Annotated in this window: 55 protein-coding genes (2 of these 55 only partly in view); 43 read left to right on the forward strand and 12 right to left on the reverse strand. The window is 67.0% G+C overall.

Going from position 1 to position 57187, the window contains the following annotated elements; all coding sequences use genetic code 11:
- The 3 genes in view from AMS67_RS16010 to AMS67_RS16020 are tightly spaced (each overlapping or abutting the next) and all read left to right on the forward strand, a layout consistent with a single transcriptional unit that may run on beyond the window.
- Positions 1-134, forward strand: the 3' end of a protein-coding gene (locus AMS67_RS16010) for a lysophospholipid acyltransferase family protein (RefSeq protein WP_053353244.1). The gene continues 643 nt to the left of window position 1, outside the view; only the last 134 of its 777 coding nucleotides appear in the window; the start codon falls outside the window, past its left edge; the stop codon is at positions 132-134.
- Positions 131-1252, forward strand: coding sequence for an NAD(P)H-dependent glycerol-3-phosphate dehydrogenase (locus tag AMS67_RS16015; RefSeq protein WP_053388226.1), 1122 nt, complete (start codon positions 131-133; stop codon positions 1250-1252). Before AMS67_RS16010 ends, AMS67_RS16015 begins: the two co-directional genes overlap by 4 nt.
- Complete coding sequence (locus tag AMS67_RS16020; RefSeq protein WP_053388227.1) at positions 1249-2382, forward strand: D-alanine--D-alanine ligase family protein; 1134 nt, start codon at positions 1249-1251, stop codon at positions 2380-2382. Before AMS67_RS16015 ends, AMS67_RS16020 begins: the two co-directional genes overlap by 4 nt.
- Positions 2383-2418: 36 nt before the next feature.
- Here AMS67_RS16020 and AMS67_RS16025 read toward each other — a convergent pair whose 3' ends face one another.
- A complete protein-coding gene (locus AMS67_RS16025) occupies positions 2419-2913 on the reverse strand; it encodes a DUF3515 family protein (protein WP_053388228.1) in 495 nt (164 codons plus the stop codon).
- Positions 2914-3023: 110 nt separating this feature from the next.
- Here AMS67_RS16025 and thiL point away from each other — a divergent pair, with 110 nt between their 5' ends.
- The 4 genes from thiL (at position 3024) to AMS67_RS16045 (ending at position 6576) form a co-directional block, all read left to right on the forward strand.
- A complete protein-coding gene (thiL, locus tag AMS67_RS16030; protein WP_082305567.1) occupies positions 3024-4115 on the forward strand; it encodes a thiamine-phosphate kinase in 1092 nt (363 codons plus the stop codon).
- Positions 4108-4728, forward strand: coding sequence for an SIMPL domain-containing protein (locus AMS67_RS16035; protein WP_053388229.1), 621 nt, complete (start codon positions 4108-4110; stop codon positions 4726-4728). Before thiL ends, AMS67_RS16035 begins: the two co-directional genes overlap by 8 nt.
- Before the next feature lie 74 nt (positions 4729-4802).
- Positions 4803-5450, forward strand: coding sequence for an RNA polymerase sigma factor (locus AMS67_RS16040; RefSeq protein ID WP_075201456.1), 648 nt, complete (start codon positions 4803-4805; stop codon positions 5448-5450).
- Positions 5398-6576: a hypothetical protein gene (locus AMS67_RS16045; RefSeq protein WP_156316705.1), complete on the forward strand. Its 1179-nt coding sequence runs from the start codon at positions 5398-5400 to the stop codon at positions 6574-6576. Before AMS67_RS16040 ends, AMS67_RS16045 begins: the two co-directional genes overlap by 53 nt.
- 27 nt (positions 6577-6603) lie before the next feature.
- Here AMS67_RS16045 and AMS67_RS16050 read toward each other — a convergent pair whose 3' ends face one another.
- The gene (locus AMS67_RS16050; RefSeq protein ID WP_053388355.1) at positions 6604-8211 is read right to left on the reverse strand and encodes a PucR family transcriptional regulator; all 1608 of its coding nucleotides are present in this window, start codon (positions 8209-8211) and stop codon (positions 6604-6606) included.
- A 163-nt stretch (positions 8212-8374) separates the two neighbouring features.
- Here AMS67_RS16050 and gabT point away from each other — a divergent pair, with 163 nt between their 5' ends.
- Both gabT and AMS67_RS16060 read left to right on the forward strand, forming a co-directional pair.
- Positions 8375-9712 (forward strand): 4-aminobutyrate--2-oxoglutarate transaminase, encoded by a 1338-nt coding sequence (gene gabT, locus AMS67_RS16055; RefSeq protein WP_156316706.1) that lies wholly within the window; start codon positions 8375-8377, stop codon positions 9710-9712.
- A 35-nt stretch (positions 9713-9747) separates the two neighbouring features.
- Positions 9748-11217 carry an NAD-dependent succinate-semialdehyde dehydrogenase gene (locus AMS67_RS16060; protein ID WP_053353235.1) on the forward strand — a complete coding sequence of 490 codons (1470 nt, stop codon included), beginning with the start codon at positions 9748-9750 and terminating at the stop codon, positions 11215-11217.
- A gap of 230 nt (positions 11218-11447) precedes the next feature.
- On the opposite strand, the gene rsmD is transcribed toward AMS67_RS16060, so the two are convergent.
- Complete coding sequence (rsmD, locus tag AMS67_RS16065) at positions 11448-12038, reverse strand: 16S rRNA (guanine(966)-N(2))-methyltransferase RsmD (RefSeq protein WP_053388356.1); 591 nt, start codon at positions 12036-12038, stop codon at positions 11448-11450.
- 43 nt (positions 12039-12081) lie between these two features.
- Between rsmD and AMS67_RS16070 the strand changes: the two genes are divergently transcribed.
- From AMS67_RS16070 to AMS67_RS16155, 18 genes are all read left to right on the forward strand, one after another.
- Positions 12082-14274 (forward strand): ATP-dependent DNA helicase RecG, encoded by a 2193-nt coding sequence (locus AMS67_RS16070; RefSeq protein ID WP_053388232.1) that lies wholly within the window; start codon positions 12082-12084, stop codon positions 14272-14274.
- Between the two features lie 147 nt (positions 14275-14421).
- Positions 14422-15333: an ABC transporter ATP-binding protein gene (locus AMS67_RS16075; RefSeq protein WP_053388233.1), complete on the forward strand. Its 912-nt coding sequence runs from the start codon at positions 14422-14424 to the stop codon at positions 15331-15333.
- Positions 15334-15397: 64 nt separating this feature from the next.
- Entirely contained in the window at positions 15398-16309 is a 912-nt protein-coding gene (locus AMS67_RS16080; protein WP_053388234.1) for an ABC transporter permease subunit, read from the forward strand.
- A gap of 40 nt (positions 16310-16349) precedes the next feature.
- Positions 16350-17744, forward strand: coding sequence for a sensor histidine kinase (locus AMS67_RS16085; protein ID WP_053388235.1), 1395 nt, complete (start codon positions 16350-16352; stop codon positions 17742-17744).
- Entirely contained in the window at positions 17741-18436 is a 696-nt protein-coding gene (locus tag AMS67_RS16090; RefSeq protein WP_193787092.1) for a response regulator, read from the forward strand. The genes AMS67_RS16085 and AMS67_RS16090 overlap by 4 nt, the downstream gene beginning before the upstream one ends.
- Positions 18437-18539: 103 nt before the next feature.
- Positions 18540-19586, forward strand: a complete 1047-nt coding sequence (locus AMS67_RS16095) for an iron-siderophore ABC transporter substrate-binding protein (protein ID WP_241488120.1) — start codon at positions 18540-18542, stop codon at positions 19584-19586.
- On the forward strand, positions 19583-20617 hold the full coding sequence (locus AMS67_RS16100; RefSeq protein WP_082305569.1) for a FecCD family ABC transporter permease: 1035 nt from the start codon (positions 19583-19585) through the stop codon (positions 20615-20617). Before AMS67_RS16095 ends, AMS67_RS16100 begins: the two co-directional genes overlap by 4 nt.
- A complete protein-coding gene (locus AMS67_RS16105; RefSeq protein WP_053388237.1) occupies positions 20614-21666 on the forward strand; it encodes a FecCD family ABC transporter permease in 1053 nt (350 codons plus the stop codon). Before AMS67_RS16100 ends, AMS67_RS16105 begins: the two co-directional genes overlap by 4 nt.
- Positions 21663-22517: an ABC transporter ATP-binding protein gene (locus tag AMS67_RS16110; protein ID WP_053388238.1), complete on the forward strand. Its 855-nt coding sequence runs from the start codon at positions 21663-21665 to the stop codon at positions 22515-22517. Before AMS67_RS16105 ends, AMS67_RS16110 begins: the two co-directional genes overlap by 4 nt.
- Positions 22514-23482, forward strand: a complete 969-nt coding sequence (locus AMS67_RS16115) for a siderophore-interacting protein (RefSeq protein WP_053388239.1) — start codon at positions 22514-22516, stop codon at positions 23480-23482. The genes AMS67_RS16110 and AMS67_RS16115 overlap by 4 nt, the downstream gene beginning before the upstream one ends.
- 68 nt (positions 23483-23550) lie before the next feature.
- Positions 23551-24042 carry a pantetheine-phosphate adenylyltransferase gene (gene coaD, locus AMS67_RS16120; protein WP_053388240.1) on the forward strand — a complete coding sequence of 164 codons (492 nt, stop codon included), beginning with the start codon at positions 23551-23553 and terminating at the stop codon, positions 24040-24042.
- 30 nt (positions 24043-24072) lie between these two features.
- Positions 24073-24657, forward strand: coding sequence for a YceD family protein (locus tag AMS67_RS16125; protein WP_075201457.1), 585 nt, complete (start codon positions 24073-24075; stop codon positions 24655-24657).
- A gap of 13 nt (positions 24658-24670) precedes the next feature.
- A complete protein-coding gene (gene rpmF / locus AMS67_RS16130; RefSeq protein ID WP_053353224.1) occupies positions 24671-24874 on the forward strand; it encodes a 50S ribosomal protein L32 in 204 nt (67 codons plus the stop codon).
- A gap of 1 nt (position 24875) precedes the next feature.
- Positions 24876-25616, forward strand: coding sequence for a ribonuclease III (gene rnc / locus AMS67_RS16135; protein ID WP_082305570.1), 741 nt, complete (start codon positions 24876-24878; stop codon positions 25614-25616).
- Positions 25609-26565 (forward strand): bifunctional DNA-formamidopyrimidine glycosylase/DNA-(apurinic or apyrimidinic site) lyase, encoded by a 957-nt coding sequence (gene mutM, locus AMS67_RS16140; protein ID WP_053388242.1) that lies wholly within the window; start codon positions 25609-25611, stop codon positions 26563-26565. The genes rnc and mutM overlap by 8 nt, the downstream gene beginning before the upstream one ends.
- Positions 26566-26569: 4 nt before the next feature.
- The gene (locus tag AMS67_RS16145) at positions 26570-27073 is read left to right on the forward strand and encodes a hypothetical protein (protein ID WP_053388243.1); all 504 of its coding nucleotides are present in this window, start codon (positions 26570-26572) and stop codon (positions 27071-27073) included.
- 281 nt (positions 27074-27354) lie between these two features.
- Positions 27355-27813: a hypothetical protein gene (locus AMS67_RS16150; RefSeq protein WP_053388244.1), complete on the forward strand. Its 459-nt coding sequence runs from the start codon at positions 27355-27357 to the stop codon at positions 27811-27813.
- 9 nt (positions 27814-27822) lie between these two features.
- Positions 27823-28398 (forward strand): hypothetical protein, encoded by a 576-nt coding sequence (locus AMS67_RS16155; RefSeq protein ID WP_053388245.1) that lies wholly within the window; start codon positions 27823-27825, stop codon positions 28396-28398.
- 58 nt (positions 28399-28456) lie between these two features.
- Here AMS67_RS16155 and AMS67_RS16160 read toward each other — a convergent pair whose 3' ends face one another.
- The 5 genes from AMS67_RS16160 to AMS67_RS17695 form a co-directional block, all read right to left on the reverse strand.
- The gene (locus AMS67_RS16160; RefSeq protein WP_053388246.1) at positions 28457-32794 is read right to left on the reverse strand and encodes a DUF8696 domain-containing protein; all 4338 of its coding nucleotides are present in this window, start codon (positions 32792-32794) and stop codon (positions 28457-28459) included.
- Positions 32795-33061: 267 nt separating this feature from the next.
- Entirely contained in the window at positions 33062-33517 is a 456-nt protein-coding gene (locus AMS67_RS16165) for a MarR family winged helix-turn-helix transcriptional regulator (protein WP_053388247.1), read from the reverse strand.
- Positions 33518-33816: 299 nt separating this feature from the next.
- Complete coding sequence (locus tag AMS67_RS18130; protein WP_075201458.1) at positions 33817-34728, reverse strand: GNAT family N-acetyltransferase; 912 nt, start codon at positions 34726-34728, stop codon at positions 33817-33819.
- Positions 34729-34738: 10 nt separating this feature from the next.
- Complete coding sequence (locus AMS67_RS16175) at positions 34739-35260, reverse strand: DUF1648 domain-containing protein (protein WP_053388248.1); 522 nt, start codon at positions 35258-35260, stop codon at positions 34739-34741.
- Positions 35261-35289: 29 nt separating this feature from the next.
- Positions 35290-35808 (reverse strand): DUF1648 domain-containing protein, encoded by a 519-nt coding sequence (locus tag AMS67_RS17695; protein ID WP_053388249.1) that lies wholly within the window; start codon positions 35806-35808, stop codon positions 35290-35292.
- Between the two features lie 141 nt (positions 35809-35949).
- Here AMS67_RS17695 and AMS67_RS16185 point away from each other — a divergent pair, with 141 nt between their 5' ends.
- The 4 genes from AMS67_RS16185 to ftsY all read left to right on the forward strand — a co-directional run bounded on the left by AMS67_RS16185 (position 35950) and on the right by ftsY (position 42110).
- The gene (locus AMS67_RS16185) at positions 35950-36345 is read left to right on the forward strand and encodes a DUF4260 family protein (protein WP_239684023.1); all 396 of its coding nucleotides are present in this window, start codon (positions 35950-35952) and stop codon (positions 36343-36345) included.
- 103 nt (positions 36346-36448) lie between these two features.
- Positions 36449-40186, forward strand: coding sequence for an AAA family ATPase (locus tag AMS67_RS16190; RefSeq protein WP_053388250.1), 3738 nt, complete (start codon positions 36449-36451; stop codon positions 40184-40186).
- A 123-nt stretch (positions 40187-40309) separates the two neighbouring features.
- A complete protein-coding gene (locus tag AMS67_RS16195; protein WP_053388251.1) occupies positions 40310-41197 on the forward strand; it encodes a hypothetical protein in 888 nt (295 codons plus the stop codon).
- A 37-nt stretch (positions 41198-41234) separates the two neighbouring features.
- Positions 41235-42110 (forward strand): signal recognition particle-docking protein FtsY, encoded by an 876-nt coding sequence (gene ftsY / locus AMS67_RS16200; protein WP_053353212.1) that lies wholly within the window; start codon positions 41235-41237, stop codon positions 42108-42110.
- A gap of 3 nt (positions 42111-42113) precedes the next feature.
- Here the strand turns inward: ftsY and AMS67_RS16205 are convergent, their stop codons facing one another.
- Positions 42114-42659 carry a hypothetical protein gene (locus tag AMS67_RS16205; protein WP_053388252.1) on the reverse strand — a complete coding sequence of 182 codons (546 nt, stop codon included), beginning with the start codon at positions 42657-42659 and terminating at the stop codon, positions 42114-42116.
- A 79-nt stretch (positions 42660-42738) separates the two neighbouring features.
- On the opposite strand from AMS67_RS16205, the gene ffh reads away from it, so the two are divergent.
- The 9 genes from ffh (at position 42739) to AMS67_RS16250 (ending at position 50493) form a co-directional block, all read left to right on the forward strand.
- Entirely contained in the window at positions 42739-44301 is a 1563-nt protein-coding gene (ffh, locus tag AMS67_RS16210; protein ID WP_053388253.1) for a signal recognition particle protein, read from the forward strand.
- A 9-nt stretch (positions 44302-44310) separates the two neighbouring features.
- Positions 44311-45480 (forward strand): hypothetical protein, encoded by a 1170-nt coding sequence (locus tag AMS67_RS16215; RefSeq protein ID WP_053388254.1) that lies wholly within the window; start codon positions 44311-44313, stop codon positions 45478-45480.
- A 138-nt stretch (positions 45481-45618) separates the two neighbouring features.
- Positions 45619-46047, forward strand: coding sequence for a 30S ribosomal protein S16 (rpsP, locus tag AMS67_RS16220; RefSeq protein WP_053388360.1), 429 nt, complete (start codon positions 45619-45621; stop codon positions 46045-46047).
- Between the two features lie 5 nt (positions 46048-46052).
- The gene (locus AMS67_RS16225; RefSeq protein ID WP_053353208.1) at positions 46053-46328 is read left to right on the forward strand and encodes an RNA-binding protein; all 276 of its coding nucleotides are present in this window, start codon (positions 46053-46055) and stop codon (positions 46326-46328) included.
- Entirely contained in the window at positions 46328-46939 is a 612-nt protein-coding gene (gene rimM, locus AMS67_RS16230) for a ribosome maturation factor RimM (protein WP_053353207.1), read from the forward strand. Before AMS67_RS16225 ends, rimM begins: the two co-directional genes overlap by 1 nt.
- A complete protein-coding gene (gene trmD / locus AMS67_RS16235; RefSeq protein ID WP_053388255.1) occupies positions 46936-47676 on the forward strand; it encodes a tRNA (guanosine(37)-N1)-methyltransferase TrmD in 741 nt (246 codons plus the stop codon). Before rimM ends, trmD begins: the two co-directional genes overlap by 4 nt.
- A gap of 23 nt (positions 47677-47699) precedes the next feature.
- Positions 47700-49058 (forward strand): Mur ligase family protein, encoded by a 1359-nt coding sequence (locus AMS67_RS16240; protein WP_053388256.1) that lies wholly within the window; start codon positions 47700-47702, stop codon positions 49056-49058.
- The gene (locus tag AMS67_RS16245; protein ID WP_053388257.1) at positions 49055-49777 is read left to right on the forward strand and encodes a type 1 glutamine amidotransferase; all 723 of its coding nucleotides are present in this window, start codon (positions 49055-49057) and stop codon (positions 49775-49777) included. The genes AMS67_RS16240 and AMS67_RS16245 overlap by 4 nt, the downstream gene beginning before the upstream one ends.
- 158 nt (positions 49778-49935) lie before the next feature.
- Complete coding sequence (locus AMS67_RS16250) at positions 49936-50493, forward strand: YceI family protein (protein WP_053353203.1); 558 nt, start codon at positions 49936-49938, stop codon at positions 50491-50493.
- A gap of 181 nt (positions 50494-50674) precedes the next feature.
- Here the strand turns inward: AMS67_RS16250 and AMS67_RS16255 are convergent, their stop codons facing one another.
- From AMS67_RS16255 to AMS67_RS16265, 3 genes are read right to left on the reverse strand one after another with little or no spacing between them, the layout of a single operon-like run.
- Positions 50675-51745, reverse strand: coding sequence for an FUSC family protein (locus AMS67_RS16255; RefSeq protein ID WP_053388258.1), 1071 nt, complete (start codon positions 51743-51745; stop codon positions 50675-50677).
- Positions 51742-52791 carry an App1 family protein phosphatidate phosphatase gene (locus AMS67_RS16260; protein WP_053353201.1) on the reverse strand — a complete coding sequence of 350 codons (1050 nt, stop codon included), beginning with the start codon at positions 52789-52791 and terminating at the stop codon, positions 51742-51744. Before AMS67_RS16260 ends, AMS67_RS16255 begins: the two co-directional genes overlap by 4 nt.
- A gap of 9 nt (positions 52792-52800) precedes the next feature.
- Complete coding sequence (locus tag AMS67_RS16265) at positions 52801-53469, reverse strand: DedA family protein (RefSeq protein WP_053353593.1); 669 nt, start codon at positions 53467-53469, stop codon at positions 52801-52803.
- A gap of 290 nt (positions 53470-53759) precedes the next feature.
- Between AMS67_RS16265 and AMS67_RS16270 the strand changes: the two genes are divergently transcribed.
- The 3 genes from AMS67_RS16270 to cydD form a co-directional block, all read left to right on the forward strand.
- Positions 53760-55214 (forward strand): cytochrome ubiquinol oxidase subunit I, encoded by a 1455-nt coding sequence (locus AMS67_RS16270; protein WP_053388259.1) that lies wholly within the window; start codon positions 53760-53762, stop codon positions 55212-55214.
- Positions 55215-55223: 9 nt separating this feature from the next.
- Positions 55224-56252 (forward strand): cytochrome d ubiquinol oxidase subunit II, encoded by a 1029-nt coding sequence (gene cydB / locus AMS67_RS16275; protein ID WP_053388260.1) that lies wholly within the window; start codon positions 55224-55226, stop codon positions 56250-56252.
- A gap of 99 nt (positions 56253-56351) precedes the next feature.
- On the forward strand, positions 56352-57187 hold the beginning of the coding sequence (gene cydD / locus AMS67_RS16280; protein WP_053388261.1) for a thiol reductant ABC exporter subunit CydD. Its footprint extends 883 nt past the window's final position; the window shows 836 of its 1719 coding nt (coding positions 1-836); its start codon is at positions 56352-56354; its stop codon lies off the right edge, out of view.

Below are 57187 nucleotides of genomic sequence, written 5' to 3' on the forward strand. Positions count from 1 at the left end.
GTGTCATCAACGAAGCGACGCGCGAGCTTATGGACGCCATCACTGCGCTGCTCGCGGAACTGCGCGGCGAGACCCCGCCCGCTGAGCGCTGGGATCCGAGTAAGCACCAGCAGAGCGAAACGGGACGCTTTTGAGTACTCGACCCGTGCCCGTGGTGTCTGCGAGCTCGACGAAGAATCGTGGCCGCAAGGTCGCCGTCATCGGTGCCGGAAGTTGGGGCACGACGTTCGCCAAGGTGCTCGCCGATGCCGGGTGCGACGTCACGATCTGGGCCCGTCGCCCTGAGATCGCGAATGAGATCCGCGTCGCGAAGCGCAACAGCCAATACCTCCCGGGCATCAATCTGCCCAAGCGGCTCAGCGCCACCGATGATCTTTCGGTCGCACTGAAGGGCGCACGCCTCGTGTTCCTGGCCGTCCCGAGTCAGACGCTGCGTCAGAATCTCATCGACCTCGAGCCGTATCTCGATCGCCGCTCGGTGCTCGTCAGCCTGGTGAAGGGTGTGGAGAAGACCACCACCATGCGCATGTCCGAGGTCATCGCGGATACGCTCGATCTCGATCCCGAGCGCATCGCCGTGGTTTCGGGCCCGAACATCGCGCTCGAGATCGCCAAGGAGCAACCCACCGGAGCGGTCGCCTCATGCGTCGATCTGGGCGTCGCGCAAGAGGTGGCCACGGCCGCGAATGCTCCCTACTTCCGTACGTACGTGAACACCGATGTGGTGGGTACCGAACTCGGCGGTGTGCTCAAAAACCTGATCGCGCTCGCGATCGGCATTGTCGACGGCGTCGGGTACGGCGAGAACACGAAAGCCGCGATTATTACGCGTGGGCTGGCCGAAATGACCGAGTTCTCGGTGGCATCCGGAGCCGACCCGGCGACGCTGTCGGGGTTGGCGGGTCTGGGCGACCTGATCGCCACCTGCCAGTCTCCGCTTTCGCGCAACAACACTGCGGGCCGACTCATCGGGCAGGGGTACACGCAGGAGGAGACCCGCGAGCAGATGCAGCAGGTCGCCGAAGGCATCACGTCGGTGCCGCCCGTGCTCGAACTCGCCCGTGAGCGGGGCATCGTCATGCCCATCGTGGAGCAGGTGCAGATGGTGCTCAGTGGGCGCATGGCGCCGAAGCACCTCGGCCCGCACCTGGCGACCGAAGACGAGGTGCCTCAAGCCGAGCTCAGCCTCGCCGCACCACAGGCCGGAAGAATCCGCCGACTATTCAACCGTTTCAAAGGAGAATCTTCGTGACTGAGCCCCAGCCCCAGGGCAGCGAACGCGCGAAGCGCACCGTCGTGCTGCTGTTCGGCGGCCGATCGAGCGAGCACGGCATCAGCTGCGTCACCGCCTCCGGCGTGCTGCACGCGATCGACCGTGCAAAGTTCGATGTGATTCCGGTCGGCATCACGAAACAGGGCGCGACCGTGCTGATGCAGGAAGAAGATCTCTCGGAGTACCGACTCGACGCCGCGGTGCTGCCCGAGGTGCGCGACAACGGCACGCGCGTGCTCTGGCCGGCGTCAACCGCGACGCGCGCGGTCACCGTGATCGATCAGCAGGGCACACTGCGCAGTCTCGGCCATGTCGACGCGGTGCTGCCGATGCTGCACGGACCTTACGGTGAAGACGGCACGGTGCAGGGCATGCTCGAACTCGTCGATATGCCGTACGTCGGCAGCGGTGTGCTCGGGTCGGCGTTGTGCATGGACAAGCACGCGGTGAAGACGGTGCTTGCCGACGCCGGCATCGCGGTGGCCCCGTGGAACACCGTCACGCGTTCGCAGCTCGATCACGACCCGTATCTCGTGTCGCGTCTCGACGAGGGCCTGACCTATCCGCTCTTCGTGAAGCCGGCCCGTGCCGGTTCGAGCGTCGGGGTCAGCAAGGTGACGGAGCCGGCGGGCCTGGGCGCCGCGCTCGAGATCGCATTCGCGGAGGATCGCACGGTGCTCATCGAATCCGCCATCATTGGCCGTGAGGTCGAGATCGCGGTGCTCGAGGGGCGCGGCGACGACCGCCCGCGCACGAGTTCGGTCATCGGCGAGATCGTTATCAGCGGTTCGGGGTTCTACGATTTCGATGCGAAGTACCTGGGGGCGTCGGGGGTCGAGCTCCGGCTGCCGGCATCGGTAACGGAAGCGGAATTCGCTGCGCTGCAGCGGGACGCCGTGCACGCGTTCGAGATCGCGCAGTGCGCGGGGCTCGCCCGCATCGACTTCTTCCTCACGGCAGACGGCCCGGTGCTCAACGAACTGAACACGCTTCCCGGCTTCACGCCGATCTCGATGTACCCGCGACTCTGGGAGGACTCGGGTCTCAGCTACACCGACCTCATCACCGAGCTCATCGAGCTCGCGATCGAGCACCGCCCGGCCTACTGACCGACGGCACGATCGGGTCAACTCCCGGCGCGATAACTACTGCTTCGCGCCGGGAATGTCGAACGTGTCGCTGAGGGCCGTGCACTTGCGCTCCTGCGGCAACTGCTGCACGACGTTGTTGAGGTCGACGGTCGTCTCGGTGCCGCTGACCTGCTCGGAGTCGACGTACACCACGATGCCAGGGGTGCGCCCGTAGGGCTCGAACTTGTAGATGGGGGCGGCGGAGTCGTCGATCACCCAATCGACGCCGTTCACGTCGACACAGGCGTCGGTGGTTGGCCCGCTCGGTTCGGTGCCGCAGATGAGCTGGACCGCGCTGTCGCCCCATGCCCCGGTCGACTGAGCGTTGGTGGTGCGGCGATCCTGCCCCGCGACCGTGTCGGGCAGACGCACGATGACGTTCGCGCACGCCGGATTGTTGGCATCTTCGGCTGCGGTCATGGGCACCGTCGGTGCGCATGCGGTGAGCATGGAGGCTGCGCCCAGCAGTGCGGCGGTCGATGCGGCGATCTTCAGGGCACGAGACTTCACCCGGCCAGCCTACTCGTCGGCATCTGGTGGATCGCCGCACGGCGCCGTCTCGGGCACTCGGGGCGGTCGCCCGGTAGCGTGGAGTCGTGACGCCTGTCGAAGAATCCGAAATGACCGTGGGAGCGTTGGGAGAGCGCGGCGTGCTCGCGCGTGTGCTCGCTCGCTTCACGGGAGCCGAGGCGGCGTCGGTCGGCCCCGGCGACGATTGCGCGGTGGTGGGGCATTCCGGCGACATCGTGGTGACGACCGACACCATGATCGAGGGCCCCGATTTCCGTCTTGCTTGGCACGACGGGTTCGAACTCGGCTGGAAGCTGGCGGCGACCAATCTGTCTGATGTCGCGGCGATGGGCGCGCGGCCGACGGCGCTCACGGTGGCGCTCGCCGTGCCGCACGACACCCCGGTCGTGCTGCTCGAGCGCATCGCGGAGGGGCTCGAAGCTGCGTGCCGCGTGCTCGCGCCGGGGTGCGGGGTGGTCGGCGGTGATCTTGGGCGCGCCCCCGTCGTGACGGCAGCGGTGACCGCGATCGGTGACCTCGACGGACGGGCTCCGGTGCTGCGCGGCGGCGCGTGCCCGGGTGATGTCGTCGCGTACGCGGGGGAGCTCGGTCTTGCGGGTCTCGGCCTGTCGTTGCTCTTCGCGGAGGCAGCCGACAGCGAGGGCAACGCGCACGATCGTGCATTGCCCCAGCTCTGGGCGACGCACCCCGAAGTGCTCGCGGCTCAGCTCGCGCCCACGCCGCCGATTCCACTCGGGGTCGTTGCCTCGCAGTTCGGGGCGACCGCGATGATGGATGTGTCAGATTCGCTGTCGATCGACGCGGAGCGCCTTGCGCGTGCGAGCGGCGTCGGCGTCGATCTCTCAGAGGAGCACCTGCTGGCGTCGTTCGGCGAGCAGCAGGGGGTGCCGGTGCCGCTGACCGCGATGCTCACCGGCGGCGAAGACCACGGTCTTCTGGCGACATTCCCTGCGTCGATTGCGCTTCCGAGCGGGTTCCACCGGATCGGCGTCGTCGTGCCATCTGATGCGAGCGCCAGCCTTCGGCTCGACGGTGAAGCGCTTACTGCGCAGGGGTGGGATCCGTACACCGTGCGACTTCCTGGCGCCGATGCGCCGACAGCCTCTACTGTGGTGCCAGAACGTGCACGCTCAAGGCAGGGGCATAGAGATTCGACCGACGATCGGAGTAGCCATGACTGAGATTCGAGTGACCGGCGCAGCGACGCGATCGCTTCCCGCGGACCAGGCAACCGTGCGAGCATCCGCGCGATTCGCGGATGCATCGCGCGAGAACGTGGTCGCCAGTGCCAGCGCGCTGCAGGATCGCGTGCTCGATCGTCTCCGCGCTGTTGCCGCCGCGGGCGGGGCCGACGCCTATATTGCGGACCCGATCAGCACCTCGAGCAGCTCGTGGTCGGGCGAGGGCGGTGTGCGCGTCGTCGAGCACAGCGCCGCGGTGTCGGTGTCGGTGACGCTGCACGATCCCCAGCGCGCCGGCGAACTCATCGCGGGCCTCATCGAGGACGGCGCCGATGCCGACGCGAGTTGGGAACTCAGCACTGCGCATCGCGCAGCCGTGATCAGCGAGCTTCGAGCCGAGGCGGTCGCTGACGCTCGTGCGGCGGCAGGAGACTACGCGGCGGCGCTCGGCGCACCTGGGGTCGAGATCACTTCAGTCGAAGACGCGAGCGATACGGGGTTCCCCGGCCCGCCTGTCATGCGTATGGCCGCGGCGAAAGATTTTGCGCCCGAGGTCACCGCCCGAGACATTCAGGTGAGCGTGCGCATCGACGTGCGCGCGCAGACCGCGTAGGGCTGATCCTGCACCGGTTTCAATGATCTGAGACGAATCGTGAACGCTCAGGCGCCGGGGTGGCAATACTCGGTATGAGATCCAGTTACGTGCAGAGCGATGCCGAGATCATCGCCAGCGCGCGTGAGCAGCCCGAGGCCTTCACCGAGCTGTACCGGCGACATGCCCCTGCGGTGTTTCGATATGCCATCTCGCGACTCGGCCGTGAGGCCGCTGACGACATCGTGGCGGAGACGTTCCTGGTGGCGTTCGAACGACGCGACACCTACGACGTCGCGGTTCCCGGAGCCCTGCCCTGGGTACTCGGGATCGCCACGCGCCTGATTCGTCGGCGCCGCCGGCAGGAGGCCGATCTGTGGCGTCTCGTCTCCGCAGTGGGCGGCATCGGCGGTGACGGTACCGTGCACTCGGGCCATGACCCCAGTGAGGGGATCGACTCGCGCCTCGACGCGGATACCGCCGTTCGATCAATCGCGGCTACCGTCGCGCGGTTGCCGAAGCGTGACCGCGACGTTTTGATGCTTTCGGCCTGGTCGGAGCTCGACTCCGCGGGCATCGCAACCGCGCTCGGCATTCCGGAGGGCACCGTGCGGTCTCGACTGCATCGTGTCCGGCGCATCCTTCGCACACAACTTGCAGCGGGCGCGGCCCGTGAAGTGGAGAACACTGATGAACAACGCAATGCAGCACGACGAACTGTCGTCCGTGCGCCGAGCGCGTGAACGCGTCGGCGGCGTCGAACCCGGCGACGACGATCTGGTGCGCGGCTTCGCGCGCTTCGAGCGCGATCTCGCTCGGAGCCTCTCGGGTGACGTCGAGTCGTCGACGCGCGTCCGCGCGCGGGCCCGCCGCAAGCGGACGACTTGGGCCGGTATCGGGGTGATCGCGGCCGGAGCTATTGCCGGCGTCACACTCGTGGCAACGCCAGCGCCCGTATTCGGTCCGATCGCTCCGGCCGACACGTCGGCGCAGGCTGCCGAGCTTCTGGGGCGCGCAGCGGATCAGGCACTCGCCGCGGACGCCGAGCTGGCTCCGGGCCAGTACTTGCGTGTCGCCTCTCGCTCCGAGGGAATCGGGTCGTCGTGGAACGTGAATGACTATGTGAACGAGGGGGAGCCGGCGGCGCTGGTGAAGTCTCAGATGGAGGTGGCGACGTATCTCCCCGCTGATCATGACGCGCCTTACACCGTGCGCCAGTCCGCAGACTACGGTCGACAGCTGGTGTACCCCTTAGGCGGCGACCTCGAGCGCCAGGTGCGCGAAGAGTTCGCGGTCGTCGATGACGCGGTGACCGGCCCGTCGGCCGAACCTGCGCCGGGGGCAGAGAACGACGATACCTGGCCGCGTGGAGTCGAGGCGGGTCGGTCGCAGGCCCCGACCGACGTCGACGGATTGCGCGCGTACGTTCTCGGGGAGGCGCGCCAGCGCGAAAACGGTGACTCGCCCATCTCCTCCGAGCAGCGCGCCATTGCTTACGGTGCATGGTCGATCGTGGCAGACCAGAGCCTTCCCGGCGAACTTCGCGCTGCGGCCTATCGCCTGCTCGCCACGGATTCAGAACTCGAGGTCACGTACTTCGCGGGCTACGACGCGACTCAGGAGTGGAACTCTCCCGCGGATTCCACGATCTCGATTGGCGCGGGCACCAGCGTGTCGATTCGAGTTCTGCCCGACGTGGTCACCCAACTGATCTTCGATGATGCGACCGGGCGGCTGATCGGGACGCGCGACGTACTCGAACGCGTCTCTCGCGAGTACCCGGGTTTTGTGCCGGGCGACGTGATCGGCGCGAGTGAGATCAGCACGACGGTCGTGGAGGGGATTCCGGACACCGAGAACTGGGACTAGTGGGTTTCCGTGCGGGCGTGCCGGGAGTTACTCGGCACGCCCCGTGAGCCGGAGCGCCGCCCACAGCTCGGCGCGGGTGTCGGGGGAGTCGAGATCGCTTTGCAACAGCTGGGCCGCGGTCTGTACTCGGGCTTTGAGCGTGTGCCGGTGCAGCCCCAGTTCGGTGGCGGCCGCGCTGGTCTGCCCGTGGTGCGCAAGCCATATGGTGAGCGCTTCCTCAATGCGGTCGTCGTGGCGCTCGTCGTGGTGTCGTACCGGCGCGAGCAGTAGCTGAGCGCGTCGCCGTGCCTCGGGTTGGGCGTCGAGCAGATGCAGCACTCCCTGATGCAGCGCTGGGAGATAGTCGACCGATCCGCCGGCGTCGGTCGCGATGGCTCGATCGAGCGCGAGGTCGGCTTCGGCCGCGGCTTCGTGCAAGCGGGTGAGCGGACCGCGATCGGAGATGCCAGCAGCGAGCTGGTGGGAAGCGAACAGACGCCGGATCGCCGGAAGGTGGCGCACCTCGGCCACCATGAGCGGTGCGCCGTTGAGTGTGGCGGTGAAGAGGCCGGGGCTGCCGGCGTCGAGCGACTGCAGATCTTCGGCGAAGGTGGGGTCGAGGTGATCCGGAACCGCGTAGCGCACCGCCACGACTGGCCCCTGCGGAAACCGCGAGAGCGTGCCGCGCGACAGACGCTCGGCGAGCTCGATCTGGCCGGCGAGCAGGAGCTCCAGGATGGCGTCGCGAAGCGCGGTCTGCGCTGATCGGATGCCGCTGCGGTGCTCCAGCTGCACCGTTGCGAGGGCCGCGACCAGCCCGTGCAGAGCACGCTCCGCGGTGTCAGCGATGCCGCGCTCCTCAATCGCGAGCACGCCGAGCACGTGACCCTGGCGGCCGAGCGCCTGCAACTGCATACCTGTGCCGTCTTCGTTCTCAATGCGGCCGGCGCTCACCCCGCGCTCGATGAGGCGTCGAGACTCGCGACGCACTCCGTCTGCGGGGAACGTGGATCGCTGGGCCTGCGGAGCGAACTCGACAATGCGCCCGAACCGGTCGGTGAGGCACACCCAGCGACCGAGACGGCCCGAGGCCTCGCGAATGGCGGCCCCGAGCCCGTCACGGTGCAGGGACGCATTCGCGACGGCCCGCTGCGACTCGAGCGACCAAATGTCGCGATCCCGGGTCTGCGCATCGAGGAGCCGCGCGGCAGTCTGCACGATCTCGATGAACGCTGTGTCGTAGGGCACGCGGAACAGGGGGAGGTCGAGACGATCGCATGCCGAGACGATCGACGCGGGAACGCGCTCCCAGTGCAGCCCGACGGCGACGCCGAGCGCCGTGACACCGGCGTCGATGAGGCGTTGCACGTACCCCTGGGCGTCGCGAGCGTCGTCGAGCGCGCTGAAGCGGGCGCCGGTCGTCAGCAAGACGGTGCGCGGCGTCAAGAATGGCGCGGGGTCTTCGAGCTCGCTGACATGCACCCACTGCACGGGGCGCGATGCTGCCTCGCGGCTTGAGCCGGCGATCAGTGAGAGCTCGAGTTGGTACTGATGCAGCAGCTCGCCGAGTTGAATCGTGGGGGCGTGCGGCGGGGGAGTCGTGGTCGGAATCCCCGTCGGTGACGCCAGCGAATCGTGTGGTGTTCCGTCGCTCATCATGCCCCTTCACTAGGTCTGCCATGTTGGTGAAACATGGCACCCAACGTCACCATTCTGGCAGATTACGAAACATGGCACAGGGGTTAGGCTGAACCCGCATCACAACGAACCCGTGATTCAGGTCGCGGGCACGTTCCGAAACTCACAAGGAGAATCAGTCATGGCTGAAGTCACCGGCGGCCCCTCGCTTCCGCAGGAGCGCAAGCTCGTCACCAGCATCCCCGGCCCCAAGTCGCAGGAGCTGCTCGCGCGCAAGAACGCCGCAGTCGCTGCCGGCGTCGGCGTCGCGCTTCCCGTCTCCATCGTCGCCGCAGGTGGCGGCGTCATGGTCGACGTCGACGGCAACTCGCTCATTGACCTCGGCTCCGGCATCGCCGTGACCGGTGTCGGCAACTCGGCACCCGCGGTCGTCGAAGCCGTGACGAACCAGGTGCAGCAGTTCACCCACACCTGCTTCACCGTCACCCCCTACGAGGGCTATGTCGCCGTCGCCGAGAAGCTCAACGAGCTCACCCCCGGTGACCACGAGAAGCGCTCGGCGCTGTTCAACTCGGGTGCCGAGGCCGTCGAGAACGCGATCAAGATCGCTCGTCACTTCACCAAGAAGAACGCCGTCGTGGTCTTCGATCACGCGTACCACGGCCGCACGAACCTCACCATGGGCATGACCGCGAAGAACATCCCCTACAAGGACGGCTTCGGCCCCTTCGCTCCCGAGGTCTACCGCGTCCCCACCTCGTACCCCTTCCGCGACGGCCTCTCGGGCGTCGACGCCGCAGCGGTCGCGCTGACGCAGATCGAGAAGCAAGTCGGTGCGGGCAACCTCGCGGCGATCATCATCGAGCCCATCCAGGGTGAGGGCGGCTTCATCGCCCCCGCCGAAGGCTTCTTGCCTGCGCTGCAGGAGTGGGCGACCGCGAACAACGTCGTCTTCATCCTCGATGAGGTGCAGACCGGCTTCGCACGCACCGGCGATCTGTTCGCCGCGAACCACGAGGGCGTCGTCCCTGACCTCGTCACCACCGCAAAGGGCATTGCGGGCGGCCTGCCGCTCTCGGCAGTGACCGGCCGCGCCGACATCATGGACTCGGCACACGCGGGCGGCCTCGGCGGCACCTACGCCGGCAGCCCCATCGCCTGTGCTGCGGCCCTCGCGACCATCGATACCTACGAGCGTGAGAACCTCACCGAGCGCGCCCGCGAGATCAGCGCGATCATCGACGAGTTCTTCAGCGAGCTGCAGAAGTCGGACGATCGTATCGGTGACATCCGCGGCCGCGGCGCGATGAAGGCTGTCGAGCTCGTCGAGTCGGGTTCGCAGAAGCCCGCGGCAGCGCTGACCGGTGCGATCGCGAAGGCAGCCGGCGAGCAGGGCGTCGTGGTGCTCACCTGCGGTACCTACGGCAACGTGATCCGCTTCCTGCCCCCGCTGTCGATCTCCGACGAGCTGCTCCGCGAGGGCCTGCAGGTCGTCGCCGACGCGCTCGCTGCCAACTGATCCGACGATCCCGACTCTCTGAAAGGACATCGAACATGGCTTTGAAGCCCAACGAGCAGGAGCTGCTCGACCGCGTCCAGTCCGGTCTCGGCATCGGCGGCACCTGGGAGCCGTCGTCGTCGGGTGCGACGATCGACGTGCATGACCCCGCCACCGGCGAGGTCATCAAGCAGATCGCCGACGCAACCGTCGAAGACGCTGTGCGCGCACTCGACGCCGCAGTTGAAGCGCAGGAAAAGTGGGCCGCGACGTCGAGCCGCGAACGCTCCAACATCCTGCGCCGCACCTTCGACCTGCTCATGGAGCGCAAGGAAGAGTTCGCACTGCTGATGAGCATGGAAATGGGTAAGCCCATCGCCGAGGCTCGCGGTGAAGTGAACTACGGTGGCGAGTTCCTCCGCTGGTTCTCGGAAGAAGCCGTGCGCGTTCCCGGCGACTACCGCCAGAACCCCGAGGGCACCGGCACGATGATCGTTTCGCAGATGCCCGTGGGTCCCTGCTACTTCATCACACCGTGGAACTTCCCCCTCGCGATGGCGACGCGCAAGATCGCACCGGCACTTGCTGCCGGCTGCACGGTCGTCATCAAGCCCGCCGCGCTCACCCCGCTGACCACGGTCTTCTTCGCGCAGCTGCTCGAAGAGGCCGGCCTGCCGGCAGGCGTGGTCAACGTCGTCGCGACGTCGAAGTCGAGCGCTCAGTCGAGCGCGCTGCTCTCGGACCCGCGTCTGCGCAAGCTTTCGTTCACCGGTTCGACGCCGGTGGGTGTGAAGCTGCTGCAGGCCGCTGCCGAGAACGTGCTGCGCACCTCGATGGAACTCGGCGGCAACGCGCCGTTCGTCGTCTTCGAGGACGCCGATCTGGATAAGGCTGTTGAGGGTGCGATGCTTGCGAAGTTCCGCAACATCGGCCAGGCCTGCACCGCGGCCAACCGCATCATCGTGCACGAGTCGGTTGCCGACGAGTTCGCTCGTCGCGTGGGCGAGAAGGTTGCGGCGATGTCGATCGGTCGTGGCGCCGACGAGGGCAACGACATTGGTGCGCTCGTCGAGGAGAAGGCCGTGACCAACACGGCTCGTCTCGTCGCGGATGCCGTCGAGACCGGTGGCACCATCGTGACCGGTGGCGAGACCGTCGACGGCCCCGGGTTCTTCTTCCAGCCGACCGTGATCGATCACATCAGCCCCCAGGCTGCGATCATGCGCGAGGAGATCTTCGGGCCGGTGCTCGGCATCATCCGTTTCTCCACCGAGGAGGAAGCGGTCGAGATCGCCAACAACACCGAGTACGGTCTCGTGAGCTACGTGTTCACCGAAAACATCGGTCGCGGACACCGCATGATCGAGAAGCTCGAGACCGGCATGATGGGTCTGAACACCGGCCTCGTGTCGAACGCTGCGGCACCGTTCGGTGGCGTGAAGCAGTCGGGCATTGGCCGCGAAGGCGGCTTTGAGGGCATCCACGAGTTCCTCTCGTCGAAGTACACCCTGCTGCCGCGCTCCTAAGCGCTGGTGAGTGCAATGGGCCCGGGATCGCAAGATCTCGGGCCCATTGTGCGTGTGCGGGCGGACGATGCGTTGCCGTCAAGCAGACCGCCTGTCGGCGGCAGAATTCGCGCGAAGCGTTGCTTCGCTATGCAGCGACCGCCTTTCGGCGGCAGAATCTGCGCAACGCCACGCGTTGCCATCAAGCAGACCGCCTGTCGGCGGCAGAACTCGCGCGAAGCGTTGCTTCGCTATGCAGCGAGTTCTGCCCACCACAGCGCGGTCTCGCCGTAACGCTTCTCACGAATCAACTCGATGCCAGCAGGCCATGCCGGCTCGGGGGAGCGCGTGCTGCGTTCGACGAGCACCGCGCCGCCCGGAGCGAGGAGCGGAACGAGCGCCCCCAAGTTCTCGGCGATCTCCTGCTCAGACAGGTCGTACGGAGGGTCGAGGAGTACGACGTCCCACTGCGGTGAAGGATCGCGCTCTGCCGCTGCCGCGACGAAAGCTTGGACCGCCTGGCGAACGACCTCGATGCGCGGAGTCGACTCAGATGCGCGTTCGAAGGCGTTGGCGACGATGCGGCCGTTGCGCTTCGCCACCTCGGCGGCCTGCGGATGCTTCTCGACGAGCGTGACGTCTGCGGCGCCGCGGCTCGCCGCTTCGAGCGCCAAGGCTCCGGATCCTGCGTACAGGTCGAGCACGCGCGTCCCCTCGACGAGATCCCAGGAGCCCAGCGTGGAGAAGATCGCCTCGCGGACGCGATCACTCGTCGGTCGGGTGCCGGCCTTGGGAACCTCGAGCCGCAGGGACCCGGCGACTCCGGCGATGATTCTCGTCACCACACGAGCGTAGCGTGTCGGTGGTCCCCGATACGCTGGAGACATGACCCGCGCCACCCTCGACACGCCCCTCCCGGGTGTCGTCGGCGACCGCACCGCGAAGCCGCTCGCGCAGGCGTTCGGCATGCAGACGGTCGGCGATCTGCTGATGCACTTCCCCCGTCGATACTCGCGGCGCGGTGAGCTGACGCCGTTGAATGGTCTGCCGCTCGGCGAGCAGATCGCCGTGGTGGCGCAGGTGCTCGACGTGCAGCAGCGGCAGATGCAGCGGCGCAATGGCAAGTTGCTGCAGGTGCGCGTCACCGATGGCACCGGCCACCTCACGCTGACCTTCTTCAACCAGGATTGGCGCGCGCGTGAACTGCTTCCCGGCAAGCGCGGGCTCTTCGCGGGCAAGGTGAGCGAGTATCGCGGCAGCCTGCAGTTGCAGCACCCGGTGTATGAGCTGTTCGAGAACCGCGATGACGTTCCCGGTGCCGACCAGCTCGACGAGGCGGCAGCGAAAGCGTGGTCAGAGACTCCGGTGCCGATCTACCCCGCGACCGCGCAGATGCCGACCTGGACGCTGCAGCGCGCCGTTGAATTGGCGCTCGACGCGCTCGGCGACCTCGACGATCCGGTTCCTGAGCACATTCGAGCCGACGAGGGCATCGTCTCACTCGGGCTCGCATTCGAACGCATCCATCGCCCGCAGCACGATGCCGACTGGCGCGGTGCACGCGACAGCTTCCGATTCCGCGAGGCATTCGAATTGCAGCTCGCGCTGCTCGACCGCCGCCGCCGTGCGGGGCTGCAGTCGAGTACGCCCAGGCCCGCGGGCGGGGCGGGCGGGCCACTCGAGCGCTTCGACGCGGCGCTGCCGTTCCAGCTCACCGGCGATCAGCAGCGCGCCGGCGCAACCATCAGCGCCGAGCTCGCCGAGGGGCACCCGATGCATCGCCTCCTGCAGGGCGAGGTCGGCTCGGGCAAGACCCTCGTCGCGCTTCGCGCCATGCTGCAGGTCGCCGAGAGCGATGGCCAGAGCGCATTGCTCGCGCCGACCGAGGTGCTCGCCGCACAGCACTACCGCTCGGTCGTGGACGCCCTCGGCCCCGTGCTGACCGCTGAACTGCAGCCGGTACTGCTCACCGGTCGCATGCCGGTCGCCGAGCGCAAGCGCGTACTCCTCGCGCTGGTCTCCGGTGCGTCGCGCATCGCGATTGGAACGCATGCATTGCTGAGCGAGGGCGTGACGTTCCTGGACCTCGGTTTCATCATTGTCGACGAGCAGCACCGATTCGGCGTCGATCAGCGCGAAGCCCTGCGGCAGAAAGGCGCGCAACCGCATGTGCTCGCGATGACCGCGACGCCGATCCCGCGAACGGTCGCGCTGACCGCGTTCGGCGATCTCGAGGTGACGACGATTCGCGAGCTGCCTCCGGGCCGCCAAGGTATCGAAACGTTCACCGTCCCCGAAATCGAGATGCCGGCACGTGCCGCGCGCGTCTGGGCGCGCTCGGCTGAAGATCTGGCCGCAGGGCGTCAGATTTACGTCGTCTGCCCCGCGATCGCTCCGGGTGAGGTGGAAGACGGCCTCGATGACGCGGCTGACATCGACGGAGACGTCCCAGGCGGTGCGCCGCGTCTCGCGAGCGTTGCTGAAACCGTCGAAGAGTTGCGTGCGCAGCCGGCTTTCGCGCGTGCGGGGGTCGAAGGTCTCCACGGGGGCATGTCCTCCGACGAGAAAGACCGGGTCATGCGCGCCTTTGCCGCGGGCGAGGTCGGGGTGCTGGTCGCGACCACCGTCATCGAGGTGGGCGTGAATGTGCCGAACGCCTCCATCATGATCGTGCGCGACGCCGATCGATTCGGCATTTCGCAGTTGCATCAGTTGCGCGGTCGCGTCGGCCGCGGGGAGCACGCCGGTCTGTGTCTGCTGATGACGCGTGCCGAAACCGGCACCGTCGCGCGTGAGCGCATTGACGCCGTTGCGGCGACGACCGACGGCTTCGCCCTCGCCGAGGTCGACCTCGAACTCCGTCGTGAGGGCGACATTCTGGGCACCGCGCAATCGGGTGGGCGTTCGACGCTGCGTCTGCTCCGCGTCGCCGAGCACGGCCCACTGATCGCGCACGCCCGCGAGATCGCTGCAGCGTTGCTCGCGACAGACCCCGAGCTGACGAGTGCTCCCGGACTTGCCGCACTCATCGCTCGAGATCACGAGGCCGGCGTGCTCGACAACCTCGCGAAATCGTAGGCTCGGCGATCCCGCGCACCCGACGGTACTCAGGTACCACCCACAATCGCACCGCGGATCGATGCATCGACTGAGAATCCCGCCTACCGTGGAACCATCGCCCCACTGCGGCACATGCCGCATCGCCCACGGAGAAACGGAGACGCCATGATCGAAGCACGTGGACTGACCAAGCACTACGGCACGAAGACCGCGGTGCACGACGTGAGTTTCAACATCAAGCCGGGCCAGGTGACCGGGTTTCTCGGGCCGAACGGCGCGGGCAAGTCGACGAGCATGCGACTGATGGTCGGGCTGGATCGCCCCACCGCCGGCACCGTCACCGTCAACGGCGCACGCTACTCCGACGCGCAGGCGCCCATCGCCGAGGTCGGTGCACTGCTCGACGCGAAGGGCGTGCACCCCGGCCGCAGCGCGCGCAGCCACCTGCGTGCCCTCGCCGCGACGCACGGCATCTCGGATCGTCGCGTCGACGCCGTGCTCGAGCAGACCGGCCTCGCCGCGGTGGCGAATCGCCGCGTCGGGGGCTTCTCGCTCGGCATGGGGCAGCGACTCGGCATCGCGGCGGCGCTGCTCGGCGATCCGCAGGTGCTGATCCTTGACGAACCCGTCAACGGGCTCGACCCCGACGGCGTGCTGTGGGTGCGCCAGCTGCTGCGCCACCTGGCCTCCGAGGGGCGCACGGTGCTGCTGTCGAGCCACCTGATGAGCGAGATGTCGCAGACCGCCGATCACGTCATCGTGCTCGGGCGGGGTCGGGTGGTCGCCGATGCGCCGATCGCTGAATTCGTCTCGGGCGGGCGCACCACGCGCGTCACGGTGCGCAGCCCCCACGCGGCACGGCTCGCGTCGCTCCTCATGGAAGCGCACCGCGACGGCGCAGCACTCGAACCGCTCGGCGATGAAGGGTTCACGGCAAGCGGTTTCACCGCCGCAGAGATCGGCGACCTGGCTGCCTCGCAGGGCCTCGCGCTTCACGAACTCAGCCCGGTCGCCGCGAGCTTGGAAGATGCGTATCTCGAGCTCACCCGCGGCGAAGTCGAGTACGCCACCGCATAGCGCGGGCGATTCGCACCCCACACACCGACCGTATTCACCGCACCAGCGAAGAATCGAGACTCTCATGACCTCCTCCATCGTCATCGATGCCGGCTCGGCATCGACGCCTCACCAGACCCCACAGCACGGCACCCGTCACACCCGCGACCGCGTCGCCCGCCCCGTCAGTTTTGGCGGCGTGCTGAAATCCGAGCGCATCAAACTCACCTCGCTGCGGAGCATCAAGATCACGCTCATCATTACGGTGCTGTTCGGGATCGCCTTGAGCGCAGCCATCGCGTTCTTCTTCAGCAACGAACTCCGCAACACCTCGACTGACGGCGCGCCGTCGTTCTTGACGGCGGATGCCGCGGGCCTGCAGAGCTATCTCCTCATCATCGCCACGTTCGCGACCCCATTCCTGGCGCTCGTCTTCGGGGTGCTCGGCGTCTTCGCGATCTCGAGCGAGTATTCCAGCGGCATGATCCTCTCCACGCTCACGGCGGTGCCGAAGCGCACGCCGGTGTTCTTCGGCAAAGCGCTCGTGCTCGCGGCGGTTGCAGCGATCGGCGCACTCGTCTTGGTCGGCGGCAGCCTCGCGGTGGCGGTGCTGTGCTACCCGAGCGCCGCGGCTCAACTCGGGAGCGGCATCGTCATCTCGGGTGCGCTCGGCACGATCGCCTACCTCGTGCTGATCTCGCTCTTCGCCTATGGAGTCGCTGCGCTGCTGCGGTCGACGGCCGGCGGTATCGCGGTCGTCGCCGGCGTGACCTTCGTACTGCCGATCGCGTTCCAGCTGCTCGGGATGACCGGCTGGGAGTGGGTTGCCGCCATCACGCCGTACCTGCCGGCACAGCTCGGGTCGCTGCTCTCCCAGGGAGTCGTCGAGGTCAGCACTGGCCCGAACTTCTGGGTGGCGCTTGCCGCGATGGTTGGCTGGGTCGCTGTCGTCGTGCTTCCGGCTGCGGTGCTCTTCAAGCGCCGCGACGCACGCTGAGCGTCGCGGTGGTGCAGTCGCCCGGCAGTAGGGTGAGACCATGACGCGCGACGCCGAGGTGCGACTGCCGCGCCCGCCGGGTGTGATCCGGCGGGCGTTCGCCGCGCACCCGCTGGCGGTCGATATCACGATCGTCGTCTGGTACTTCATCGGCAGCGGCATCGGCATCTTGCTCGATGTGCTCAGCACGCAGCAGTGGAACGAGGCGACCGGATCGATCGAATGGCCCGGGCCGCCCATCCAGCTGACCTGGCCCTGGGTGCTCATCACCGCCGCGCGCATCCTGATCATCGCCGCGGCGCTCCTCTTTCGACGCAAGTACCCGTTGGCGGGATTGATCGTCATCGTCGTGGTGACTTTCGGCGAACAGGGAATTCAGTCGTTCGCGAATGGCGTTGCGCTGATGTTCTTGCTGTACGCGGTTCCGGTGTACCGGAGCGTCACCGCGGCATGGCTGGGGTATGCCGTCGCGACGGCGGGCATCATCTTGCAGGGTCTGCTCGCGTACTGGAGAGGCTTCGGGGATGTCGCCACCGCGAGCCCCGCGAATCTGTTGGTCGCGGAGACGAGCGCGGTGCGCAGCTTCGGCGAGTTGGTGACGATCACGATTATGGGCGCGCTGTGGATGCTCGCGGTGCTCATGCTGGGGATCAACCTGGGCAATCGTCGGCGCTACATCGCCGCGGTGATCGATCGCGCGCATCAGCTGGCACGGGAGCGCGATCAGCTCGCGCAGCTGGCGGTTGCCGAGGAGCGTTCGCGCATCGCACGCGAGATGCACGACATCGTCGCGCACTCGGTCTCGGTGATGATCGCGTTGTCAGAAGGCGCTTCGCGCGCGGCGGCGACGGCGCCCGAGGCGGCGACCGACGCGATGCGTCGCAGCGCCGAGACCGGTCGAACCGCTCTCGCCGAGATGCGCCGGTTGCTCGGGGCGCTCCACACTCCTGATGAGCAGGCGGCGCTGCTGCCGCAGCCGGGCGTGGAAGATCTGCCGCAACTCGTTGCAGGGTTCCGAGACGCTGGGCTCGACGTTTCGCTCGACGTTTCCGGCGCCGCCGCGGGTGATCGCGGTCAAGACCTGGCGATCTACCGCATTGCGCAAGAGGGGCTCACGAATGTGCTCCGCTACGCGGGAACAGGCGCACGGGTGCGTGTCGAGTTGCATCGGGACGCGGAGCGCACGACCGTCGAGGTGCGTGACTTCGGGCCGGCGGTCGGCGCGGCGGCGCCGGTGACGGGGATCGGTTCGGGGCGCGGGTTGACGGGCCTCGCCGAGCGGGCGCGCGTGTTCGGCGGGCACATCGAATCCGGCCCGGTCGGAACCGCCGACGGGGGAGGGTGGCGCCTGTGGGCGGAGCTTCCCGTCAATGCCGGTGCCCGCGAAGCGACGCAAGTATTCACCACTTCAGCTGCAGAAAGAGAGACGCCGTGAGCGCCGCACCGATCCGAATCATGTTGGTCGACGACCAGGAGTTAATCCGCACCGGCTTCCGTCTGGTGCTGCTTGCGGAGTCAGACATCGATGTTGTCGCCGAAGCCTCCGACGGGGCGGAGGCGCTCGAGCGGCTTGCCGAGTTGGGCCCGGGCGGATGCGACATCGTGCTGATGGATGTGCGCATGCCGGGAATGAACGGGATCGAGGCCACGGCCGAGATTGCGCGTCGGTTCCCGGAGACGCGGGTCGTGGTGCTCACCACCTTCGATCTGGATGAGTACGCGACCGGCGCGATTCAGGCGGGTGCCAGCGGGTTCCTGCTGAAAGACGCACGCCCCACCGAGCTTGTGGACGCCATTCATCGTGTCGCGGCGGGCGATGCGACGATGGCTCCAAGCGTGACGCGGCGCCTGCTCGAGCAGTTGCGCGCTGGCACCGGCTCGGGCGCCGCGCTCGGGTTCGCAGCCAGCGCGGAAACCGAGGCGGACGCGGCGGCGCTCAGCGCCCTGACGGAGCGGGAACACGATGTGCTTCGGCTGATCGCTGAGGGAAAGAACAACGCCGAGATCAGTGCTGACCTCTTTCTGTCGGAGTCCACGGTGAAGACGCACGTGGGGCGGGTGCTCGCAAAGTTGCAGTTGCGCGACCGCGTGCACGCGGTGATTTTTGCAAAGCAACACGGTCTGTAGCGCCGCTCGTGCGAGGCTGAAACCTGGACACGGTGCAGGCCGCACGGGAGGGGAGCAAGTGTAAGCTTCGTATGATCTGATGTTTGATGACGAAGGAGATCCGTTGACCACTCGAACGATGCCTCACCGTCGTGCGCTGCGAATTGCCGGGGCCGCTGGCGCCGGCGTGCTGGCGCTCGCTCTCGCCGCTTGCTCGAGCGGTTCCGGCGACACTGCAGGAGACTCCAACGCTTCGAACGGCGAGTTCCCGGTGACCATCACCCACGCACTCGGCGAGACCACGATCGACGCGCAGCCCGAGCGACCCGCAATCGTGGGGTGGGGCAGTGCGGATGCGGCGATCGCGCTCGGCTCGATTCCGGTGGGCATGCCCGAGCAGAGCTACGGCGACACCGACGGCGACGGCGTGCTCGAGTGGATCAGCGACGCGCTCACGCAGGCCGACGCGGAGACCCCCGTGCTGTACTCCGAAATGGACGGCGTTCCCTTCGAGAAGATCGCGGACACCGAGCCCGATGTGATCCTGGCCGCGAACTCCGGGCTCTCGGATCAGGATTTCAGCACCCTCAGCGAGATCGCGCCGACGGTCGCCTACCCGGGCCAGCCGTACGGCACGAGCTGGCGCGACACCACCGAGCTCGTCGGCAAGGCGCTCGGCAAGGAGCAGCAGGCCACTGAGCTCGTGAGCCAGACCGAGAAGACCATTGCTGACGCGCTCGCACAGCATCCTGACCTCGCCGGGAAGACCGGCATGGTCGCCTGGGTGGATGCGGCGGATCTCGGAAAGATTCAGGTGTACACGCCGGCAGATACCCGCGTGCAGTTCTTGCAGGATCTCGGCCTCACGATCGCCCCGGGAGTGGAAGAGCTCTCGAAGAACGAATCGGGTTTCGTGTTCAGCATCAGCGCTGAGCAGGCCGACAAGCTCGACGCAGATGTTGCGATCATGTTCGTGCAGGGCGGCGACCTGTCGACGCTCGAGAAGGATCCGCTGCTCAGCAAGATTCCTGCGGTCGCGAACGGTACCGTCGTCCTCACCAACGATGAGGACGTGCTGATGGCGCTCTCCTCGCCCTCGGTGCTGTCGATCCCGTGGGCGATCGACAATCTCACGCAGCGCCTCGACGACGCCGCAGCCAAGGTCAAGTGACCGCTGCCACTGCGACGGTCGCCCGAGCCACTCGGCGGCGGCGTCCGCTGAGCCTCGTGCTGACTGTCGCGGTGGTCGTGCTGATTGCCGCGGTGCTGCTGTCGCTGACGATCGGTGCGCGCGACGTCTCGCTCGTGACGGCGTGGGCGGCATTCACGCATCCTGATGCGGCGTCGACCGATCAGGCCGCCGTGCTGTCGCGCGTTCCCACCACCATCACGGGGCTGCTCGTGGGCGCCGCGCTCGGTATGGGCGGGTCGTTGATGCAAGGCATGGCGCGCAATCCGCTCGCCGATCCGGGTCTGCTCGGTGTGAACGCCGGTGCGGCGCTGTTCGTGGTGCTCGGCATGTCGGTGTTCGGTTTGCAGCAACCATTCGCGACCGTGTGGCTTGCGTTCGCGGGAGCCGGCGTCGCGGTGGCGCTCGGCTATCTCGCCGCTGCGGCGAGCCCCGGGGGAGCGACACCCGTGACGCTCGCGCTCGCGGGTGCCGCGATCACGGCGCTGGCCGGGTCGGGTATCGCGGCGATCATCATCTTCGACCAGAGCACGCTTGACCGGTACCGGTTCTGGCAGCTCGGTTCGCTCACCGGCGCGACCCCGGAGACGCTCGCACAGCTGTCGGGTTTTCTTCTGCTCGGGGCCGTGCTGGCGGTGTTCAGCTCGGGCAAACTCAACGCGCTCGCGCTGGGCGACGACGCCGCGCGCGGGCTCGGCGTGCAAGTCGGCCTGCTGCGCGTGACCAGCGCGGGTGCCGTGGTGCTGCTCTGTGGTACGGCAACGGCGCTCGCCGGGCCCATCGGGTTCGTCGGTCTCGCGGTGCCGCACGCGGTACGCGCGTTCGCGGGCACCGACTATCGACGTATCGTGCCGCTCTCGGCCGCGGTCGGCGCGGCGTTCCTGCTCGTTTGCGATGTTGCAGGTCGCGTCATCGCCCGCCCGGGCGTGCTCGAGGTCGGTATCGTCACGGCGGCGATCGGGGCGCCGATCTTCATCGTGCTGCTGCGTCGCGGGCGGATGGTGGGTGTATGAGCCAGATATCTGGTGTCGGGTCACCCGCGCTCGTGACCCCCGAACGTCTGCGGGCCGATCGCCACAGCAGGCGTCTCCGCGACGCCGTCGTGATCGCCGTGCTCGCGTGCGGCGTCATCGTGCTCGCCGCTCTCGTGCTCGTCTGGGGCACGAAATTCACGCCGCTCGACCAGGTCATCGCGGCACTGCGTGGCGAAAGCATCCCCGGGGTGTCATTCTCGGTCAGTTCGATTCGGGCGCCGCGGGCGCTCGGGGCCGTGCTTGTGGGGGCAGCGTTCGGGCTCGGCGGCATTATCTTCCAGACCCTGCTGCGCAACGTGCTCGCGAGCCCCGATGTGATCGGCATCTCGTCGGGTGCCAGTGCTGCGGCCGTCGTGTCGATCGCCTTCTTCGCCGCCTCGGGTACCACGGTGATGGCCGCCGCAGTCTTCGGTGCGCTCGCCACCGCGCTGCTCATCTGGGCGGTCGCGTCGAAGCGTGGTCTCTCGGGGATGCGCTTCGTGCTCGCCGGGGTCGCGGTCGCCGCAGGCCTCCAAGCCGTAATCGCGTATGCGCTGACCCGAACCGACGTGAACCAGGCGCACGAGGCCGTGGTCTGGATGACCGGCTCGCTCTCGCGCAGTCTCTGGGACCAGTTGCGGCCGATCGCGCCGATCCTGTTCGCACTGCTCGTCATCGCCCTGATCGCGGCGCGGCGCATTCCGCTGCTGGCGCTGAGCGTCGACACGGCGCGAGCACTCGGCGTCCGCGAGCAGCGGGATCGGTTGCTGCTCATCGTGCTGGCGGTGCTGCTCATCTCGGTGGCCACTTCACTTTCCGGGCCGATCGCATTCGTCGCGTTCCTCTCCGGGCCGATCGCCACGCGTCTCGTGCGTCGCCCCGAGTCGCGTCCGTTCGCATCGGCACTGGTCGGTGCCCTCATCGTGTTGCTCGCCGACGCCGTGTCACAGCACGCATTCCCGGCTGCCATGCCCATCGGCGTGATCACGGGAGCGATCGGCGCCCCGTTCCTCATCGTTCTACTCATGCGGGGAAGGACCCGAGTATGACCTCCCACTTGCTCGCCGCGAAAGACCTCACCGTCGGCTACGACGGCGACCCGGTGATTACGGGCCTCGACCTTGCGCTTCCCGAGTCGGGGATCACGATGATCGTGGGGGCGAACGGCTGCGGAAAATCGACACTGCTGCGCACACTCGCACGCCTGCTGAAGGCCCGCAGCGGTGCGGTGCTGCTCGATGGCGAGCCGATCCAACGCCTGCACACGAAGCAGGTCGCACGCATCATCGGCCTGCTGCCCCAGGCACCTATCGCCCCCGACGGCATCACGGTGTCCGAATTGGTCGATCGCGGGCGTACGCCGCACCGTGAATGGCTCGGTCGTCGCAACCAGCATGATGATGAGGTCGTGGCCGAAGCGCTTGCCCTCACCCACATGGATGCCTTCGCCGACCGATCCGTTGACGCGCTCTCGGGCGGTCAGCGGCAGCGTGCGTGGGTCGCCATGGCCCTGGCGCAGGAGCCAGACATCCTGCTGCTCGACGAACCGACCACGTACCTCGACCTCGCCCACCAGGTCGAACTGCTTGAACTGCTGGTCACGCTGCAGCGCACTCGAGGCACGCAGATCGTGGTGGTGATGCACGAGCTCAACCTCGCGACGCGCTACGCGGATCACCTCATCGCCATGCGACACGGTGAGATCTTGGCTGAGGGCGCGCCCAATGAGATCGTGAATGAGCAGCTCATCGCCGAGGTGTTCGGGCTCGCTTCGGTCATCGTGCCCGACCCCATTGCCGGCACACCGATGGTCGTCCCTGTCGGAGCACCGCACCCCATCGATCCCGAGCCGCAGGGCGCACCTGCAGCTCCCACCGACGCCCCGGAAGGAACCGCATGAGCACCACCGCCTATCGCCTGTTCGAGGTCACCGCGACAGAGGTGAGCCGACCGGCCCCGGGATTCGTGCGCGTCGTGTTCTCCGGCCCCGAGCTCGAACGATTCGGCTTCGCGGGGCTCGACCAGCGCATCAAGCTGCTGCTTCCCAACGAGCACGGCCGGATTCCCGCGCTGGAGAACGGCGACGGCTGGTACCAGTCGTGGGCGGCGATGGCCGACGATGAGCGGCCGCCGATGCGCACGTACACGCCGCGCGATGTGAGTCGCACGGATGGCGAGGTGCGGGTCACGGTTGATTTCGCGCGGCACGACACCCACCCCGGCCCGGCCTCGGCGTGGGCAGAGCAGGCCACTCCGGGAGCCGCGCTCACGATTTTGGGCCCTGATGCGCAGTTCGCCGGCCCGAACACCGCGGTCGGATGGATCCCTCCACAGCGCGCCGAACGGTTCTTGATCGTCGGTGACGACACGGCGCTTCCCGCGATCGCCGGGATTCTGGCATCGCTTGAAGCCACGGCCTGCGCACACGTCATTCTTGAGGTGGCGGATCGCGCAGACGCCGCACTCCTCGACGCCGATGCGCTGCTCGCGTCGGGGCGAGTCGAGCTCACCGTGCTGCAGCGCGATCCCGCTGCGCCGGGTGCGGCCCTGGTGGAGGCGGTGCGCGGACTCGAATCCGTGTTCCCGGGTGGGCTCGGCGATGTCGAGCGATCGGCGGCGGCTGCGCAAGACGAGCTGCAGGAGATCGACGTGGACCGCGACATTCTCTGGGAAGTGCCCGGTATCGACGCGCTGACCGGAACGCCGGCCGCGAGCGACACGCGATCTTCGGAGGGATACGCGTGGCTGGCGGGTGAGGCCGGGGCCATCAAGCTCATTCGTCGGCATCTCGTTACAGAACGCGGCATCGACCGTCAATCGGTCGCGTTCATGGGGTACTGGCGGCGCGGGCGGGCCGAGAACTGATCGTGCCGGATCGCAGATCACAGCGGACCTCAGGGTCCGCGGCATAGGTCACCCCCTAGGCTGAAGCCATGACGAAAATCGCTGTGGTTCCCGGCTCCTTCGACCCGGTCACGATGGGGCACCTCGATGTCATTCTGCGCGCAGCGCGCATCTTCGATGAGCTGCACGTGCTGGTGGTGCATAATCCGAATAAGACGGCGATGCTGCCGATCACCGAGCGCATGTCGCTCATTCAGAAGTCGCTCGCCGACGCCGGCGCACCCACCAACATCACCGTCGCGTCATGGTCGGTCGGGCTGCTCGTCGATTACTGCACCGAGGTCGATGCCTCGGTGCTCGTGAAAGGCATCCGGTCGCAGATCGATGTGTCGTACGAAACCCCCATGGCCATCATGAATCGCAGTCTCGCCGACGTCGAGACCGTGTTCATGCTGCCCGACCCGGCGCACGCCCACGTCTCGAGCACGCTGGTGCGACAGGTCTCCGAGATGGGCGGCGATGTCAGCCCGTACGTTCCCGACGCCGTCGCCCGCTTCCTCGAGAAGCGTCACCCGGCGTAGGCCCGGGCGCGCACGCGGTAGACTGCTTCGGTGAGTAAGAGCCGTGTCTACGAGGAGAATATCCGCGACATCATCAACCGTCCGGGGGAGATGCGCGAACGTTCGCGCACGCTGACGGTTCCCGAGAAGTTCGGCGAGGGGCTCGCTGAGATTCCTGCGGGTGTCGAACTCGATCTCGATGTGCGTCTCGAATCGGTGCACGAGGGCATTCTGGCCTCGGCCGAGATCGCGACGACCATGCAGGCCGAGTGCGGTCGATGCTTGAAAGATTTCACCACGCCGTTTCAAGTCGAGTTCCAGGAACTTTTCGCGTATACTCCTACGGAGGCCGAAGAGTATGGGGTTCACGGTGATCACGTGGATCTTGAACCCCCGCTCCGAGACGCGGTAGTGCTTGCACTGCCGTTCCAGCCTGTGTGTCGTCCGGACTGTCCGGGACTCGATCCCGAGTCCGGTGAGCTGCGCGACACCGAGGCTGCGGTGGCAAACACCACGGATGTAGATCCGCGGTGGGAGGCGCTGGCGGGTTTTGCTCCGGAAGGCGCGAAGACCAACGCAGTCGAGGCTGAAGAAGACCACGGCTCGGGTGAGACTCCCGAGTCCGAAAGCAAGTAGGAAAGAGAGCATCATGGCTGTTCCCAAGCGGAAGACGTCGCGATCGAACACCCGCCACCGCCGTTCGGCGTGGAAGGCCGAGGCCCCCACTCTGGTGAAGACCGTTGAAAACGGCCGCACCGTGTACAGCCTCCCGCACCGCGCCCGCGTGGTCGAGGATTCGCAGGGCAACGCCCTCTTCCTCGAGTACAAGGGCCGCAAGGTCGCTGACGCCTGAGTTGACCCAGAGCGTTGTAGAGCCGTCGGGCTCCCCGGAAGGGGACCCCGGCGGCTTTCTCCTTGCATTCGGCGTTCGGGCCGATCCCGAACTGATTCAACTTGCTCTGACGCATCGCTCATGGGCGTACGAGCACGGCAGCGCACCACACAACGAGCGACTCGAGTTTCTCGGCGACTCGGTGCTGGGGCAGGCCGTCACCGTGAAGCTCTACGAGACCTTCCCCGATTTCAGTGAGGGCGAGCTCGCGAAACGCCGCGCCGCACTCGTGTCGACCGTTGCACTCGCCGAAGTCGCCCGTCAGCACGGCATCGGAGAACTGTTGCGTCTCGGCAAAGGTGAAGAGCTCACCGGTGGGCGCGACAAGGACTCGCTGCTCGCCGACGCGGTTGAGGCGGTGATCGGAGCGGTATACCTCTCCACCGACCCGGCGACTGCGACTCGCTTCGTGCTCGATCTGATCGAGCCACTGCTCGAAGACACCGATCGGTTTCTCGAGTCGCTCGAGGCGCTCGACCCGAAAACCTCACTGCAGCAGGAGGCCTCGCGCCGCGGGCTGCCGCACCCGCCGTTCGAGACGCGCGGCACCGGCCCAGACCACGACCGGCGGTACACGTCGAGGGTGGTTCTCGACGGCATCGTCGGCGAGGGGGCAGGGACCAGCAAGAAAGCTGCCGAACTTGCCGCGGCTCGCGACGCCGTGAATCGACTGCGCACGCCCGCGAAGCGCCGGCGTGCCTGAACTCCCCGAAGTCGAAGTGGTGCGCGCCGGGCTGGCGCCCGCCGTCACCGGCGCCCGTGTCGTCTCGGCTCAGGTGATGGACCCGCGCGCGTTGAAGCGCCATCTGCCGACCGCTGGCGACGATGGTCTCGGCGGCCACGGAGTGACATTGACGGCTGAAGCTGGCGCGGCACGTTCGGCCGACTTCGAACGGCGCGTGACCGGGCTCACACTGAGGGCGCCCGAGCGTCGAGGCAAGTTCCTGTGGGTGCCGACGAGCGGCAGGTCAGCCGCGGGGGAGCCGCTGGCGCTGCTCGCGCACCTCGGCATGAGCGGCCAGGTGTTGCTGCGCGCGCACGACGCAGTCGATGACCGACACGTGCGCATTCGGCTGTGGATCGCGCACCCCGACCACGGTGAGCTGCGGGTGGACTTCGCCGACCAGCGACTGTTCGGATCGCTGGCGCTCGATGCGCTGCACCCGGCGAGCGACGGGCCCGGCGTGATTCCGACGCAGGCCGCGCACATCGCGCGCGACCCGCTCGATCCGGCTTTCGACGATGCCCGTTTCGTCGCCGCGCTGCGCTCGCGTACTTCCGGGGTCAAGAAGCTGCTGCTCGATCAGACGCTGATCAGCGGTGTGGGCAACATCTACGCAGATGAGGCGCTCTGGCGAGCACGGCTTCACCCAGAGACACCCGGCAGCGCAGTCGGCCCGCGCAAGGCAGTGGAGTTGCTCGCACTGTTGCGTGCGGTGTTCGCACAGGCGCTCGTCGAGGGCGGCACGAGCTTTGACGCGCAGTACGTCAACGTGAACGGGCAGGCGGGGTATTTCGCCCACTCGCTGAATGCCTACGGTCGCACCGGGCAGCCCTGCCCCCGGTGCGGCACCCCCATCAAGCGCATCACCTTCGGCGGGCGTGGGTCGCACTTCTGCCCGAAGTGCCAGAAGCGGCGCACCGTATCCTGAAGGCATGGCAGATGAAGCGACACGTGCGATCGCGAATCTTGGAAGAGCTGGTTGGCGATACCGCCCCTCGGTGCCGGCGGAGTCTGGGGTGCCCGGTGCGCTCGAGCACGCGTCTCCTGCGCTGCTGACGTGGGTCGACTCTTTCAGTGAGTTGTCGAGCTTCGACGATGCGGTCTGGTTTCTGAGCCGAATCGACTACGCGGTTGAGGACGCCGACGGGTTTGCGTGGAATGCCTGCGAGACGTTGAGCCTAAATGCCGCGAACACTGCCGCAGCAGTGGCTGAGGTGACCGCCTATTGGCGCGAGCACACCCCGATTCTGCTCAGCGTCTGCGGCGATTACGCGTATCTGGCGGAGCGCGCGGATGGTGCCATCGTGCACGGGGCAGAGCCCGAGTTTGAGGTCTCCACGGTGGTGGCACCTGATCTGACGACGCTGCTCAACGTGCTTGCCCAACTCGATACCCACAGTGCGGGTCTTCTCGAGCAACTCGTGTATGTCTCATAGCCAGCTCTCGCCCTCGTATGCTGGCGGGCGCGTCACGCGCAAATTCTCCGCGGCGTCCACCCGCCGCGGTGCTAGCGTGTTCAGGTCCGTTGAGCTCGCGAATTGAGGTGGTCCGTGTGGGTCGGAAAGCCGCGCCTCGCGCCACGGTGTGCGCGGATTGGCGTGCTGAGGCCGAGACCTTCGTGCTGAGTGTTCGGGCGTCCAACCCGCGAGACGCGTGGTCGGCACCCCTCCTCTGGGTCTCTGTAACCGTAGGCGTCGCGTCTGGTGGACTTGCGTGGATGGCCGCCCAGAGCAGTGCGGCGAGCGTGGTGACGGCGTTCGCGGTTGCAGCACTCGTCGCGACCGTTATCGGGTACATGCGCCTGTCGCTGCAGGCGCGAATGATGACCTTGACGCTGGGCAAACGGTCACTCGCCATCGATGATGGTGTGAGCATCGTCCAGGTACCCCTGAGCGATCTGCGCCGCCTATTGATCGTTCACGATGGCGCTTCGGCTCGTATCGCAGTCGATTCGGCTCCCAGTAGAGTTCGCTGCTCGGTCGGGGCGTTATATCGCCACAATTCGGTCGAACGATTTGTGGCCGAGGTTCCTGCACCGGCCCAGCGATGGCTCGAAGCCTCTGGGCTGGTGAACACCACATCGGTCACGCGCGGTGTGCTGCGCAGTGGCTATCGTGCGACTGGGCGGCGTCTCGAGCGCCACGTGCGGATGCCCAGTTCGCAGCGCAGCGCCTAGACTGGCACGATGACGCAGCCGTATTCGTCGCAGGTTCCGCAGCCGCAGTATCCGCAACCGCAGCAGTTTCAATATCCGTATGCCGTGTTCACGGGCGCCTACGGAGAAAACTCGACCGGTGCCTACTATCCAGCGCGCGCAGAGATCAGCAACGGGTGGATCACGCTGTGGGTCATTACTGCCACGGGGTGGGCTCAGGTGTTCAGTGTGGCGGCGACCGAGGTGACGGTGAAATCTGCAGCACAGCGCATCACCCTCGTCGTGCGGGGGCAGAGCTATCCGCTGCTCGCCGATCCGACCGTGGTCAACCGGGTGCTGCGCTACGGCATCGCAGGCACGGTCGCGACCGTGCTCGACCACGACCGATTCGCGGCGGGCGTCGACCTGAGTCGAGGCCTGACGCAAGTGTCGGCCGCCGGGTCGTGGGTGACCCAAGGAGGGCCCGAGTTCATTGCCGCCGCACGCGCATCGGGCGCTCGAACGTCGCGGATGGGCTACGGCGCACTGATGGGTATCGGTTGCGGCGCCGGGATCGCCGTTGTGCTGTTGGTGACGGTGGTCACCGTGGCCATGCTCAGCCTGTAGCCCGCTGAAACGACAGCGGGGGCCGTGCGTTGCCGCACGACCCCCGCTGATTTCGCGACTACGCGCGCGAGCGCACGCGCACTCGGCGCGCGAGCAGGAGGCCCGCACCGAGCACGATGAGCAGTGCGGCACCGCCCAGCACGCCCACCGGCAGCGCGGAAGACCCTCCGGTGACCGGGAGCTGCGACGTGGTAGCGAGCTCGTCGGCCGAGGCGATCGCGATCGGCACCCATCCGATGATGGCGCCGGACGCGTCGTACGCGGCGAGGCGGTGCTGACCGGTGACATCTTCGGGAAGCGTCACGGAGAAAGTGTTGTTCGCGCTCACCGTGTGCGTGCCGAGATCCGTCGGCGACGAGAACAGGAACGCGGCGATGTTCTGCCCCGCGTACTCGTCGCGCATGGCGACCTCGATCGTCGAGCCCGCGATTGCGGTCGGCGGGGCGACAATGCGCCCCTCGAGCTCAGCAGTCAAGTCGTCTTCCGACGGCGTGACCGAGATCGGATCGGGATCAACGCCCGGGTCAGTACCCGGGTCGGTTCCCGGGTCGGTTCCGGGGTCGGTGCCCGGGTCGGTTCCGGGATCGGTGCCGGGCTCCGTACCGGGATCAGTACCCGGTTCGGTTCCGGGGTCGGTTCCGGGATCCGTGCCGGGGTCGGTTCCCGGGTCCGTGCCCGCACCGGCGAAGGTCACCGGTGTGAATGCTTCGAGTGCCGAGTCGCGGCCACCGTGTGCGCCGATGGTGAAGACACCGCAGGTGATCCCGCTCGCGAGGCAATCGACCACTGCGCCCGAGGCGCCGATGAACTTCGACTGCACGGTGAGACCGTCGGCCGTGAAGCCGCCATCGGCGAAGACGGCTTGCGCCGACCCTGCCGTCGCCGAGTCTGGCCAGGCGATGAAGCGCTGGTTCGCCATGTCCGGAATGTAGTCGTAATCGGTGCCGAGCTTGCCACCCTGCGAGGGCGCCTTGGTCGAATATCCGAACAGCAGATACGCACCCGAGGTGTTGGTGTGCTTCTCGTAGCCGGAACCCGACACCGAGACCGTGGTCTCGTTCGCGAGATCGGCGCCCGGCGTGACGACGAGCGCGGGGCCGCCGTCGGGATCGGTGTCGATCGGCTCAGACGTCACGGTGACGACGGCGGTATCGGTCGTGACCGATTCGCCTCCACCCGTGAACACTGCGCGATACGAGTACGTGCCCTCAGCGAGCTTCGGGGTGACGAACGTCGGCTCTGTGGCACCGGCGATATCGTTCCAGACCTCGTCGACGAGCTGCTGCCACTGCACGGTCGGCGCGGGGGAGCCCGCGGCACTCGCGGTGAGTGTCGCCGTGCCGTCGACGGCGATCGTGACCGAGCTCGGCTGTTCGACGACGGTCGGCGATGCCGGGGTGAACGGGTTCTTGCCGTCGCCGAGTGGGTCGGCATGATCGATGCGCGTACCGTCCGTCGCAGCCGCATCGGTCGACACTGCTGCTGTCGCGGTGACCGGGAGCGGGGCCTTCTCCGGGTCGCGGTCGCTGCCGCTCGCGTAGAACCACGGCTGGTTCGACACGTCGAAGTAGCTCACGAACGACAGCGGGAAGCTGTTCGGGTAGGTGAGCCCGGCGCCCTGCGTGTAGCTGCGGCCTTCCCACTCGGGGGTACCCGAGAAGGTGAGTGACCCATCATTCGCCGCGGCGAGCTCACTCGCCGAGAAGGTCGCGACGACGACCCGACGGTAGCTGCTGTCGACGGGCCCGCTCCAGTGGCCGCCGCCATCGTTCCAGGCGACCTCGGCAGTGAGCGTGGCGCGACCGTCGGCTCCCACCGCGAGGTACGGATCGGCGATCGCCATGTAGAGCCCCAGGTATCCGCCATAGGGGCGGTAGATGGCGGTGCCCTGCCAGGTCAACTGGGCCTCGCCGGTCGCGGCGTTGCTCCATCCGGTGCCGTTCGCGAAGTCGAAGCCGGTAGCGCCGAGCGTGACGTTCGGCGACGCGGTGTCGCGCATCCAGTCGTGCGCGTACTGCGAGAGGTCGAGCGTGAACTGTGCCTCGCTCGCGGTCACCGCACCCGCGGGTGCTGCGCCGAGCGCGATGCCGGCCGGGGCCATCACGCTCACGGTCGCGGGGTCGCTCGCGACCTCGGAACCGCCCGAGCTGAACACGGCGCGGAACTGCGCACCCGCATCACTCGCCGCAGCGGTGAACGTGTAGGTGCTCGCAGTCGCCTGGTCGATGTCGGCCCACGTCTGGCCGTCGGTGGAGCGCTGCCACTGCACGGCAGGGGTGTCGGCCGCAGTTGCTTCAGACTTCAGTGACGTCTGCTCGCCCACGCTGACGCGGGCGGACTCCGGCTGAGCCGTGACGCGCAGGCTCGTATCGACCTCCTGCTCGTCAGCGAAGACGATGCGCGTGGTGTTGCTGGCGCGCGAGCCGTAGGCGCTTTCGACCCGGTAGCGCCAGAGCGCATCGAGCTGCTCGGTCGGTACCTGCAACTGCGACGAGAACGAGCTGGTGGTCGAGGTCGCCCACACATCTTCGCCGGTCTCTTGACGCAGGTACGGCGCCTCATCATTCAGCGGCCCAGGCTGTGCGCCGGGGAGCGTCGTGACCGAGCCGATGTCGGAGATCGCGGAGTTCCACGATTCGCCGCGCTTCGCCCACGACGTACCGTCGTCGAGGCTGTACTCGAACCAGACGCGGTTCAGGGCGATGTCGGTTCCGGCGGCCCCGTAGGCGAAATCGATGCCGGCACCCCGGGTGGCTGCATTCAGCGTCAGCGTGGAGTAGGGCTTCGGAGCGGTGATGTACTCCGTGCGGTACGAGTATGCGCCCGAATCGAGTGCGACGAGCATCGTCGTGGCGGGGCGCCAGCCGATGTGCGAGCGGAGCGATCCGGCAATCACAGTGCCGGCGACGTCGAGCGAGGTGCGGGCGGCACCAGTGTCGGTCGAGTAGCGCAGAATCGCATCGCCGCGAGCCGTCGTGACCTGCAGTTCGTTCAGGTAGCTGACGTAGGCCAGGGACGCGGCATCGTCACCGATGTCGAGCACCGAGCGCGTGGACTGCACACCTGAAGACGTGTTCGCATTCACGAGCGCAACATGACCCTCGTCATCGCTGACGGCGATGAAGCCATTGTTGTCGAGCAGCCACTGCTGCACCGATGCGAGTCCGTCGACCTTCGCGGTGGCCGGCGATGTCAGGTTGTACAGTGACACGGAGTCGACCTGACCGGGCTTGCTCGAGAAGACGTTGCCGTAGGAATCTGAAGCGAAGGATCGCGCGGCGCCGTCGAACGGCAGGGCAAAGGGCTCGCGACCTGCCTGAGGGGACAGCGCGTACGTGAGGCGCTTTCCGGCGTAGGCGTCGCCGTCGCGGTACACCGCGAGCATGCCGGTGCTGAACGGATTCAGCAGCTGCAAGTCGGCGAGCGCCACGCCCGTGAGTGACGTGAACTTCGCGGCGTCGGTCACGGTAAACGTCGAGGTCGACGCCGTACCGAGTGTGCCCGCACCGGGAGTGGTGACGGTGAGGAGCTGACGCTCACCATCGCGTTCGCCAATGACATAGACGTTGAGCGGGCGCGGTGCGGCCTGATCCCAGTCGACGGCGGCGGAAGCGGAGGTTACGGTGTCCAGGTACTGCGACAGGTCCAGGCTCTGCGTGACCTGACCGGTCTCTTCGGTGACCTGCTGCAGCACGATGCCGGCGTCGGAGGTGACAGCACGCAGCGTGTTGTTGCCGTTTTCGGAGGGCGTATCGATGAGGAGAGCCTGCGCGTTCGCACCGATCGAGTCGGGCTGTGCGGTCGGCGTGCTATCGAATCCGGCGTAGAACGGATCGTTGGCGGGTTCGCCGCCCGTTCCTGAGCCGGGGTCCTCGCTAGAGTAGAGCTGGATCTCGCTTAGCGTTGGCGTGTAGATCTCGCCGGGGAGCATGTCGGTGATCGACAGACGCACTTTGTCGGTGCTGACGTGCTCATCGAGTGCGATCGTCTTGCTGTGCCCGATACCGCCGCTGTACGAACCGAAGGTGCTCCAACTGCTCGAATCGGTGTCCCACTGCTGCAGCTGGAAGTGATCGACGCGCGGGTCGGTGCCCGAATCCGTGTATTCGTCGAGGTAGACCTCGTCGAAGGTCTTCGTTTCGCCGAGGTCGAGATCGATGGTGATGGGGAACGTGGCATCGTCGGCTGCGGCCCAACGGGTCTGCACGGAGCCGTCGACGAGGTTCGCGCCCGCGAGCGCGCCGTTGTTCCAGGGGTGGGTCGAGCTGGCGGTGACTTGGGCGCCGTGCGCGAAGTTCACGCGCCCGGTCACCGCCTGTGCGGTCGAGACGCCGCTCAGCGTGACGACTGCAACCAGCGCTGCAGCGAGCGCCGGCTTCAGGATTCTTCGGGACAAGGGATTGCATCCTTTCGGCGCGCCGAATCGAGAGCTGTTCGCGAGTCGGCGCGTGGAGTGATCAACACAGAAGAGCACCTGAGATTGCGCAGAACGCAATCATCGGAGGTTGCCGAGGTAAGCCTATCCTTAGTGTGATGACATTCTGAAACGATTCAGTAACGCTGCGGTTCGCAGGGCTGGCGCAGTTCCTGGGGTTCGTGCGGTTCGCGGGGTGCACGATGTGAGGCGGGCCGGCCCGGAGTGGTGGTGCGTGCGTGCGGGAGCTCAGTCGCGAGTCGCGGAGCGCTCGACCGCGGCGATGATGCCCGTCAGTTGATCGCGGAGCGCGACGAGCTGCTCGACGGGCAGGCCGAGTCGATCGACGACTGCGGGAGGCACCGCGAGTGCGCGTTCGCGAAGCGCCGTGCCCGCCTTGGTCGGGGCGAGGGTAAACGTGCGCTCGTCTTCCGCAACCGGTGTGCGTTCGATGAGCCCGGCCTGTTCCAGTCGCTTGATGATGGGCGAGAGTGAGGCGCGGTCGAAGTGGAGCAGTTCGGCGATCTCTCCGAATCGCAGTGGCTCGCCGCCCCAGAGTGCCAGCATGACGAGGTACTGCGGGTGTGTGAGGCCCAGTGGCTCAAGGATGGGGCGATATACCCCGATGACGCTGCGGTTCGCGACGGCGAGTGCGAAGCACACCTGACGGTCGAGTTCGAGCGGATCGCCGGGAAGCTGTGCCATGTCGACGATTCTAACTCGTTCGTGCGTGAACGAACGTGATAGCATTTCGTTTGTGCGCGAACGAAAACGACGACTCTGGCATGCGACGCCGTGGGATGGTCAGCCCGGTTTCTGGGCGGCCTGGCGGCGATTCTTCTATCAGTTCGAGGGGACCGCGCAGCTCGGCGACCCGAACGAGCCGGCGTACATCGCCCCCGCGGACCCGAAGTGCCCGATCTGTGGCGCCTCGATGAGTGCTCACCGCGTCGATCGCGGAGGCCCGGGCAAGCCGACCTACCTGCGTTGCCCGCCGAATGAGGCTACGGCTGCGCAGTCAGGGGATTCTGACCGTCCTGCGACATGATGCGGTGGGTGTGCAGCTCGAGGTCGATGAACCCGGCGATGAGGGCACGATAGGCGCCTTCGACGACGTCGGGTGAGGCGTTCGCGGTGCGCGCGAGTTCCCGTACTTTCTCGATGACCTGCTCGACGCGGGCGGGCGCGCGAACCGCGGATTCGTCTGACTTCAGCGATCCTGCGCGAACGACCCAGCGCTGACGCTCCGCGATCAGATCGACGATTCGGCGATCGAGATCGTCGATCTCGGCGCGTACCTCGGCAATGGTGGGGGTGCGCCCGGCGTCGTCGGTGTCGTCTGCCGTGCTCGTGCCGTTTACTGCCATGGGTGCGGGGGAGGCCGCGTGATCGAGTCGCAGCTCCATGCACGTGAGATCGAGCCAGGAGCCGAACTTCGCGCCGACCTCGGGGAAGGTGCCGACGCGCGTGAATCCGAATTTCTCGTGCAGGCGGATGGAGGCGGCATTCGTTGCATCGATGCCGGCGATCATCGCGTGCTTGCCGAGCAGCCGCGCCCGGGCGATGAGCTCGCCCATGAGGAGTGCGCCGACTCCCGAGCGACGCACATCAGTGTGCACATAGATGGAGTGCTCGACCGTCAGCCGATACCCCGAGAACGGGCGCCAATCGCCGAAAGACGCGTAGGCGATCGCCTCGCCGTCGCTGCGTTCGGCGATGAGAATCGGAAAGCCGGAGTGCGCGCGATCGCGCATCCAGGCACGTCGGTTCTCGATGTCGACCGGGGTCTCGTTCCAGATCGCCGTGGAGTGGAGTACCGCATCGTTGTAGATCTCGGTGATGGCCGCGAGATCGTGTTCGACGGCGTCACGCACCCGCAGCGGTGTCGGGGCTGCAGTCTGGTCGTTCGTGCTCACGGGGTTCAGGTTAGCGGGATCCCTGAGCGAACAGCCGAATCATGCCGACGGTGACTGACCCGCCCATGAGCGCTACAGCGCCGAGGGTGAGTGCGCTCGTATTCCACAGTTGGAGCGCTGCGTACGACATGCTGACCGCGAGCAGGCCGGCCGCGAGGGCGATCTGCGCGAGCATTTGCCCCGCAGTGCGGCGTATTCGCGCTTCGTTGCCTTCGTGGATGGGGAACGGCAGGTTCAGTGGCACGCGGCGAGTCGAAAGCCAGGCAAACACTGCGGCGAGCGTCGAGATGAGTACGATACCCGCGATAGCTGCCCCAGGTGGTCCCCAACCGTCTGGTTCGCCGGTGATGCCGAAATGCGTCGGCATCTCCTGGGGGAGACGGTGCAGATGCGTGGCGACGTTGCCCACCGCGATGACGGCAGAGAGGTAAGCGAGACGCCGCACCCACCCCGTTGCCTGGCCGACGCGAAATGCCGCGGGGTCAGCTGCGTCCTCGGATGCCAGGGAATTCGGGTCGTGGGCGAAATTCATGCGTTCACACTAGCTGGGTGGCCCTACCGCTACACCCGCACCATGCGCACGATCCCCACAATGAGCGAGACGACGAGGCTCACGAGCCCGGCAATCGCAAAGACGAGTATCGGCAACCGAATCAGCACGGCGAGCGCGAGACCGAGCAGCATCACCGCGACGATGCCCGTCTTCCACCCGATCATCTGCTCGCCCGCGCGGTAGAGGCGCTGGGCGTTCTCCTCGGTGAGGGGAACGGGATAGGTGAACAGTCGGGGCACGTGCGATGCGATCGCGAGCAGCACCACCATGAGGGCAAGCGCCGCGAGCACGACGAGCAGCGTTGGCTTCGGGCCGTATCCGTCTGCACGGCCAGCATTGTCGAAGTGCGTCGGGATGGCATCGGGCAGCGCTGGATACGCGAGGAGACTGCCCACCACAGTGAGGGCAGTAAGGATCAGCGCACCGCGTCGCACCCAGACCGTGCCTCGGCCCGTCGCGTACCGGCGCTCTGGCCGCGCGATCAGCGTGCCGGGCGGCGGCTCGGGAGGCAGATCGTCAGGGTGCACACGGCCACGGTACTCCTCGCACCGCACTCGCGGCAGTGCCTGTGTCGATGCCGCATCGCGCTCGCCGCAGCGCTCGCCGCAGCTCGCGTCGCCACCGTGACTCGGCAGATTGGACTGTTGCGGTGGCCGTAGAATCGCCCTATGAACTTCATGCGTCTGAGCTGGGGCATGAGCGCCGCCGTCTGGTTTGCCGTCATCGTGCTCGTCTGCATCGCCCTGGGCCCGCTCGCAGTCATCGTGGCACTGGTCTTCGGGCTCGGCCCCGACGTGTCGCTGCTCGGCGCATTCTCTGAACGCGGCAGGCTGAAGCCGAGCCGGGTGCGGCTCTACAACACGCTGCACACGATGATCACCCCGGTCGTGCTGCTCGTCATTGGGCTCATCGTTTTCTTCATCACTGGCGGGGTGAACGGTGGGTTCGTGTACGTGGCGCTCGCGGGCGCAGCCTGGTTCGTGCACATCGCTGCGGATCGCGCGTTCGGTTTCGGCTTCCGTGACGCAGACGGCACGATCATCCCGGTGGGTGTCACCATCTGACGCCTCTCGCCGCGCGCCACTGCCGGGCCGATCACAGGTTGCCTTAAGGTGAACTCAGTGCCCGCGCGGGGGTGCTGCGCTCACGATACGAGGAAGGACCGGCGTGCATCTCAAGAGCCTCACGCTCAAGGGCTTCAAGTCCTTTGCACAGCCGACCACATTCCAGTTCGAGCCCGGGGTTACCGCGATCGTCGGTCCGAACGGATCGGGCAAGTCGAACGTCGTCGATGCGCTCGCCTGGGTGATGGGCGAGCAGGGCGCGAAGACGCTGCGCGGCGGAAAGATGGAAGACGTCATCTTCGCCGGCACCTCGACGCGCGGCCCACTGGGGCGAGCCGAGGTGAAGCTCACCATCGACAATGCTGATGGCGCACTGCCGATCGAATATACCGAAGTCACGATCAGCCGCACGCTGTTCCGTAACGGCTCGAGCGAGTACGCGATCAATGGCGAGTCGTGCCGGTTGCTCGACGTGCAGGAGCTGCTGAGCGATTCGGGTCTCGGGCGTGAGATGCATGTCATCGTCGGCCAGGGACAGCTCGATGCCGTATTGCGCGCGACGGCAGAGGATCGCCGGGGGTTTATCGAAGAAGCCGCGGGCATTCTGAAGCACCGGCGGCGCAAAGAGCGCACGCTGCGCAAGCTCGAGGCCATGGAGACGAACCTCACGCGTCTGAACGATCTGGCCGGTGAGATTCGTCGCCAGTTGAAGCCGCTCGGCCGGCAGGCTGAAGTGGCGCGTGCGGCGCAGGGCATCGCCGCCGAGGTGCGCGACGCGAAGGCGCGTCTGCTCGCCGACGATGTGCACCGCCTGCGCGCCGAGCTCGATGCGCTTGCGCGCGATGAGTCGGAGCAGCACTCCGAACGCATCGTGCTGCAAGAGCAGGTCGAGCAGAAGCAGCTGCGCATTCAACGTCTCGAGCACGAGCAGCAGAGCGACGAGCTCGATGCGGCTCGACGCGTGACGATCGGCCTCGAATCGGTGCAATCGAAATTGCGCGGGCTCTACGCTCAGACGCAGCAGCGACTGACCTTCCTGGCGACGCAGGCGGAGGCGCCCGAGCAGTCGACACGACTCTCGCGTGCCTCGGTTGAGGAGGCCGGCGAGGAGGCCGCCCGGCTCGAGAGCTTGGTTCCGGAGACGGAAGCTGCATGGCAGCGGGCGCAGTCGGCGACGCGCACGGCGCAGCAATCGCTCGACGCCATCGACGAGCACATCGCCGCGCAGAGCGAACTCGTGTCGAAGCACGATCTGCAGCTCTCGCAGTTGCGCGGGCGCGCTGAAGCCGCAGAGCAGAAGCGCGCGACCGTCGCACAGGAGGTCGAACGGCGCGAGGCGGCGGTCGCCGGCGCAGAGTCCCGCGCTGAGGAAGCACGGCTCGCGCTCACCGGGTTCGAGGAGCGCGAGGATCTCGCCGACGATTCGGGCGATGCACAGTCGAGTGAAGATCGCGACGCGGCGTATCGGGCTGCGCAGGAACGACAGGCCGCTGCAGAGCAGCAGCGCGACGCGGTGCGGGATCACCTCCACCAACTGGAACAGGAACTCGCGGGGTTGGAGGCGCGTGTGAGCGCGCTGACCCGGTCGCTTGATCGTCGCGACGCGTCGGGAGCGCTCTTGAGCGATGCCCCCGAGGGCATTTTGGGTCGGGTGGCCGACCACGTGCGTGTTGCGGAAGGGTCGGAAGCCGCGATCGCTGCAGCGCTCGGCTCGTTTGCGGATGCCCTCGTCGCCGATACGGCAGCGGCTGCGGGGCGCGCCGTAGCGTCGGCTCGAACGCAGGACCTTGGCCGGTTGCGGGCCGTGATCGCAGGCGCCGCGGGCCGCGAATCCGATGGGGCTGAATCGAGCACCCACGACGCGCCAACTGTTCCTGGTGCGACGCGCGCAATCGACGCGCTCATCGACGCCCCCGCGGGGGTGCGCGGACTCCTGGAGCGCAGCTACATCGCTGCCGACCTCGACGGTGCGATCACGACGGCCGAAGCTCTAAACGCTCACTGGCCGTCAGACGGGTTCACCGTGGTGACCTCAGCCGGCGATGTCGTCACAGCGCACACGCTGAGCGGCGGGTCGGGGCAGGCTCCCTCACGCATCGAACTCACGGCAGAACTCGAACAGGCCGAGCAGCAGCGCGCCGCGGTCGCCGAGTCCGTCGCGGAGCGCGAAGTCGAGCTTGCTGAACTGCGTGCGGCCTCGAACCGCGCGAAGACCGACGCGCAGGAGGCGTTCTCTGAACTCAGAGCCGCTGATGCTCGCCTCGCCGCGGTCTCCCAAGAGCGCAATCGTCTCTCGGCGCGCGCCGAGTCGGCGGTGGCCGAGGCCGAGCGTGCCCGCCAGGCGCTCGCGTCGGTGGCCGAGTCCGCGACCGGCGCAACGGCGGAAGCAGAGCGGGCAGTCCACGCCCATGATGAGGCATCATCGAAACCCAGGCCCATGCTCGACGCCAGTCAGCGCGAGGGCGTCTGGGCTGACGTCGAGCGCGCCCGCGCAGCGGAGCTCGAAGCTCGTCTCGCACTGGAAACCGCGCGCGAACGGGCGCGCGCCGCGGCAGCGCAGCGCGCAACGCTCGCCGAGCAGTTCGAGGCTGAGCGACGCGCTGCCGACGAAGCCGCCCGACGAGCGGTGCTGCGCGCGCGGCAGGTGGCGCAGGCAGAGCGCGTCGCCGCACTGCTTCCCGCGATCCTCGACGCCTGCGATCGTTCGCTGGCCGAGGCGCGCATCGCGCAGCAGCAGGCCGAGCAGGAGCGTGCGCGCCACAGCCAAGAACTCACCCTGCTGCGCTCGGAGGAATCCGCCGTGCGACAGAAGCTGCAAACACTCACCGAGCGTGTGCACGGCGCCGAACTGAAGAGTTATGAGCGCAAGCTGCAGCTTTCTGCGCTGCTCGAGCGCTCCGGCAATGAGCTGGGACTGGTCGAGGACGTGCTGATCGCGGAGTACGGCCCTGAAGTCGCCGTGCCGATCGATACGGGGGAACCCGTGGCCGCACCCGCGACCGCTCGTTCCGATGCCCCGTCGGAAGCGCCTGCATACGCGAATGATCTCGAGGCGCAGCTCGCCGCCGAACTCGGACTCGATGTTGCGGGGGAGCGATCCGCCGAAGTGCCCGACGCAGTCTCCGCGGAGACCGAGTCGGATGCATCCGAAGCCGCGCAACCGATACGCACGGTTCCCTTCGTGCGTGCCGAGCAGGAGCGGCGGCTCGCAAAGGCTGAGCGCCGCCTCGCCGAGCTCGGACGCATCAACCCGCTCGCACTCGAAGAATTCGCGGCGCTCGAGCAACGTCACAGCTTCCTCACGGCACAGCTGCAAGACCTCGCGAAGACGCGCACCGACCTCATGGCGATCATCGCCGACCTCGATGAGAAGATGCAGGGCATCTTCGCTGCGGCGTTCGAAGACACCCGGGTGGCCTTCGCCGAGGTGTTCCCGATCCTGTTCCCGGGAGGGTCCGGCGAGATCGCGCTGAGCAACCCCGACGACCTGCTGAACACCGGCATCGACATTGCGGTGCGACCCGCCGGCAAAAAGGTCGAGCGGATGTCGCTGCTCTCGGGGGGCGAACGCTCGCTCGCGGCCGTCGCGTGGCTGATGGCGATCTTCCAGGCCCGACCGAGCCCGTTCTACATCGTGGACGAGGTGGAGGCCGCGCTCGACGACGCGAACCTCGGCCGTCTATTGCAGGTCTTCGAACGGCTCCGCGAGAATTCGCAGCTCATCATCATCACCCACCAGAAGCGCACGATGGAGATCGCCGACGCACTCTACGGCGTCTCGATGCGTCAGGACGGCATCTCCGCCGTCGTCGGCCAGCGGGTCGGCCGCGAAGAGGACTGATCCGTGACTCCCGAGGAGCTGCTTGAAGGCCCCCGGGGGCGTCGCGTGTGCCTCGAGGCGGCCATGTTGTGTGCACCCGGCGCAGTAGAGCCGAACGTTCGGCTAATTGACGCCTTAGCGCGAGTGCCCCTGAACCCGCTGACCTCAGAACTCCTGCTCGAAGCGTTGATCGAGTCTGTCGATTCCGCGCGCTACTGGCAGCCGCCAGACGGGCACGACGTGTTCGCGGCGATGCCGGAAGCCCGCCCCGGCCTCCTGCGATTCGCGCGCGCCATCGTGTCGTCCGCTGACGCGGAATGGTGGGAGCGGCCGGTGGGAGCGGCGCACGACGTCGAGACCGAGTGGATCGCGCACGAACCCGAACCGGAAGGTGGGCCGTCGCCACTCGATCCCCCCGAGAGCGCGCTCGCGGCTCTGATCGACTGGGAGAACGACACCAGGTACTGGGAGCAGCGCGCTCAATCAGAACTGCACGAGTTGCCCGATGGTCACTCCAATCACTGGTGGTCGAAGCCGCCGTGGGGGCTCGTACGCACGACGAGCGAGATCCCGCGCTTCGGGCCCGTGCAACTGCACCTGAAAGAGGATTCGCACGGCCCTGAAATCGCCGAAGTACGCGCAGTGCGCGTGGCAGATGGCGCTCGGGTGTTCCGGATCGACCGCGCGGAGCACTGGGCCGAACTCTGCCGCCGGTACCCCATAGACGTCACGCTGCAGAAGCAGTGGGATTGGCGCGAGACGACCGGGCGCCGCGGGGCATGGGTGATGCCGAACTGGCGTGCGGTTGCGGCGGACTGGGATGCCGTGCATCTCAGCGTGGCCGGATACTTGCGCAGCGCTGGGTCCGTGATCGCGTGCGACGAGCACACCGCGAGTGTGATCGCGGGGTGGGATCCGGATACCACGTACTGGTTCGGGTCGGTCGCTGTACCCGAAACGGTTGCGGTCGAATGGCGTCGCTGCGAGCCCGATACGCACGTAAACGTGCGCGCCTGGTCGCCCGTGGAGTGAGCAAACACGGCGCCGACCGCGCCGGTAGACTCGACGTATGGCAGAGCGATCCTGGTCTTTCTCGAAAGCGTTCCGCAACATCTTCAGCGGTCCCGAACTCATCACCGAGGAGACCTGGGACGACCTCGAGACGGCACTCATCACGGCAGATTTCGGCCCCGACGTCACCGACGCGATCCTCGGGGAACTGCGCGCCGATATCGAGCGGCACCGGGTCACCGAGGTGGCCGAGATGCGTCGCATGCTGCGAGACGTGATCGAAGAGCGTCTCGCGAAGTACGACCCCACCCTCAACCTGTCGGAGCGCCCCGCAGTGATTCTCGTCGTCGGCGTGAACGGGGTCGGCAAGACGACCACGATCGGCAAGTTCGCCAACTATCTCACGGCGTTCGACAAGCGCATTCTCGTCGGTGCCGCTGATACGTTCCGCGCTGCCGCCGTCGAGCAGCTCGCCACCTGGGCGGATCGCGCCGGCGTCGACATCGTGAAGCCTCAGCAGGCCGGGCAAGATCCGGCGTCGGTCGGGTTCCAGACGGTGCAGCGGGCGGTCGAGCAGCAGTACGACATCGCCATTATCGACACCGCCGGCCGGCTGCAGACCAAGGGCGGTCTCATGGATGAGCTGACGAAGGTGCGCCGGGTCATCGAGAAGCAAGCCCCGGTGTCAGAGGTATTGCTCGTGCTCGACGCGACGACCGGGCAGAACGGGCTGGCTCAAGCCGAAGCGTTCATCGAGCACGCCGGCGTCACGGGTCTCGTTCTCACCAAGCTCGACGGCTCCGCGAAGGGCGGCTTCGTGCTCTCCGTGCAGGAGAAGACCGGCCTGCCCGTGAAGCTCGTGGGGCAGGGCGAGGGTATCGGCGATCTGACGGGGTTCACCCCGCACGTGTTCGCCCAGCAACTCGTCGGGTGATCCTTACCAGGGATACCCGTAGCGCGTGACGAACAGCGCCGCCGAGACGAGCGCGAAGAGCAAGAATGTGCCTGCGATCCAGGGGCAGGCCCACCGGCTGGTGGTCGCGGTCGAACGCGTGAGCGCCGGGCGCATGGCAAGTAGGCCGATCACCTGCACGAGCGCCAGGATGCCGTATGAGGGGTCGGCGAAGAGCCACGCCAACGGCACGAAGTGCAGGGCGACGCAGAGCCCGATCCACCATCCGTACCAGCGCGTCGCGCCGCGACGAGCGAGGACGATGCAACCGCCGCCGATGAGCACGGCCTCGGCGAGCACGATGACTCCGAACACCCAGTAGTTGCCCTCGAGTGCACTCGGCGTCGACCAATTGCGCCACACCAGCAGGCCGAATGCGACGGAGACGAGCAAGCCGATGACCGAGCCCGCACCCCACCACCCGCTCAGGCGTTTGGGCGGATCTTCCTGCGACCAGCCGAACCAGCCGCCGGCCATCAGGGCAAGCCACGCGATCGCGGTGGCCTGATCTCGGAGAAACTCGGTCAGCATTGGGGGACTCCTCGTGGATACACGGGTGATGCGTTCAGCGTAACGTCACACCCGTGACCCGCGATAGAATGCTGGGGCTATGGCTACTTTCGGAAACCTCTCGGCTCGACTGACCGAATCCCTCAAGAACCTCCGTTCGAAGGGCAAGCTGTCGGCTTCCGACGTCGACAGCACGGTCCGCGAAATCCGGCGCGCGCTGCTCGAAGCCGACGTAGCGCTCGACGTCGTCAAGGAGTTCACCGGCAAGGTGCGCGAGCGGGCGCTCGGCGATGAGGTGAACCAGGCGCTCAACCCCGCACAGCAGGTTGTGCAGATCGTCAACGAAGAGCTCGTGACGATTCTCGGCGGCGAGCAGCGTCGACTCGAGTTCGCGAAGAACCCGCCGACCATCATCATGCTCGCGGGTCTGCAGGGTGCCGGTAAGACGACGCTCGCCGGCAAGCTGGCCAAGTGGCTGCGTGATCAGGGGCACACGCCGTTGCTCGTCGCCTGCGACCTGCAGCGCCCCAACGCGGTGACCCAGCTCGGCGTCGTAGCCGAGCAGGCGGGTGCCGAAATCTTCGCGCCCGAGCCGGGCAATGGCGTCGGTGATCCGGTGCAGGTCGCAAAGCGCGGCGTCGCCGAAGCGAAGGCGAAGCACCACGACTTCGTCATCATCGATACCGCTGGTCGTCTCGGTGTCGATGCCGAGCTGATGCAGCAGGCCTCCGACATTCGCAAGGCGACGCAGCCCGACGAGGTGCTCTTCGTCATCGACGCGATGATCGGTCAAGACGCCGTCGCGACGGCGCAAGCGTTCCAGGAGGGCGTTGATTTCACCGGTGTCGTGCTGACCAAGCTCGACGGCGATGCGCGCGGTGGTGCGGCGCTGTCGATCCGCAGCGTGACCGGTCGCCCGATCCTGTTCGCCTCGACCGGTGAGGGGCTCGGCGATTTCGAGCCGTTCCACCCCGACCGTATGGCGAGCCGCATCCTCGACCTCGGTGACATTCTCACGCTGATCGAGCAGGCGCAGTCGGCGTTTGACGAAGACGAAGCGCGCAAGGTCGCCGAGAAGATCGCGAAAGACGCGTTCACGCTCGATGACTTCCTCGGTCAGATGCAGCAGCTGCGCAAGGCCGGTTCGCTGAAGAAGATGATGGGCATGCTGCCCGGCATGGGCAAGATGCAGGCCCAGCTCGACAACTTCGATGAGCGCGAGATCGTGCACACCGAGGCGATCATCCAGTCGATGACGAAGGCCGAGCGCGATAACCCGAAGCTGCTCAACGGCTCACGCCGACTGCGCATTGCGAAGGGCTCGGGCATGACCGTGACCGATGTGAACCAGCTCGTGCAGCGGTTCGACCAGGCCGCGAAGATGATGAAGACCGTTGCTCGGGGTGGCGTGCCACAGATTCCGGGCATGGGTCCGATGCCGGGCATGGGTGGCGGCGGTCGCAAGAAGCAGCAGCAGTCCAAGGGCAAGGGGAAACAGCGTTCGGGCAACCCGGCGAAGCGCGCCCAGGAGGCCGCCGGCCTCCCCGCACAGCCGGCAGCGGCTCAGGGCGGCTCGGGCTTCGGGCTCGGCTCGAGCGGCGCGCAGCCGAGTGAGCAAGACCTCGCGAAGCTGCAGCAGATGCTCGGCAAGGGGCTGCGCTAGTCCCTGCGCATGATTGACGAAGCGGGCCGTGGCGGCGCTGGGCGCGGCGACGCACGGCTTGCGATGTTCCGTGCGGAATGGCCGCGGCGCGTGGCGTGGTCGCGTGTGCGTGCAGAGGCTCCCCAAGCGTTTCGGCAGGCGGCACTCGGGGGAGTGCTGATCGCTCCGGCTGTTGCGTGCACGCTGCTCTGGACCTGCCTGGTGCTCGAGATGCCCGTACCTCTGGTGCTTCCGGGATGGTTGGAGGCTCTGCGCGGGCTGTTCACTGTTGCTGGCATGTGGCTCTCGATCATGCTCTGGTTGGCAGCGCTGCTGCTCCTGCGCATGCCTGCAGATACGCGGCGAGGGCTCGCGTTCGCGGAGTTTGCGGAACGTCGGGGGCTGAGATTCGCGCGTTATGGCATCACGCCGCCCGAGCAGGGGGTGCTGTTCGGCGAGGCTGCTGGGACACCCGCGCCACCGTTGCCGCGTCGTCTCGCAGGGCGCGTGTCCGCGCCGGGGTCGGCTGGGGCACGATACCGCTCTGAATTCTGGCTCGCCTCGGAGTCGTCGATGTGGCATCGCCGATCGCGCACCCAGATCGCGGCCCCTGCCGATCTGCAGCTCGGCCTCGCCGTGTTTGCCGGCGGCAAGAATGACCCACGCGGCCCGCTCGGCACATTCCGGTTTGCGAGCTTCCAATCCGCACGCCCGTTGCCGCACCTGTTCATCGACGCGCGTCGCAACGGCCGGGTGCGGGCCGTGCTGCGCGGCGGCCAACAGCTTGAGCTCGAAGGCGATTTCGGTCGGCACTTCGTGCTGCACGTCCCCAGCGGATACGAGCGGGATGCGCTCGAACTGCTCACCCCCGACGTGATGGCGTGCCTCATCGATCTCGGCCGGTTCTGGGATGTCGAGATTGTCGAGGATCGCGTTATCGTCGCGTCCACTCGCGTGCGGCGGCGCTTCGATCGAGCCGAAACCACTGCACTGCTTCGATTTGCCGAGATCTGGGGTGCGGAGCTCGCTCACCAAGTGGCGACCTACAGCGACCCGCGTGCCTCGCGGCCACGGCTCGACATCGACATCGCGGGGCGGCGCCTCCGGCGGCGGTCGGCGGTGTGGAACACCGCCATCGGCGCTGTGGTCGTGGCCGCACTGCTCGCGTTTCCGTGGGTGTTGGGAGCGATTCTCGACTAAAAGTCCAGGTCGTGACGAAAATTGCAAATGCGCCGCGAGTGTGGCAAACTTGACGAGTTCGCGCATCTCGCGCGCCCACGCTTCCGTACCGCCCCGCCGGCAGGTTCGGCGTCGTTCACTTTCATCAAGGAGTCACTCATGGCTGTCAAGATTCGTCTGAAGCGCCTCGGCAAGATCCGCGCACCGTACTACCGCATCGTCGTCGCCGACTCGCGCACCAAGCGCGACGGTCGCGTGATCGAGGAGATCGGCAAATACCACCCGACCGAGCACCCCTCGTTCATCGAGGTCGATTCCGATCGTGCGCAGTACTGGCTGAGCGTCGGCGCACAGCCGACCGAGCAGGTCGCCGCCATCCTGAAGCTCTCGGGCGACTGGGGCAAGTTCACGGGCGAGGGCAACACCGAGTCGCAGATCCTCGCTCCCGAGGCCAAGGCCGTCTTCGAGGCTGACGCTTCGAAGAAGACCGTGCTGCGCCCCAAGGCTGAGAAGCCTGCTGCAGCTCCGGCTGAAGAGGCGACCGAGGCTCCGGCCGAAGAGGCCGCTGCAGAGTCGACCGAGGCGTAATTCTCTTGGCTGAACAGGCGCTCTCCGACGCGCTGGCGCACCTCGTGCGCGGCATCGTCGATCACCCGGATCGCGTGCGCGTCGACGCTCGCGATTCCGGTCGCGGCGACGTGCTCGAGGTGCGTGTGCACCCGAGCGATCTCGGCCGCGTGATCGGCCGCGGCGGGCGCACGGCGTCATCGTTGCGCACGCTGGTCTCGTCGCTCGCCGACGGCGATCGGGTGCGTGTCGACGTCGTCGATACCGACGGTGCCGATTCCGAAACGGAGAGCGGCGCCTGATGGCCAACCCGAATGGGCGTTCGCAGGCTCCCCGTCCCGCTAGCGGGGCGGGGAGTTTGCGCGTTGGCCGCCTCACGAAACCGCACGGTCTCAAGGGTGGCATCAAGCTCGAACTCTTCACCGATAACCCCGAACTGCGCTTCGTGCCCGGGGCCGAGTTTCACCTGCAGGTGCCGGCCGAATCCGAATGGTTCGGTCGCACCATCACGCTCCGCGAGCTGCGCTGGTTCAACGATTCACCGGTCGGGTTCTTTGCGGAGGTCGGCGACCGCACCGCGGCCGAAAGCATTGTCCGCGCGATTCTCTGGATCGATGAGCAGGCGGTCGAAGCCGGCGAAGAAGAGAATGCGTGGTATCACCACCAGCTCGTCGGCCTCGATGTCGTGCGCGACGCACCCGGAGCCGATGAGCCGCCGGTCAAGCTCGGCGTCGTCAGCGAGATCCAGCATTTGCCCGCGCAAGACCTGCTGGTCGTGAAGACGGAAGACGGCACGGTGCTCGTGCCGTTCGTCGAGGCGATCGTGCCCTCCGTCGATATTGCCGCCGGAGTGGTGCGGGTCACCCCGCCGCCGGGGTTGTTCGACGCGTCCGAGGCTGAGGACGCACGGTGAAGATCGACGTCGTCTCCATTTTTCCGGGGTACTTCGACGCGCTCGAGCTGTCGCTTCTGGGCAAGGCGCGACAGCGAGGGCTCATCGACCTGCGAGTGCACGACCTGCGCGAGTCCGCGCACGACAAGCACCGCACGGTCGATGACACCCCGACTGGGGGTGGCGCCGGCATGGTCATGAAGCCGGAACCCTGGGGTGCAGCACTCGATGCCGTACTCACGGCTGACGACGCCGGTGATGATCCGCTCGTGATCTTCCCATCGCCTGCGGGTGACGTCTTTACGCAGGCGATGGCGCGAGAGCTCGCAGATGAATCGCATCTCGTCTTCGGCTGCGGCCGCTACGAGGGAATCGATCAGCGCGTGTTCGACGAATACGCGTCACGCGGTCGCGTGCGTCTCGTGAGTATCGGCGATTACGTGCTCAACGGGGGCGAGGTGGCGACGATCGCCATGATCGAAGCCATCGGGCGCCTCGTGCCGGGAGTCGTCGGCAACCCCGAGAGCCTCGTCGAGGAGTCGCACGAAGAAGACGGGTTGCTCGAGTACCCCAGCTACACGAAGCCGGCGACCTGGCGCGATCGTGCGGTGCCCGAAGTACTGCTCAGCGGTAACCACGCGGCGATCACGCAGTGGCGCCAGGAGCAGCGCGTGGAACGCACGCGCCGGGTGCGCCCTGAGTTGCTGCCCCGGGCCTTGCGCGGGGATACGCGCGGTCGTCACGCCGCAGACGACTAGCCCAGTCGCACTAGGCTGGACGCATGCGTGATGTGCTCTCAGCCGTCGTCGGAAAGACGGTACGACAGATCGCCCGCCTGCGCGGCGGCGGCTCTGCACTGCCCGGCCTGGTGATCGAGAAGATCGACCCCGGCTTCCTCGGGAGGGTGCTGGGCAGGTTGCCGTACGGTGTGGTGGCGATCAGCGGTACGAATGGCAAGACGACCACGACGAAGATGGTCGTCGAGCTGTTGGAAGCACGCGGGCTTCGGGTGTTCACGAACCGCACCGGATCGAATTTCTCCCGCGGTGTCGTTGCTGCGGCGATCCAGGAGGGCGATGTGCGGGGGCGCCTCGACGCCGATATCGCCGTGCTCGAACTCGATGAGGCGCACGCCATGTACTTCATCGATCGCGTACCGCCCCGGTTCACGCTCCTCCTCAACGTGCTGCGCGATCAGCTCGACCGCTTCGGCGAGATCGACACGACGGCCAAGCTGCTCGAGCGCATCGCAGATGCGACCACCGAGGGGTTGGTCGTGAACCGGGAGGATCGCCTGGTCGCCGCGATCGGTGAGCGCACGCGGGCCCGCGCCGGCGTCGCAACGGAGTTCAGCGGCGGCGCGTCGATCGATGTGCGTGAATTCGGGCTCTCGAACGACCTGCTCGCCACGTTCCCGAGCGACGATGACTTCCATACGACTGCTGCCGGTTCGGCCGAGGGTGCGGAGGTGCGCGAGCCAGCCGACGTGACGCTCCTCGAAGTCGGTGACCACGAAGCCCTGTTCTCGATCGATGGGGAGCACCTGCGCACCACGCTTCGCCTCGAAGGGCTCTACAACACTTTCAACGCCGCGTCAGCACTCGCACTGGTGCGTCAGATCATCGATGCCGGCCCGATCGATTCCGCAGCCGCTCCGCAGGCCGCGACTGCGACGAGTGCAGAACTCGTCACCGCGCTCGCCGAGATTCGCCCCGCCTTCGGTCGGGGTGAGCAGCTCGAACTCGACGGGCAGCCCCTCGAGCTCGTACTCGTGAAGAACCCCGCCGGGTTCCGACTCGGCCTTGCGTCGTTCGAGGCGACCGGGGTCGCCGCGATGATCGCGATCAACGACCAGTATGCCGACGGGCGAGATATGTCGTGGCTCTGGGACGTCGACTTCACTTCGCTTTCGGCGGCCGGCGTCGACACCGTCTCGGGCACGCGCGCCTGGGACATGACACTTCGGCTCGAGCACGATGACGTGCCGGTCGCACGCGTCGACGAAGATTTGCGCGCGGCGCTTGCCGCGTTCCGGGCGCACACGACGGGTCGACCTCGGCGCATCTACTGCACCTATACCGCGATGCTCGAACTGCGTCGTGCGCTTGCCGAACTGACGGATGTGGAGGATGTCTGGTGACCGATCGCGAACTCACCATTGTGTCGCTGTACCCGCGCGACATGAACATCTACGGCGACCGGGGCAACGTCCTCGCACTCACTCGTCGGGCGACCGCGCAGGGATTCAGCCCTCGGGTGGTCGAGGTGAATCCCGGTGACCCGATGCCCGAGTCGGTCGATATCGTCGTCGGGGGCGGCGGGCAGGATTCGGGTCAGGGCCGTGTTGCGCTCGATCTGGGCGTGCGCGCCGATGAGATTCGGGCGCTTGCTGCCGACGGGGTGCCGATGCTCATGATCTGCGGCCTCTACCAGCTCTTCGGGCACCGTTTCGTGACGCACCAGGGCGAGGAGCTCACCGGCATCGGGGTGCTAGACGTCGAGACGCTCGGCGGCACCGAGCGAATGATCGGCAACATCGTGCTCGACACCTCCGAGTTCGGCGAGATCATCGGATACGAGAACCACAGCGGCGCGACGACGCTCGGCCCGGGGTCGCAGCCGCTCGGTCGCGTGGTGCAGGGCGCGGGGAATGCGCCAGGCGCCGGTTTCGAGGGCGCCCGCACGGGCAATGTCATCGGAAGCTACCTGCACGGTTCGTTGCTTCCGAAGAACCCGGCGCTCAGCGACTTCCTGATCGGTGAAGCGGCGCGCCGACGCTACGGAACGTTCACCCCCGTTGCTGCCGACAGTGACCTCGTGCGCAACGCGCGTGCGAGCGCGAAGAAGCGCCCGCGCTAGTCAGTCGACTGCGGTACGGTACTGCCCGCGGGGGTGTCATTGCCGCGATGACACGCCCGAATGATGCGACGAAACATTTCTGGACGAGTCCGGGAATATTCGTTTGCATGTAATAGTTGTGTTCAGCAGTACCTCGCACGACCAACGAAAGGCACGTCATGAGCATTACCGCAGAGCAGATCCCCGGCTACCGCGTCGGAACCTGGAACATCGACCCCACGCACTCAGAGGTGGGCTTCTCCGTGCGCCACCTCGCGATCAGCAAGGTCAAGGGCAAGTTCGAGTCGTTCGAGGCGACCTTCACCACCGGTGAGAACCCGCTCGACTCCACCGTGACCGCGAGCGCCGACGTGGCTTCGGTGAACACGAACGAGAAGAACCGCGATGGCCACCTCGCGACCGGCGACTTCTTCGCGGCCGACGAGTTCCCGAAGCTCACCTTCGTGTCGACGGGCGCGCGCGAGGAGAACGGCGACTTCTTCGTGGACGGCGATCTCACGCTGCGCGGCGTGACCAAGCCGGTCACCTTCGCCTTCGAGTTCGGCGGCTTCGGTGAGGACGCGTACGGCAACTACAAGGCGGGCTTCACCGCGACCACGGTCGTGAAGCGCGAAGATTTCGGCCTCACCTGGAATGCTCCGCTCGAGAAGGGCGGCCTGCTGCTCGGCTCCGACGTCACCATCACGCTCGACGTGCAGGCGGCGCTCGCCCAGTAATCGTGCGCCCACGGGCGACCAGAGCGATTGGGGTAGCTTCGGACGGGTGCGCGCCGCGAAAGCGGCTGCGCCACTGGTCCGAAGTTACCCCAATCGGCGTTTTGCGCGGTGCGGCGGCGGTGCGGCCGGGCGTTTTGGGCAGTGCGGCGCCGCGGCACTGCGGCGGCGCCGTGTCGCCGCGTCAGTCGAGCTCGCCGGTGATGCGACCGCGTACGCGTCGCAAATCCTCCATCAGCGAGCCGATGAGCACCCAGTGCTCCGGGTTCGGTCGAGGGATCGTGAACGGCGTCGTCAACGCGGGCGGCTCCGCGTGCGTCGAATCAGCCGTCTCAGGCGCGGCGACGAGCAGCTCGAGGTCGTGCGCCGCGCGGCGCATCTCTTCTGCCATGCCGATGACCGATGGATCGTCGACGAGGTCGGCGGAGTAGTTGTCGGCGAGCGCGCGGGCCATGCCGATGACCTGTGTGACGATGCGCTGCAGTCGCTGAAACTGGTCATCGTCGATTGCCAGGCCTTCGCGATACCGGCGGCTTCGCGGGTTGAAGCGCAGGCTCTCGCGCGCCTGGCGCAGCAGCGCGTGCACGCGGGTCCGCTCGTCTTGGAGCCCGCGCGCCTCGGCAAGCATCTCTGCGAGCCACGCGGCGTCACGCGGCTCTTCCAGCGCATCTGCGATGCGGCGAAGCACCGCCGCGGAGTGCTGCGTGAGATCGACGATCGCGAGGTGCACGGACGTCGTGCGCACGGGTGCAACGATCAGCGCATTGAGCAGCACGCCGATTGCTGCACCGATGGCAGTCTCGATGAGTCGTTCGGCGCCGTAGTGCAGCTTGATGCCCCCGAGCGCGATCATGAGCAGTGCGCTGATCGCCACCTGATTCGCCGCCGACGGGGTCATGCGCAGCAGCCAGCCCACGCCCATCGCGACGATGATGGCCGCGATGAAGAGCCACGACTGCGGACCGAACAGAGCGCCGGCACCGATTGCGACGGAGACCCCGACGAATACGCCGATGACGCGCTCCAGACCGCGGGTGAGCGACTGATCCACGTTGTCTTGCATCACGATCAGTGCCGCGATCGCGCCAAAGATCGGGAGCTGTTCGGGGAAGATCGCGAGGCACACGAACCAGGTCAGAATCGCTGCCGCCGCGCCCTTCGCGAGCTGCCACCATGCCGGTCGTACGGAGACGGTGAACCGGCCGGTGAGGTCACGGTTGAACCGTCGCCACGGGCGGGTGACCGGGCTCGTCACAGGAGATCCAGCTTGCGCAGCTCCTCGCGCAGTGTGGCGCCATCGGGGCCGTACACCCACGGCACACCGCTCGTGCTGCGGTGCAGTCGCGCCTTCGACCGGCCACCGGCGAGCACGGCTTCGCCCACGGAGAGCTGGCGGATGAGCACCGCGGCTACGCTCTCGGGGTGCGCCATGGCGAACTCGTGGTACAGCGTCTCGTCGTGCTGGCCGTCGTCGCCGATCAGTACCCATTTCACGCCGGGGAACTCGCGCGCGATGCGCCGAAGTTCGCGGCTCTTGTGCTCGCGGCCGCTGCGGAACCAGCGGTCGTGAGTCGGACCCCAGTCGGTCAGCAGCAGCGGACCCATCGGGTAGAGGTTGCGCGCGAGGAAGCGGCTGAGTGCCGGGGCCGCATTCCAGGCGCCTGTCGACAGGTACATGACGGGGGAGCCCGGATGCTCGGCGACGAGGTGATCGAGCATGACGGCCATGCCGGGAGTGGCGGATCGCGCGTGCTCGTCGAGCACGAAACTGTTCCAGGCGGCCACGAACGGTCGGGGCAATGCCGTGATGAGGATCGTGTCGTCGATGTCGGAGATGACGCCCAGCCGGGCGTCGGGGGTCACGACATTGACCGGGGCGTCGGCCGCTTCGCTGTCGCCGGCCTGCAGCGTGACGGTGTGCCAGCCGGGTTCGAGGCGCACCGGAACCATCGCATCGATGACGCCGCCGCGATCTGCGATCACCTCGGTCACCGGCTTGCCGTCGATGAGCACGCGAACCGGCTGATGCGGCACTGACAAGCTCGTGAAGGTGCGCCAGCCGCGCACGCGAGAGACCTCGGCCACGTCGGGCCGGAAGCGCGTGTGCTCGCGGCTTTCGGGCCGCAGATACAGCACGCGGCCGAGTACGCGCACCCACTCTGTCGTGCCGTAGCCGATGTACGGGATCACCGAAGGCTTCTTGCCCCGGGAGATCGCGCGACGTGCGCGCCGCACGTGGAGCCAGTCTTCCAAACGAGCCGCGAAGCGGGGTCGGTGGTCGGGCTGCACGGGCGAAGTCACCGTGCCAGTCTAGGGCGTGGGGTCGTCGTGAAGCTTAGCGTCCACGTCGAGGTGCCGTTGCTCGCGCTTCAGGAACCAGCGCTTGACGAGCCAGACGGAGATGGCGACGACCACGGCGAACCCGGCGAAGATGAAGCCCGCGCCTTTCACCTGACCGGCAAGTTGGTCGAAGCCCGCAGCGGCACCGGAGCCGAGCGATACGACGATCAGTGCCCAGACGACGCTGGCCGACGCGGTCCACGGGAGGAAGCGGCGGTATCGCATGCCCGCCATCCCTGCGGTGAGTGGAATGAGCGAGTGCAACACGGGGAGGAACCGTGACAGGAACACGGCGACGCCCCCGCGTTCGCCGAGATAGTGCTCGGCGATGCGCCAGTTGCGCTCGCCGAGCTTGCGCCCGGCCCGGCTCGCACGGATGCGCGGCCCGGCCCAACGACCGAGGAAGAAGCCGATGCTCTCGCCGCCGATGGCGCCGAGGACGAGAGCGATGACGAGCCAGACGAACTGCGGCGTCGAGGTGACGCCGACCGACGCGACGAGTGCGATGGTGTCGCCGGGCACGATGAGCCCGACGAAGACCGACGTTTCGAGCAGCATGCCGACTCCGGCGAGCAGCGTGCGCAGCACCGGATCGAGGTCGCGGATCCACTCGATGAGCGTGCTGAGGAAGTCGGTCACGCCCCAGAGTGTAGCGATCCGGCCCGAAAAACTGACCGGTGCGGCACGCCAGATGTCGCGTGCGAAACCCGATATGTGCGACCTCACTCGGCGTCGAGAGATATTCCGTTCGACCCCGAGTGAAATATGCTTCGACGCCAAACCAAACTCGCAGCAAACTCACAGACTCGGTAGAATCGAGTCAGTCGGCATCCCGCCGATGGCTCCGGCGAGAATGACATCTCGTGGCGGATCTCACTAAGGGAGTGCATCTCTGAGTGAGGTGCGCGCTCTGTGTTCAGGAGCGTGAAATGAACGAGTTCCTCGATCCGTTGACCCTGTCCAGGTGGCAGTTCGGGTTGACAACGCTGTACCACTTCATCTTCGTGCCGCTCACGATCGGCATGTGCCTGCTCGTTGCGATTCTGCAGACGGTGTGGGTGAAGACCGGCAAAGTGAAGTACCTGCGGCTCACGCGGTTGTTCGGCAAAATCTTCCTCATCAACTTTGCGATGGGCGTCGTCACCGGCATCGTGCAGGAGTTCCAGTTCGGCATGAACTGGTCGAACTACTCCCGCTTCGTTGGCGACATTTTCGGTGCACCGCTCGCGATGGAGGGCCTCATCGCCTTCTTCTTCGAAGCCACCTTCATCGGCCTCTGGATCTTCGGCTGGGACAAGCTGCCGAAGAAGATCCACGTCATGACCATCTGGTTCGTCTGGCTCGGCACCGTCGCCTCGGCCTACTTCATCCTCGCGGCGAATGCGTTCATGCAGAACCCCGAGGGCTTCACGATCAACGAGGAGCGCGGTCGCGCCGAGCTCGAGAGCATCGGTGCCGTACTCACCAACCCGGTCGCGGTGACGCAGTTCCCGCACACCATCTTCGCCGCGGTCATGTTCGCCGGCGTGGTCATCGTGTCGACGGCCGCCTGGCATCTGCGTCGCGGGCAGCACGTCGAGGAGATGCGCACGGCGCTGCGCTTCGGTGCGTGGACGAACATCATCGCGTTCATGGGGGTGGGCCTCACCGGCCACTCGCTCGGCATGGTGATGACGGAGACCCAGCCGATGAAGATGGCCGCGGCCGAGGCCCTCTACAACAACGCCTCGGGTGCCGACGCCTCGTTCTCGATCTTCAGCCTCGGTACGCCCGACGGTGCTCATGAGATCTTCTCGATCCGTGTGCCGTACCTGCTGTCGTTCCTCTCGAACGGTACATTCAACGGTTCCGTCGAGGGCATCCGCGATCTGCAGGCCGAGTTCACTGCGCAGTACTGCGGCGCGGATTCGCTGCTCACCTGCCCGAGCGATGGCCAGTTCGCTCCCATCATCTGGGTCACCTACTGGGCGTTCCGCTGGATGATCGGCCTCGGGGCACTCGCGGCGCTCGTCTCCGCGGTCGGGCTCTGGATCACCCGGAAGAACGCGGAACTGCCCGATTGGGTGTGGCGAGTCGCCATCTGGACCGCGCCGCTGCCGATGCTCGCGTCGCTGGTGGGATGGATCTTCACGGAAATGGGCCGTCAGCCCTGGATCGTCTTCGGAGTGATGACGACGGAACAGGGCGTGTCACCGGGGGTTCCCGGATGGGCGATTCTCATCTCGCTCATCGTGTTCACCGTGGTCTACGGATCGCTCGCCGTGGTCGAGTTCAAGCTGATCACGCGGGCCGCCAAAGAAGGGCCGCCGGAGATCGCACTGGGCGATACGACCGACGGCGGATCAGGCGAACCCGACCATCAGCAGCTCGCGACGGTCTACTAGGAGACGGACATGGAACTCACCACACTCTGGTTCTTCATCGTCGGCGCGATGCTGATCGGGTACTTCGTGCTCGACGGGTTCGACTTCGGCGTCGGCATGTCGTTGCCGTTCCTCGGGAAAGACAACACCGACCGTCGACTCATCATCAACACCATCGGCCCGGTCTGGGACCTCAACGAAACCTGGCTGATCGTCGCCGGCGCTTCGCTGTTCGCCGCGTTCCCCGAGTGGTACGCCACCATGTTCTCGGGGTTCTACCTGGCACTGCTGGTGATCCTCGTCGCCCTGATTCTGCGCGGGGTGTCGTTCGAATACCGGCACCTCGGCAAGGGGCAGCAGTGGACCCGCTGGTTCGATCAGTTCATCTTCTGGGGCTCCGTCATCCCTCCGCTGCTCTGGGGCGTCGCGTTCGCGAACCTCGCGCAAGGGTTGCCGATTGCCCCGATGGAGAACGGCGGATGGCTCTATGAGGGCACGCTGCTGACGCTGCTCAACCCGTACGGACTGCTCGGCGGGTTGACGATGCTGCTCATCACGTTCACCCACGGGCTGGTCTTCGTGTCGCTGAAAACGGCGGGCGAGATGCGCGAACACGCGCGGGCGCTCGCCACGAAGGTCGGCGTCGCGGCGATCGCCACCGGTGCCGCCTTCCTGGTCTGGACGGTGCTGCAGCACCTCGACAGCCCGTGGCTCTGGGCCATCGTGGCGAGTGCGGTCGTCGCCGCCGTCGCCCTGATCGGCGGATGGATGGCGAATGTGCTGGGCCGCGAGGGCTGGGCGTTCACCGGCAACGCGGTGGCGATCGCCTTCGCACTTCTCGCGATCTTCATGTCGATGTTCCCGAACCTCATGGCATCGAGCATCGATCCCGCCTACTCCATGACGGTGGCCGGGGGAGCGAGTTCGCAGAAGACCCTGGAGCTCATGACCTGGGTCGCGGTCTTCACACTGCCGCTCGTGCTCGCGTATCAGACGTGGACCTACTGGGTCTTCCGGAAGCGCTTGACCCGCGACGCGATCCCTGCGGGCGCGCACTGATGCCGGTGGTCCGGGGTTTCATCTGATGTGAAGCCCCGGGCTCCCGTAGACTGCCTCGAGCGGCTCCGCACCGCACCGCTTCGACTTGTCAGGAATCTCGTGAAACCCTTCGACCCGAGACTGCTTCGCTATGCGCGCGCAGCCCGCGGCGTTCTGCTCATCGGGGCCGGTCTCGGCCTGCTGCGCACCGGGGCAGTACTCGCCTGGTCATGGTGCCTGGCGCAGGCGATCACCGCTGCGGCGCTCCCATTCATGGACGGGATTCCCGGAGTACGGGGTCGCATCGACGAGGGGGCGTTCGCTCCGGATCAGGTGCCGTGGCTCGTGGCCGGTGCTCTGGCTGCCGTGCTCGTGCGATCCGCCGCGAGCTGGGGCATGGACGTCGTCGCCGCGCGGGGCGCCGTCGCCGTGAAGGCGCAGCTCAGGGCTGCGGCGCTCGACGCGCTCGACCGCCGTACCCCGCAGCGTGATGGCGGCGCGAGCGACGCCGAGCTCGCGACGGTGCTCGGGCGCGGGCTCGACGCGCTCGACGGCTATTTCTCGGGGTACATTCCCCAGCTGATCCTGACTGGGGCGGCGACGCCGATCCTGATCCTTGCCGTGCTCCTCGCCGATCCACTGAGCGGCCTGATCGTCGTCGTGGTGTTCCCCGTCATCCCGGTGTTCATGATTCTGATCGGCCTCGCAACGCAAACGGTGCAGGATCGGCAGTGGGATCAGCTGCAGCGACTATCGTCGTCGTTCGTCGATGTCGTCGCAGGCCTCGCGACGCTGCGGATCTTCGGGCGCGAGCGGCGTCAGGTCGCGCGCATCGCTCGGGAGACCGACGAGTACCGCTCGCGCACCATGACGGTGCTGCGCGTCACGTTCCTCTCCGGGTTCGTGCTCGACCTCGCCGGCACGTTTTCGATCGCGCTGGTCGCTGTGACGGTGGG

It is taken from the genome of Leucobacter japonicus, from assembly GCF_001273855.1.
Classification (GTDB): domain Bacteria; phylum Actinomycetota; class Actinomycetes; order Actinomycetales; family Microbacteriaceae; genus Leucobacter; species Leucobacter japonicus.

What these genes read in the sequence shown, in the direction of transcription:
- coaD (WP_053388240.1), top strand. Translation starts at nt 23,551, where the DNA reads ATGACGAAAATCGCTGTGGTTCCCGGCTCCTTCGACCCGGTCACGATG.
- AMS67_RS16110 (WP_053388238.1), top strand. Translation starts at nt 21,663, where the DNA reads ATGACCTCCCACTTGCTCGCCGCGAAAGACCTCACCGTCGGCTACGAC.
- AMS67_RS16145 (WP_053388243.1), top strand. Translation starts at nt 26,570, where the DNA reads ATGGCAGATGAAGCGACACGTGCGATCGCGAATCTTGGAAGAGCTGGT.
- AMS67_RS16040 (WP_075201456.1), top strand. Translation starts at nt 4,803, where the DNA reads ATGAGATCCAGTTACGTGCAGAGCGATGCCGAGATCATCGCCAGCGCG.
- AMS67_RS16075 (WP_053388233.1), top strand. Translation starts at nt 14,422, where the DNA reads ATGATCGAAGCACGTGGACTGACCAAGCACTACGGCACGAAGACCGCG.
- thiL (WP_082305567.1), top strand. Translation starts at nt 3,024, where the DNA reads ATGACCGTGGGAGCGTTGGGAGAGCGCGGCGTGCTCGCGCGTGTGCTC.
- rpsP (WP_053388360.1), top strand. Translation starts at nt 45,619, where the DNA reads ATGGCTGTCAAGATTCGTCTGAAGCGCCTCGGCAAGATCCGCGCACCG.
- cydB (WP_053388260.1), top strand. Translation starts at nt 55,224, where the DNA reads ATGGAACTCACCACACTCTGGTTCTTCATCGTCGGCGCGATGCTGATC.
- AMS67_RS16165 (WP_053388247.1), bottom strand. Translation starts at nt 33,517, where the DNA reads ATGGCACAGCTTCCCGGCGATCCGCTCGAACTCGACCGTCAGGTGTGC.
- AMS67_RS16045 (WP_156316705.1), top strand. Translation starts at nt 5,398, where the DNA reads ATGAACAACGCAATGCAGCACGACGAACTGTCGTCCGTGCGCCGAGCG.
- AMS67_RS16080 (WP_053388234.1), top strand. Translation starts at nt 15,398, where the DNA reads ATGACCTCCTCCATCGTCATCGATGCCGGCTCGGCATCGACGCCTCAC.
- ftsY (WP_053353212.1), top strand. Translation starts at nt 41,235, where the DNA reads ATGGCAGAGCGATCCTGGTCTTTCTCGAAAGCGTTCCGCAACATCTTC.
- AMS67_RS16115 (WP_053388239.1), top strand. Translation starts at nt 22,514, where the DNA reads ATGAGCACCACCGCCTATCGCCTGTTCGAGGTCACCGCGACAGAGGTG.
- gabT (WP_156316706.1), top strand. Translation starts at nt 8,375, where the DNA reads ATGGCTGAAGTCACCGGCGGCCCCTCGCTTCCGCAGGAGCGCAAGCTC.
- AMS67_RS16050 (WP_053388355.1), bottom strand. Translation starts at nt 8,211, where the DNA reads ATGAGCGACGGAACACCACACGATTCGCTGGCGTCACCGACGGGGATT.
- AMS67_RS16085 (WP_053388235.1), top strand. Translation starts at nt 16,350, where the DNA reads ATGACGCGCGACGCCGAGGTGCGACTGCCGCGCCCGCCGGGTGTGATC.
- AMS67_RS16215 (WP_053388254.1), top strand. Translation starts at nt 44,311, where the DNA reads ATGATTGACGAAGCGGGCCGTGGCGGCGCTGGGCGCGGCGACGCACGG.
- AMS67_RS16205 (WP_053388252.1), bottom strand. Translation starts at nt 42,659, where the DNA reads ATGCTGACCGAGTTTCTCCGAGATCAGGCCACCGCGATCGCGTGGCTT.
- AMS67_RS16185 (WP_239684023.1), top strand. Translation starts at nt 35,950, where the DNA reads ATGAACTTCATGCGTCTGAGCTGGGGCATGAGCGCCGCCGTCTGGTTT.
- AMS67_RS16070 (WP_053388232.1), top strand. Translation starts at nt 12,082, where the DNA reads ATGACCCGCGCCACCCTCGACACGCCCCTCCCGGGTGTCGTCGGCGAC.
- rimM (WP_053353207.1), top strand. Translation starts at nt 46,328, where the DNA reads ATGGCCAACCCGAATGGGCGTTCGCAGGCTCCCCGTCCCGCTAGCGGG.
- AMS67_RS16155 (WP_053388245.1), top strand. Translation starts at nt 27,823, where the DNA reads ATGACGCAGCCGTATTCGTCGCAGGTTCCGCAGCCGCAGTATCCGCAA.
- AMS67_RS16270 (WP_053388259.1), top strand. Translation starts at nt 53,760, where the DNA reads ATGAACGAGTTCCTCGATCCGTTGACCCTGTCCAGGTGGCAGTTCGGG.
- AMS67_RS16035 (WP_053388229.1), top strand. Translation starts at nt 4,108, where the DNA reads ATGACTGAGATTCGAGTGACCGGCGCAGCGACGCGATCGCTTCCCGCG.
- AMS67_RS16150 (WP_053388244.1), top strand. Translation starts at nt 27,355, where the DNA reads ATGGCCGCCCAGAGCAGTGCGGCGAGCGTGGTGACGGCGTTCGCGGTT.
- ffh (WP_053388253.1), top strand. Translation starts at nt 42,739, where the DNA reads ATGGCTACTTTCGGAAACCTCTCGGCTCGACTGACCGAATCCCTCAAG.
- AMS67_RS16105 (WP_053388237.1), top strand. Translation starts at nt 20,614, where the DNA reads ATGAGCCAGATATCTGGTGTCGGGTCACCCGCGCTCGTGACCCCCGAA.
- AMS67_RS16175 (WP_053388248.1), bottom strand. Translation starts at nt 35,260, where the DNA reads ATGAATTTCGCCCACGACCCGAATTCCCTGGCATCCGAGGACGCAGCT.
- AMS67_RS16240 (WP_053388256.1), top strand. Translation starts at nt 47,700, where the DNA reads ATGCGTGATGTGCTCTCAGCCGTCGTCGGAAAGACGGTACGACAGATC.
- AMS67_RS16250 (WP_053353203.1), top strand. Translation starts at nt 49,936, where the DNA reads ATGAGCATTACCGCAGAGCAGATCCCCGGCTACCGCGTCGGAACCTGG.
- rpmF (WP_053353224.1), top strand. Translation starts at nt 24,671, where the DNA reads ATGGCTGTTCCCAAGCGGAAGACGTCGCGATCGAACACCCGCCACCGC.
- AMS67_RS16060 (WP_053353235.1), top strand. Translation starts at nt 9,748, where the DNA reads ATGGCTTTGAAGCCCAACGAGCAGGAGCTGCTCGACCGCGTCCAGTCC.